We start from the raw sequence: 57192 nt of genomic DNA, 5'->3' as shown, positions 1-57192 counted from the left end.
CACATCTTCGCCAAGCTCAAGGACCGGCCGCTGGAGATCGCCTTCCCGGCGCTGTTCATGGCCGCGTTGTGGCCGCTGTCGAAACTGCCGGCACGCGTGCAACTGGCGATCGGCAAGCGCATGGTGCGCAAGTCGCCTCCGCTGACGGATCCGACATGAAAATCGCCATCGTCGGCAGCGGGATCGCCGGGCTGACCTGCGCCTACCTGCTCAATCGCCGCCATGAAGTCACGGTGCTCGAGGCTGGCGACTGGGTTGGTGGCCACACGCACACGGTGCCGGTGACCGTCGATGGCCGCCAATACGCGGTGGACACCGGTTTCATCGTGTTCAACGACTGGACCTACCCGAACTTTATCCGCCTGCTTGGCCAGCTCGGCGTGGCGTTCAAACCGACCGAAATGAGTTTCTCGGTGACCGACCCGGACACCGGCCTGGAATACAACGGCAACAACCTCAACAGCCTGTTCGCCCAGCGCAGCAACCTGTTTTCGCCGGGGTTCTGGGGCATGTTGCGCGACATCCTGCGCTTCAACAAAGAAGCCCAGCGCGACCTGCTTGAACTGCGCATCGCCGCTGACACAACCCTTGACGAGTACCTCAAGGCGGGCGGTTACGGTGAACGCTTCATCTTGCATTACATCGTGCCAATGGGTTCGGCGATCTGGTCGATGCCGATGGCGGAAATGCTCAATTTCCCGCTGCAGTTTTTCGTACGTTTTTTCAAGAATCATGGACTGTTGTCGGTCAGTGATCGTCCGCAGTGGCAGGTCATTGAAGGTGGCTCGAGCGCTTATATCGCGCCGCTGACGGCCGCGTTCAAGGAAAGGATTCGTCTCAATTGCCCGGTCACCCGGGTTGATCGTGACATGCATGGCGTAGTTATCCACAGCCCGGCGGGCCTCGAGCACTTCGACCAAGTGGTGTTCGCCTGTCACAGCGATCAAGCGTTGAAACTGCTGGCGGTCCCGAGCGAGGCCGAACGCGCGATTCTCGGTGCCCTGCCCTACGCCGACAATGAAGTGGTGCTGCACACCGACACGCGTTTGCTGCCGACACGCAAACTCGCCTGGGCGAGCTGGAACTATCGGCTCAGCGGCGCCGGCCACACCCACGCCGCCGTCACCTACGACATGAACATTTTGCAGGGTATTCAGAGCGACACCACGTTCTGCGTCAGCCTCAATCAGAGCGCCGGCATCAGCCCCGACAAAGTGCTTGCCCGTTACACCTACGCCCACCCGCAATTCAGCCTCGCTGCAGTGGCGGCACAGAATCGCTGGGGCGAACTGGATGGCGCGCAGCACACGCATTATTGCGGCGCCTATTGGGCCAACGGTTTTCATGAGGACGGTGTCGTCAGCGCCTTGCGCGTGGCCGCCGCGTTCGGGGAAACCTTATGAACAGCGCCCTCTACAGCGGCTGGATCGGCCATCGGCGCTTCTCGCCGCGCCGCCATGAGTTCCGCTATCGGATCGGTCTGCTCTACCTCGACCTCAGCGAACAGGACGCCGTGCTTGCACTGTCGCCGCTGGCCGGGCGCAGTCGCTTTGCGCCGTTTTCCTTTCGCGAGACCGACTACCTGAAGACCTTCACCGGCCGTGGCATACGCCTGATCGACGCCGTGCGTCAGCAGGTCGGCATTGCCATCGGCCATGAACCGCAAGGCTCGATCTGCCTGCTGACCCAGGCGCGCAGTTGGGGGTTGTCGTTCAACCCGGTGAGTTTCTTTTATTGCCATGAGGCCGACGGGCAACTGGCGGCGATTGTCTGCGAAGTCACCAACACGCCGTGGCGCGAGCGTTATCACTATGTGCTGCCGGCGCGCACGCCCGCCAACCTGCAGGATTTTCATCAGCACTTCGCCGTGGCCAAAGCCTTTCACGTTTCGCCGTTTTTGCCGCGCGATCTCGAATACCGCATGAGCTTCAGTCCCGCCGCGCAAAACCTCGGTGTGCACATGGCCGACTGGCAGGGCGAGCACAAGCTGTTCGACGCGACGCTCAATCTGCAACGCGAAAGCCTCGATCGCCACAGCCTGCACCGTTACTTGCGGCGCTTTCCGTGGATGACCGCGAAAACCGCCTTGGCCATTTACTGGCAAGCGCTGCGACTGCTGCTTAAACGCGCACCGATCTTTGCTCATCAGACTGCCGACGGCAGCTTTCAAACCGCCACTGTGCCTCCCAAGGAGCACCGCCATGAAATCCTCTAGTCTGTCGATCAGTCGGTTCAGCACCAACGGTTTGACCGGATCGCTGCTGCGTCGTGGCGTGTTACGCCAATTGGCGCAGCTCAAACTCGGGCAACTGCTGGTGGTCGAGGATGGCGAACGGCTGATGTTCGGTACGCCGGGCAGTGCGTTGCTCGGGGAAATCCATGTGACGGATCCGGCCGTCTGGGGCATGGTCGCCGGCAATGGTTCGATTGGTGCTGGCGAGGCGTTTATCCACGGTTATTGGAGTTCGCCGGATCTGACAGCGGTGGTGCGCGTGTTCGTCAGCAACCTCGACGTGCTCGATGCCATGGAGGGTGGCCTGGCCCGTCTCGGTCGGCCGTTGGTGCAAGGCCTGCATTGGCTGAATCGTAATACGCGCAAGGGTTCGCAGAAAAATATCGCCGCGCACTACGACCTCGGTAACGATCTGTTCGAGCAGTTTCTCGACCCGACCATGATGTATTCGGCGGCGCAATTCCTCACCCCGGAAGATAGCCTCGAACAGGCGCAACTGAACAAACTCGAGCGGATCTGTCAGAAGCTCGCGCTCCAACCCAGCGACCATTTGCTGGAGATCGGCACCGGTTGGGGCAGCATGGCGCTCTACGCCGCACAGAACTACGGTTGCCGCGTCACCACCACGACGCTGTCAAAAGAGCAGTATGCGTTTACCGCGCAACGCATCGAACAACTGGGTTTGCAGGATCAGGTCACGCTGCTGCTCAAGGACTACCGCGACCTGACCGGCGAATACGACAAACTGGTGTCGATCGAGATGATCGAAGCGGTCGGTCACCGCTTCCTGCCGACCTACTTCAAACAGTGCGCGCACTTGCTCAAGAGCAACGGCCTGATGCTGATCCAGGCAATCACCATCCGCGAACAACGCTACGAACAAGCCAAGCGCGGCGTCGACTTTATCCAGCGTTACATCTTCCCCGGCGGCGCCCTGCCCTGCGTGCAGAAAATGCTCGAAGTGGTCGGCCGCGACACCGACATGAACCTGTTGCACATGGAAGATTTCGGCCTGCATTACGCAAAAACCCTGCGCCTGTGGCACGAGAACTTCCGTCGCGCCCACGGCCGCTTGAGCGAGTTGGGCTATGACGATTATTTCCTGCGCCTGTGGGAGTTTTACCTGTGTTACTGCGAGGGCGGCTTCCTCGAACGCACCATCGGCACCGCGCAATTGTTGCTGGCCAAACCGGCGGCGATGACCGCACCGCTGCTCGGACGCTTCGATGCTTGAGCGTGCGGCCAATGCCGTGTTGTTCCAGATCGGCTGGCTGATCTGCGTACTCGGCGGCAACAGTTTGTGGCTGCTGGTGGCGCTGGCGGTGCTGGTTATCCATCTGTGCTGGATCAGCAGTTGGGCGGCTGAGGGCCGTCTGATGTTGAGCGTGGTGATTGTCGGCACGGCGGTGGACAGCGTTTTGCGCGCTTTGGGCGTATTCGAATTTCAGGATTTGTCGCCGCTGATTCCACTGTGGCTGATGCTGCTGTGGGCGTTGCTCGCGACCACTTTGCGCCACTGCCTGGCATGGAGCGCCCGGCCATGGTGGCTGGCGAGTTCACTGGGTGCCGTCGGCGGCGCATTGTCTTACTACGCCGGCGGGCGGCTGGCAGGCGTGCAGTTTCCCTACGGCGAGTTACCCACCCTGATCGGCATCGGCCTGCTCTGGGCGCTGCTGTTTCCGCTGTTGCATGTGATGGCCCGGCGATTAAGCCACTGAGCGTCCGTCAGAGCTTTCACACGCATGTCGACCACTGCCTTACACTGCCGGCCATGAAGACCATTCCCCACCAACAAATCACTGAACCGGCAGTCACCTGCTCGACCTGCGCGGCGTGCTGTTGCCAGCTCGAAGTGATGCTGATCACCGACACCGGCGTGCCTGATCGCTTTATCGATACCGATGAGTGGGGCGGCCAAGTGATGCTGCGTCTGGACGACGGCTGGTGTGCAGCGCTGGATCGCGACAGCATGATGTGCACGATCTACGAAAAGCGTCCGCTGATCTGTCGCGAGTTCGAAATGGGCGCGCCGGAGTGCATCGAAGAACGCAAAGGCATCACGACTGCCTACCGCTGATCCCAAGAACACCCCAAAACAAATGTAGGAGTGAGCCTGCTCGCGATAGCGGTGTATCAGTCAATATATGTGTGACTGACACACCGCCATCGCGAGCAGGCTCACTCCTACAGGGGTAATGCGTACGGCTTACAACGGCATTGTGTAATGCAGCGAGTAACTTTCTACACCGTCGTTGTCACTGGCAAGACCAGCATTGGAATAGTGCGTCGCACGAATCCCGACTTCATGCCCGCCATTGAAACGCAGACCAAAACCGAGGCGGTCTTCAAACTGGAAAGAGCCGCCGAGATTGTTGGATTCGTACTTGGTATTGGAGAACGCCGCGACGCCGATCCCCGCTTCGATGTACGGTTTGACCGACTGACCGGCAAACTCGTAAACAAATACCGGCGAGAACGACAGGCTGTTGTTACTGGACGTCTTGTCACCTTCCCAGTAAGTGTAAGCCCCGCTCCAGTAACCGGTCAGGCGACCGACGTCACTTTGCAGCCAGCTCTTCTCCCAGTCAAAATTCATGCCCAGGCGGTACGTCATGGTCGAATCGCTGGTGGCCCCCACGGCGAACTCAACACCTGCCGCTTGCGCAGTAAAACTTTGCCCCATCAGTGCGGCCGCAATCGCGGCCAAGCAGAATAGTCGCTTCACGTTGAAACTTCCTTTTCCGGAACGATCGTTTGGTTTTCTAGATAACTCTTCGCTATAGAAGCTAGCGCCTGCTCAGAAGTTCAGCTGATTTTTTAGTTATTTCACAATTTTTTTACAAGTCGAAGTTTTGCACTTCGCCAGCGTTTTGTCCGAGCAGTGGCAGGATGTTTTTAAAGTACTCGGGATCGGCACTGGTCCAGAATCTGACCGGTTGGTTCGGGCCGGCAGCGAGCAAATCGCGCTCCGCCAAAAGCCGCTGAAGTTGCCGCGCTACAGCAGCACCGGTATCGATCAGACTGATGTCCGCAGGGATCATCGACTTGAGCATCGGCTTGAGAAAGGGATAGTGGGTGCAGCCCAGAATGATCGTGTCGCAACCGCTGGCCAACAGCGGCTCGACGTAACCTTGCAGCAACTGGCGCAACTCGGCGCTGTGCAGATCGCCGCTTTCAATCAACTCGACCAGGCCGGGACACGGCTGGGTGATTACACGAACGTCAGTGGCGAAACGATCCAGCAACGCAGCGAACTTGGCGCTCTGCAATGTGCCGGTGGTGGCGAGCACGCCGACCACACCGCTGCGGGTCGCGGCGGCGGCAGGTTTGACCGCAGGCTCCATACCGACAAGCGGCCAGTCGGGAAAATCACGGCGTAGATCGGCGACACCCGAGACCGTCGCGGTATTGCACGCGATGACCAAGGCCTTGGCACCCTGCTCACGGAAAAACCCGGCCATCACACTGCAGCGCTGACGGATGAATTCCGGGGTTTTCTCACCATAGGGAATGTGCCCGCAATCGGCGACATAGAGCAGTGATTCATTGGGCAGCAAACGCTGGATTTCCGCCAGCACCGACAAGCCGCCGACACCGGAGTCGAACACGCCAATCGGCGCTTCACGCATGGCGCGAACCACAGACGCGGCAGCCCGGATCACGCTTGACGCGCAACTCGCGGAAGCGCGAACCGAGAGCATCGATCAACAGCAAGCGACCCACCAGCGGTTCGCCGAAACCGACCAGCACCTTCAAGGCTTCCAGTGCTTGCAGGCTGCCAACCAGACCGACCAGCGGCCCAACCACACCGGCCTCACTGCAAGTCAATTCGGCTTCGCTGCCGTGCCCGTATAAACAGTGGTAGCACGGGCTCTCGTCGCGGCGCGGATCGAACACCGACAACTGCCCTTCCAAACGAATCGCCGCACCGCTGACCAACGGTTTGCACGCAGCTACGCACGCAGCGTTGACCGCTTCGCGAGTGGAGAAATTATCGGAGCAGTCGAGCACCAGATCCACCGCTGCCACGGCTGCGGCGAGAGAATCCTCGTCCAGCGCCTGACGATGAGGGATCAGTTGGATTTCTGGATTGATCGCGGTCAGACGCTTGAGCGCCGAGTCGACTTTGCTCATGCCGACGCTGTCGGTGTCATGAATGATCTGGCGTTGCAGGTTGGTCAGATCGACCGTGTCGAAATCCGCCAGATGCAACTCACCGACACCCGCCGCTGCGAGGTACAACGCAACCGGCGCACCGAGACCGCCAAGGCCGACGATCAGCACGCGACTGTCCTTGAGCTTCAGTTGCCCGTCGATGTCGATGTGTTGCAGCAGAATCTGCCGGCTGTAGCGCAGCAATTCCTGATCATTCAGCACGGCAGGCGCCCCAGACTGATGCGTTGATGACCGCCCAGGTCGGTGCGGCTGTGGACTTCCTCAAAACCGCGGGTCAGCAGCAGATCACGCACGGCTTCGGCTTGATCATAGCCGTGTTCGAGCATCAACCAGCCAGCGGCCTCCAGATGTTCCGGGGCCTGCGCAACGATCAAACGCAGATCATCGAGCCCGTCTTCCCCGGCAACCAGCGCACTGGCCGGTTCGAAGCGCACATCGCCTTCGACCAGATGCGGATCGGCGGCAGCAATGTACGGCGGGTTGCTGATGATCAACTGGAAACGCTGACCTTCCAGCGCGCTGAACCAATGGCTGCTCAGCACCGTGGCGTTGTTCAAATGCAGACGCTGACGATTGCGCTCAGCGAGGGCCACGGCTTCGAGTACGCGATCCACCGCAGTGACCTTCCACGCCGGACGCTCGCTGGCCAAGGCCAAAGCAATCGCGCCGCTGCCAGTACCGAGGTCGAGTACTTTGGCCGGCGTCGCGGGCAGTAATTCCAGCGCCGCTTCCACCAGCAATTCAGTGTCCGGGCGCGGGATCAGCGTGTGCGGCGCGACTTCCAGATCGAGTTTCCAGAAACCCTGCTGACCGAGAATGTAGGCCACCGGTTCACCGCTACGGCGGCGTTGCAGGTATTCGGCAAAGGTCAGCGCTGCTTCACTCGGCACGATGCGCTCGGGCCAGGTGTGCAGAAAACTGCGCGATTTGCCCAGTGCCGCCGCGAGAAGCAACTCGGCATCCAGACGCGCGGTGGGCGAGTCCGGCAATTCAGCGGCGCGCAACAGGCTGGCGATGATGGTCATTTATTCACCTATCGCTGCGAGTTGGTCAGCCTGGTATTCGGCCAGCAACGGCTCGATCACCGCTTCAACGCCACCGGCGAGGATTTCATCCAGCGAGTACAGGGTCAGGTTGACGCGATGGTCGGTAACCCGGCCCTGGGCAAAGTTGTAGGTGCGAATCCGCTCGGAACGGTCACCGGAACCCACCAGCAGTTTGCGCTCGCTGGCGATCGCGTTGGCCGCCGCTGCGGTCTGCTGATCGTTGAGCTTGGCCGACAGCCAGGCCATCGCGCGGGCACGGTTCTTGTGCTGGGAACGTTCTTCCTGACACTCGACGACAGTGCCGGTCGGTATGTGCGTGATGCGGATCGCCGAGTCGGTGGTGTTGACGTGCTGACCACCGGCCCCGGAGGAACGGAAAGTGTCGACGCGCAAATCCGCCGGATTGATCTCGATGGCTTCGCGCTCGTCCGGCTCGGGCAATACCGCCACGGTGCAGGCCGAAGTGTGGATACGACCCTGGGATTCAGTGGCGGGTACGCGCTGTACGCGGTGCGCGCCGGATTCGAATTTCAGCTTGCCGTAAACATTGTCGCCTTCGATGCGCGCGATGACTTCTTTATAGCCACCGTGTTCGCCTTCGTTTTCCGAAAGGATCTCGACACGCCAGCCACGGCGCTCGGCGTAACGCGAGTACATGCGGAACAGATCGCCGGAGAAGATCGCCGCCTCGTCGCCACCGGTGCCAGCACGAATTTCGAGGAAGACGTTACGTCCGTCATTCGGATCCTTGGGCAGCAACATGCGTTGCAGGTCGGATTCCAGGGTGATCAGCAATTCCTTGGCTTCGCGGACTTCTTCCACGGCCATTTCACGCATGTCCGGGTCGCTGTCCTTGAGCAACGCCTGTGCGCCTTCAAGGTCGCCTTGTACGCTGAGCAGCTTTTTATAGCCTTGTACCACCGGCTCGAGTTCGGCGTATTCCTTGGAATAAGCGCGGAATTTGGCCTGGTCGGCAATGACTTCGCCGTCGCCGAGCAGCGCGGTCAGTTCCTCGAAACGGTCCTGGAGGATGTCCAGCTTATTGAGCAGTGACGCTTTCATTGCGGTTTTTTATCCGAAAAGCTATCCGGTGAGCCCTCGAGGGCAAAGAGTTCCTGAGCCATGGCCAGCGCATCGAGGCGGCCTTCGGCAGAAAGCTTTTTCAGTTGCACGCTGGGCGCATGCAACAGTTTATTGGTCAGGCCACGGGCCAGTTGCCCGAGCACATCTTCGGCGTTAGCGCCGTTGGCCAGCAGACGCAGGGCCTTTTGCAACTCCTCGTCGCGCAGGCGTTCGCTCTGTTGACGATAGGCCTTGAGCACATCGACCGCCGCCAATTCGCGCAGGCGCACCATGAAATCGTCAGCACCGACCGAGACCATCTCTTCAGCGGCTTGCGCTGCGCCCTGACGGCTCTTGAGATTCTCGGCGACCACTTCGTGGAGATCGTCGACGCTGTAGAGGTAAACGTCGTCCAGTTCGCCGACTTCCGGCTCGATATCGCGGGGAACGGCGATGTCGACCATGAAGATCGGCTTGTGCTTGCGCAGCTTCAGCGCACTCTCGACCGCGCCCTTGCCGAGAATCGGCAACTGACTGGCAGTCGAACTGATCACGATATCGCTGCGCACCAGTTCTGCCGGGATGTCCGACAGCAACACCGCGTGAGCGCCGAACTGTTCGGCCAGCAGACTGGCGCGTTCGAGCGTGCGGTTAGCGACGACGATGCGCTTGACCCCCAGTTCGTGCAAATGGCGGGCGACCAATGTAATGGTCTCGCCGGCGCCAATCAGCAAGGCCTGACTGCGCTGCAAATCACTGAAAATCTGCTTGGCCAGGCTGACGGCAGCAAACGCCACCGACACCGGGTTTTCACCGATAGCAGTGTCGGTGCGCACCTGCTTGGCGGCATTGAATGTCGCTTGAAACAGTCGCCCCAGCAGCGGACCGATGGTGCCGGCCTCGCGGGCCACGGCATAGGCCGATTTCATCTGACCGAGAATCTGCGGCTCGCCCAGCACCAGCGAGTCGAGCCCGGAGGCGACGCGCATCATGTGACGAACTGCCGCATCATCTTCATGCACATAAGCACTCGCGCGCAGCTCATCGAGGCTTAAATGGTGATAGTCGGCCAGCCAGCGCAGCACGATATCGGCAGAAAGCTGATCCTGTTCTATATAAAGCTCACTGCGATTGCAGGTGGAGAGGATCGCGGCTTCGCGGCTGTCGGTCAGTCGGCAGAGCTGCTGCAAGGCCTCCACCAGCTGTTCAGGAGTAAAAGCCACGCGCTCGCGGACGTCTACTGAAGCAGTCTTGTGGTTGATACCGAGTGCAAGGAAGGCCATTCAAGGTCGCTGATGGTGACGTGAAGCCGGCAATTGTCCTACTTCGAAAGATTCAGAACAACTACCGCTGACTATTGTCCCAATCGTCAGTCCCTATAATGGGCACAATTGAGTCTCGGTTATGTTTGGCCGAAGGCTTGTGTCATGATGATCCGACCGCAGGTTAGTCGTCCTCTTCCTATATGAATAGATCCTCCGCGTTGCTCCTCGCTTTTGTCTTCCTCAGCGGCTGCCAGGCCTTGGCTCCCGTTTCGCCGGACGGTACGCCGTCGGTTGAAGACACCACGCCCGCGCCTGAAAAGCCCAAGGTTTACAGCTCGTTCAGCGAGGAAACCGTTTTCAGCCTGTTGAGCGCCGAACTCGCCGGCCAGCGCAATCGTTTCGACATTGCCCTGGATAACTACGTGACCCAGGCCATCAATACGCAGGATCCGGGCGTCTCCGAGCGCGCATTCCGTATCGCCGAATATCTGGGTGCCGATCAACCGGCCCTCGATACCGCGCTGATCTGGGCGAAAAACGCTCCGGACGACCTCGAAGCGCAACGCGCCGCTGCCGTGCAACTGGCGCGCGCCGGGCGTTATGACGACTCGATGGTCTATATGGAAAAGGTCCTGCAGGGCAAGGGCGATACCCATTTCGACTTCCTCGCGTTGTCGGCAGCGGATACCGATCAGGAAACCCGCAACGGCCTGATGAAAAGTTTTGACCGCTTGTTGCAGCGCCATCCGAACAACAGCCAGCTGATTTTCGGCAAAGCCCTGCTCTTGCAGCAGGACGGTGACAACAAAGCCGCACTGGCCCTGCTCGAAGACAATCCGCCGGATGACGGCGAGATCGCACCGATTCTGCTGCGCGCGCGCCTGCTGCAGATTCTCAACCGAGGCGACGAAGCGCTGCCTCTGCTGCAGAAAAGCATCAAGAAGTACCCGGACGACAAGCGCCTGCGCCTGACTTACGCGCGCATGCTGGTTGAACAGGACCGGATGGAAGACGCCAAGGCCGAGTTCTCCAGCCTTGTGCAGCAATACCCGGAAGACGACGAACTGCGTTACTCGCTGGCCTTGGTCTGCCTGGAAGCCAAGGCCTGGGACGAGGCCAAGGGTTATCTGGAAGACCTGATCGCCCGCGAAAGCCACGTCGATTCGGCGCACCTGAACCTGGGGCGAATTGCCGAAGAACGCAACGACCCGCAAGGCGCGCTCATCGAGTACGCCCAGGTCGGCCCGGGCAACGATTATCTGCCGGCGCAATTGCGTCAGGCCGATATTCTGATGAACAACGGCAAGACCGCTGAAGCGCAAAGCAAACTCGCCGCCCAGCGCGACGAACAGCCGGACTACGCGATTCAGTTGTACCTGATCGAGTCGGAAACCCTGTCGGCCAATAAACAGGACGACAAGGCCTGGAAAGTCTTGCAGCAAGCCTTGCTGCAATACCCGGATGATCTGAATCTGCTCTATACCCGCGCCATGCTCGCGGAAAAACGCAATGACCTGGCGCAAATGGAAAAAGACCTGCGCCTGATCATCAAGCGTGATCCGGACAACGCCATGGCGCTCAACGCGCTGGGCTACACCCTGTCCGACCGCACCACCCGCTACGCTGAAGCCAAGACGCTGATCGAGCAGGCGCACCAGATCAACCCGGAAGACCCGGCAGTACTCGACAGCCTCGGCTGGGTGAATTACCGCCTGGGCAACCTGGACGACGCCGAGAAATATCTGCGTCAGGCGCTGGAGCGTTTCCCGGATCACGAAGTTGCCGCGCACCTCGGCGAAGTGTTGTGGACCAAGGGTAACCAGCGTGAAGCCAAACAAATCTGGGGCAAATTCCTCAAGGATCAGCCCGACAGCACCATTCTGCGCAGCACCATCAAGCGCCTGACCGGATCCGAGACTCTTTAACTCATGTTTTTGCGCCACGTTATTGTTTTCAGCTTCATCGCCCTGCTCGCTGGCTGCTCGGGTTTTGGCACTCGCGAATCGGTCGAGGGCCACGGCAGTCCGGCTCAATGGGCCGCAAACAAACAACAGCTGACCGGCCTCGACGGCTGGCAGATCGACGGCAAGATCGGCATCCGCGCACCGAAAGATTCCGGTAGCGGCACGCTGTTCTGGCTGCAACGTCAGGATTACTACGACATTCGTTTGTCCGGCCCGCTGGGTCGTGGCGCGGCCCGTTTGACCGGGCGTCCGGGCAAGGTCTCGCTGGAAGTCGCCAACCAGGGTCGCTATGAATCGCAGTCCCCGGAAGCCCTGCTCGAAGAACAGCTCGGCTGGAAACTGCCGGTGTCGAATCTTGCCTGGTGGGTCCGTGGCCTGCCCGCTCCGGACAGCAAAAGTCGCCTGAATCTGGATGCCGAAAGCCGCCTGGCCAACCTGGAACAGGATGGCTGGAAAGTCGAATACACCGCCTACACCGAACAAAACGGTTACTGGTTGCCGGAGCGCATCAAGCTGCACGGCACTGACCTGGACGTGACGCTGGTGATCAAGACCTGGCAGCCGCGCAAACTGGGGCAATAAGCATGACCGCTCCACGCTTGACCCTGCCCTCGCCGGCCAAACTCAATCTGATGCTGCACATTCTCGGCCGCCGTGAAGACGGCTATCACGAGTTGCAGACATTGTTTCAGTTTGTCGATTACGGCGATGAAATCACTTTTGCCGTGCGCGATGACGGCGTGATTCAACTGCACACCGAATTCGCCGGCGTGCCGCATGACGGCAACCTGATCGTGCGCGCGGCGAAAATGCTTCAGCAACAGTCCGGTTGCACGCTCGGCATCGATATCTGGATTGATAAAGTCCTGCCCATGGGCGGCGGCATCGGTGGCGGCAGTTCGAATGCGGCGACGACTTTGCTCGGCCTGAATCATTTGTGGCAGTTGGGTTGGGATGAAGATCGCCTGGCCGCACTGGGCCTGACGCTCGGCGCCGACGTGCCGGTTTTTGTCCGTGGTCACGCGGCGTTTGCCGAGGGCGTGGGCGAGAAACTCACCCCGGTGAATCCCGAAGAACCGTGGTATCTGGTGCTCGTGCCGCAAGTCTCTGTTAGTACGGCAGAAATTTTTTCCGATCCTTTGTTGACACGTAACACGCCGCCCATTAAAGTGCGCCCCGTTCCCGAGGGAAACAGTCGAAATGACTGCTTGCCGGTGGTTGCAAGGCGTTATCCAGAAGTACGTAACGCATTGGATTTGTTAGGTAAATTTACCGAAGCAAAACTCACCGGAACTGGAAGTTGTGTGTTTGGGGGCTTCCCAAGCAAAGCTGAAGCTGATAAAGTCTCGGCCCTTCTGACAGAGACCCTTACAGGGTTTGTAGCCAAAGGCAGCAACGTTTCGATGTTGCACCGCAAGCTGCAAAGTCTGCTCTAAAGGAACCAAGTGCTCGGCACTTGATGCAACAGATACAGGGGCGTCGCCAAGCGGTAAGGCAGCAGGTTTTGATCCTGCCATGCGTTGGTTCGAATCCAGCCGCCCCTGCCATTTTCTATACTCATCCAGGTTACCCTCAGCCTCTAGGTACTGCGCGTGTCCAAGATGATGGTCTTTACGGGGAACGCTAACCCCGATCTGGCTCGGCGTGTTGTACGTCAGCTGCATATCCCTCTCGGTGACATCTCTGTCGGTAAGTTCTCCGACGGCGAAATTACTGCCGAGATCAATGAAAACGTTCGCGGTAAAGACGTTTTCATTATTCAGCCGACTTGCGCTCCGACCAACGATAACCTGATGGAACTGGTAGTGATGGCTGACGCCTTCCGCCGCTCCTCGGCTACTCGTATCACTGCTGTTATTCCTTATTTTGGTTATGCCCGTCAGGATCGCCGTCCGCGTTCCGCACGTGTGGCTATCAGCGCGAAAGTCGTTGCTGACATGCTTACCGTAGTCGGCATCGACCGTGTTCTCACGGTTGATCTGCATGCTGACCAGATTCAGGGTTTCTTCGATATTCCGGTAGATAACATCTACGGCTCCCCGGTTCTGGTGGATGACATTGAAGATCAGCGCTTCGAAAACCTGATGATCGTGTCCCCGGACATTGGTGGCGTCGTGCGTGCACGTGCCGTTGCCAAATCCCTGGGTGTGGATCTCGGGATCATCGACAAACGCCGTGAGAAAGCCAATCACTCTGAAGTGATGCATATCATCGGTGATGTCGAAGGGCGTACCTGTATTCTGGTCGATGACATGGTCGATACCGCCGGCACTCTGTGCCACGCGGCGAAGGCCCTGAAAGAGCATGGCGCAGCCAAGGTCTTTGCCTACTGCACACACCCTGTGCTGTCGGGTCGGGCCATCGAGAATATCGAAAATTCCGTGCTGGACGAGCTGGTGGTGACGAACACCATCCCGCTGTCCGCTGCAGCACAAGCCTGTGCACGTATCCGTCAACTGGATATCGCACCGGTTGTTGCCGAAGCGGTTCGCCGCATCAGCAATGAAGAATCGATCAGCGCGATGTTCCGTTAAGGGCCCTGCCCTTCGCGAAATGTCTCGTTGACGAAAAGCGCCCCGCCCCGGCATTCCTGCCGGGGCGGGGCTTTTTTGCCCATACCGTGTTTGGCGCTGGTCGCAAACGCCACTCCGGTCATGGCTATTTTGGAGATACAAAATGAACGATTTTACTCTGAATGCTGAAGTGCGTTCCGACCTGGGGAAAGGTGCGAGCCGCCGCCTGCGTCGTCTCGCCGCTCTGGTTCCAGCTGTTGTTTACGGTGGCGAGAAAGCCCCTGAATCCATCAGCATGCTGGCCAAAGAAGTTGCCAAACTGCTCGAAAACGAAGCTGCCTACAGCCACGTTATCGAACTGAACGTTGGCGGCAAAAAGCAGAACGTCATCATCAAAGCTCTGCAACGTCACCCGTCCAAGGGTCACGTTCTGCACGCTGACTTCGTACGCGTCGTAGCCGGTCAGAAACTGACCGCTATCGTGCCTGTGCACTTTGTTGGTGAAGAAGCTCCGGTCAAGAAAGGCGGCGAGATCTCGCACGTCCTGAACGAAATCGAAGTAACTTGCCTGCCGAAAGATCTGCCTGAGTTCATCGAAGTCGACCTGTCGGCTCTGGAAATCGGCGCAATCGTCCACCTGTCCGACATCAAAGCCCCTAAAGGCGTTGAGTTCGTTGCACTGGCTCACGGTGACGACAAAGCTGTTGCAAACGTACACGCTCCACGCGTTGCTCCAGAAGCTACCGAAGAAGGCGCAGCAGAGTAATTCACTCTGTTTAGCCTGAGTGAGCAAGTAACATCGCGGACTGGAACGTAGCGAGAAAGCGGGCGAGAACGCGGAGTTTACATCCATGGTAAATGAGCATTTTTCGTCCACTTTCGCCGCTTTGCCTGATCGCGGCGATGTTACTCACCACTCAAAGGAAGGGCCCCTATCGTGACTGCCATCAAACTGATCGTTGGCCTGGGAAATCCAGGCGCCGAATACGACCAGACCCGGCATAACGCAGGGGCCCTTTTTGTTGAGCGCATCGCCCACGCACAGAATGTGAATCTTGTGGCCGATCGCAAATATTTCGGCCTGACCGGGCGCTATTCGCATCAGGGTCAGGATGTTCGTCTGCTGATTCCCACCACTTACATGAACCGCAGCGGCCAGGCCGTGGCGGCACTCGCCGGTTTCTTCCGCATCAAGCCTGAAGAAATCCTCGTGGCGCATGACGAACTCGACTTGCCTCCGGGCGTTGCCAAGCTCAAGCAGGGCGGCGGCCATGGCGGTCACAACGGGTTGCGCGACATCATTGCGCAACTGGGTAATCAGAATACGTTCTACCGCCTGCGGCTTGGCATTGGCCACCCGGGCGTCGCCAGTATGGTTTCAAATTTCGTCCTGGGTCGTGCGCCACGCGCCGAACAGGAAAAACTCGATGCCAGCATCGACTTTGCCCTCGGCGTGCTGCCGGATATCCTCGCCGGGGAATGGAACCGCGCGATGAAAAACCTGCACAGCCAGAAGGCCTGACTCTACTCCGAGGGGAAACACCATGGGATTCAATTGCGGCATCGTCGGCCTGCCTAACGTCGGCAAGTCCACCCTGTTCAACGCCCTGACCAAATCCGGTATCGCGGCCGAGAACTTCCCCTTCTGCACCATCGAGCCGAACAGCGGCATCGTGCCGATGCCGGATCCGCGTCTGGAAGCCCTGGCGGCCATCGTCAATCCGAAGCGCATCCTGCCGACCACCATGGAATTCGTCGACATCGCAGGCCTGGTGGCCGGCGCCTCGAAAGGTGAAGGCCTGGGCAACAAGTTCCTCGCCAACATCCGTGAGACTGACGCGATCGCTCACGTGGTGCGCTGCTTCGAAGACGAAAACGTGATCCACGTTTCCAACAGCGTTGATCCAAAACGCGACATCGAAATCATCGACCTGGAACTGATCTTCGCCGACCTCGACAGTTGCGAGAAGCAACTGCAGAAAGTTGCGCGCAACGCCAAGGGCGGTGACAAGGACGCCGTGGTTCAGAAAGCTCTGCTGGAGCAACTGATCGCGCACTTCACCGAAGCCAAGCCGGCGCGCAGCCTGATGAAGAACATGAGCACCGACGAAAAAGCGGTGATCAAGGGCTTCCACCTGCTGACCACCAAACCGGTCATGTACATCGCCAACGTCGCTGAAGACGGTTTCGAGAACAACCAGCACCTGGACGTGGTTCGCGCCATCGCCGAAGAAGAAGGCGCGATGGTCGTTCCGGTCTGCAACAAGATCGAAGCGGAAATCGCCGAGCTCGATGACGGCGAAGAGAAAGACATGTTTCTCGAGGCCCTGGGCCTGGAAGAGCCTGGCCTGAACCGCGTGATCCGCGCCGGTTACGAAATGCTGCACCTGCAGACCTACTTCACCGCCGGTGTCGAAGAAGTCCGCGCCTGGACCGTCAAAGTCGGTGCCACCGCACCTCAGGCTGCCGGCGTGATCCACACCGACTTCGAGAAAGGCTTCATCCGCGCCGAAGTGATCGCCTACAACGACTTCATCCAGTACAAGGGCGAAGCCGGTACCAAAGAAGCCGGTAAATGGCGTCTGGAAGGCAAGGATTACATCGTCAAGGACGGCGACGTGATGCACTTCCGCTTCAACGTGTAAGCGTTACGCCCAAGAAAAAGCCGCGTCTGATACGCGGCTTTTTTGTGCCTGAAATTTACTGCTGAACCTATCTCCCCTGTGGGAGCGAGCCTGCTCGCGAAGAGGGAGTGTCATTCACATCTCTGCGGATGACACACCGCATTCGCGAGCAGGCTCGCTCCCACAGTTGGGGATTGTGTGGCGTCAGACCTTTTTAGTGCGCGGCAAGAAGATCGCCAACACGCCAAACAATGGCAGGAACGAGCAGAGGAAATACACGTACTCAATCCCGTGCACATCCGCCAGATGCCCCAGCAACGCCGCGCCAATCCCGCCAAAACCAAACATCAAACCGAAGAAGATTCCGGCGATCATCCCGACATTCCCCGGCACCAGTTCCTGCGCGTACACCACAATCGCCGAGAACGCAGAAGCGAGGATGAAGCCGATTACCACGCTGAGAACACTGGTCCAGAACAGATCGACGTGAGGCATCAGCAGCGTGAACGGCGCCACGCCGAGGATCGAAAACCAGATCACTGCCTTACGGCCGATCTTGTCGCCAATCGGCCCGCCAAAGAACGTACCCGCTGCTACCGCGCCAAGGAACAGGAACAAGTGCAGCTGCGAACTGGCCACCGACAGGTCGAACTTCTCGATGAGGTAAAAGGTGAAATAGCTGGTCAGGCTGGCCATGTAGAAATACTTGGAGAACACCAACAGCCCCAGCACCACCAACGCACTGGTCACCCTGCCCTTCGACAGCCCGTGCGTCGCCGCTTGGCCGGCCTTGAGCTTGAACAGATTGAGGTGATGGGCGTACCAGCGACTGATGCGGTACAGCACGAACAGCGCAAACACCGCGAACAAACCGAACCACGCCACGTTGCCCTGACCGAAGGGAATAATGATCGCCGCCGCCAGCAACGGGCCGAACGCGGAACCGGCATTACCGCCGACCTGAAAGGTCGACTGCGCCAGGCCAAAGCGTCCGCCCGAGGCCAGTCGGGCAATCCGCGAGGCTTCCGGGTGGAACGTCGAAGAGCCGATACCAATCAGCGCCGCCGCCAGCAGGATCAGGGGGAAACTGCCAACCATCGACATCATCACGATGCCAATCAGGGTGCAAATCGAACCGGCCGGTAACAGCCACGGTTTTGGATGCCGATCAGTGTGATAACCGACCCACGGTTGCAACAGCGAGGCGGTCAGTTGAAAGGTCAAAGTGATCAGGCCGACCTGAGTAAACGTCAGGCCGTAATTGGCCTTGAGCATCGGGTAGATCGACGGTAGCACCGACTGAATCAGGTCGTTGATCAAATGCGCCAGCGCCACTGCGCCGATGATACGCATCACCAAAGGGTTGCTTTGCGGAGCAGCGGGCGCCGAGGCAGCGGCGGTCTGAACGTTGCTGATAGCCATGGAGTTTTCCGGACAGCAGATGGGTGCACGCAGGCAGGTGCGTCAATGTGCCATTTTTCGGTGCGCCAGCGCCATCCCCTTAGCCAGCTAACTAACTGACCTGACCGAATCATGTAGGAGCTGCCGCAGGCTGCGATCTTTTGATCTTGCCGTTAAAAACACAGATCAAAAGATCGCAGCCTTCGGCAGCTCCTACAAGGGATAGGTGATAGCGCAACGCCATGGTCTGAATCTTGCCTTGCTTCTCCCCTTGAACGCGGGCGCCTTACAAAGGCGACCGACAATGGGAAGTTTCGCTACAGAGCCGGCCTACAGAGCGGGCGAGAGTGAACTTTCGAGGCCTTTTAGCAGGGCACAACATCAACGTCGAACGACCGCGATGCACGCCATTGGTGCGTGGTGTCCAGAGGAGTCATGGGGCATGCAGGCTTTCCTTTCACCGGGGATCAAATTGCTGGGGCGGTTTGGCTTCGCAGGTAAATTCCAGTTGTTGTTTCTGCTGTTCATTCTGCCGTTGGCCGGCAGCCTGTTGATGATCGGCCAGGACTATCGCGACAAACTCAATCTGATTTCCGGCGAACGTGCCGGTGTGCGCCAGTTGCTCGCGCTGGATGCGCTCGACAACCTGCTCGCCGCCCAACGTGATCGCGCTGCCCGTTGGCGCGCCACGGAAACCAATCGCCAACCGACGCCGGCCACTCTCGCTGCCATGGGCGCGTTCGACGCGGTGCAACCAGCGGTTCTGCAAGCGACCACGGATTTGGGCGCCGCCCTGAAAAACGAAGGCGCAGAAGGCGAAACACTCAGCCGCTATCAAGCACTGCAAACCGCACTCAATGGTCTGGATTCAAAAAGCCTGAGCAGCGTCGGTTGGTGGCCGGACGGTTACGACCGCTTCACCAACGCCCTCAGCGCCCTGCAAGCGTTGCGCGAGCAGATCGTCATGGACAATCGCCTGACCCTCGCGCCGTGGCTGGAAACCTATCTGCTGACGCAAATTTCCACGCAGCACGCGCCGGATCTCATCGAACGGGTCGGACGCCTCGCTGCGGTCGGTCAGGCCTCGGTGGTCTCCGGCCAATTCACCCTGCAAAGCCGTCTGCAATTACGCGACCTGCGCAGCCGCATCGGTGACGCCCGCGAGCAACTGGTGAAAACCGCAACGCTGCTCGAAGCGCGCCTGCCGAAAGATCAGCAGAGCTGGGCCAACCAATACCACAACAGCCTCAAACACCTCGACAGCGGTCTGAAGGTGCTGGACGACGGTGTATTCGGCGGCTCTATCAATCTCAAACCGGAAGAATTCGAACGCAGCCTCGATGCGCTGCTGACCGACCTCGCCGCCCTGCGCCAGCAATCGCTGGTGTCGCTGGATCAGCGCCTCGACGCCTACCACAGCTCGGCGATTCGCCAATTCATCATCGTCGCCACAATCTTCGGCTGCCTGCTACTCGCGGCGCTGTATTTGTTCGTCTGCCTGCAAGCCTCGATCCGTCGCAGTGCCAGCGGCATCACCCTGCTCGCCGAAGCCCTGCGCGATGGCAACCTCAGCCTGCAAGTGCCGGTGGTGGGCCGTGATGAACTGGCCGCGATCAGCACCGCACTCAACGTTGCCGTGGTGCAACTGCGCACGAGCATGCTCGGTGTCGATCACGAGACCTCGCAGTTGAGCAACGCCGTGCGCAGCCTCAACGAGCACTCCAGTGGCGCCCTTAGCGAAGTCGAGGCGCAACAGTTGCAGATCAGCCAGATCGCCGCAGCTGCCACGCAATTGGCCGCCACCTCGCAAGGTGTGGCGCAGAGTTGCGAACAGGCGTCCGGCAGCGCTCAGCACACCCGGCGCATCGCGGCCGACAGCAGCCGCGACAGCCAACGCACCACGGCGAGTATTCAGCAGCTCAACCAGCGTTTGAACGACACCGCTGCGGCACTCGGTCGAGTCAGCGAGCAAGGCCAGCAGATTCAATTGGTCGTCGACACGATTCGCGGTGTCGCCGAACAGACCAATCTGCTCGCGCTCAACGCAGCCATCGAAGCCGCGCGAGCTGGTGAACAAGGACGCGGTTTCGCTGTGGTCGCCGATGAGGTGCGCAGCCTGTCGCAACGTACGCAGTCGTCCACCGCGCAAATCGCCGGCACGGTCGACAGCCTGCGCGCCACGGTCAACGAAGCCGTGAGTTTGATGGAAGCCGCGTGCGGCCAGGCGCAGACCGATGCCGAGTCGGTCACCGGTCTCGGTGAGCGTTTAGGAGAAATCGCCAGCGCCGTGCAAAGCGTTACCGACACGTTGGCGCAGATCGCCACAGCGGTTGAGGAGCAAGCGAGTACCGCCGATGAAGTCAGCGGCAATATCCAGCAGGTCGATCAGGCGGCCGTGCGTTTGCTTGAAGGCGCACGCGCGGTGAACCTCGCGGCGGACACCCTGAGTCAGGGCAGCCACGCCCTGAGCGCCAATACGGCAAGATTTCAGCTGCGTTGATGCCCCGCCCGGCCCGGATTTTCCGGGCTGGAGGATAAGCGGTTGAAAATAAGAAGAAATATTTTAAATTTACGCTTGACGCTTTTCCATTTCAGGGGAATAATGCGCGCCACTTGGCTACATAGCTCAGTTGGTTAGAGCATAGCATTCATAATGCTGGGGTCCGGGGTTCAAGTCCCTGTGTAGCCACCAAGTACTAAAAACGGCTTACCGAAAGGTAGGCCGTTTTTTTATGCCTCAAGAAAAGTCTCGGTAATCTGTTACTTCAAAATATCCTTCTCTTCGTCGCTCGCTTTGGTCGCTGCCTGTGCGATCAGGGCGTCGAGCATCTGCGCAATGACCTTCTGCTGGACCTTCGAAAGCTCATTGATGGACTGCAGCCGTCGATACCACGTCGAGGTCAAGCTGCGTCTGGGCGTCTCCGTGTAAGAGGGAACCCCGAGCAGGTCTTCAACAGGCACGCGCAGCGCAAATGCCATCTTCACCAGTGTCGTGACCGGCATGCTGCGGGTGCCCTCCTCGTAGCCCTGAAAGGTTTGCCGGGAAAGACCTAAAGCCCTTGCAAACCGAGTCTGTGTGATCTCGTGCACTATGCGTAAGTGAGCAATGCGACTGCCCATCGCCACTAGAAAATCGCGGTCCTCATTGGAAATACTCATGACAATGGCCGACTGAAAATAGAGTTGAATGGCAACGGACTCATCCTTTTCATCTGAAATCCATCCTGGAAAAAACGATAGAAACCATCCTCAGGTAAAGGCGCGTAAGTTGTCGACCTGAAAAATCTGTAGGAAGAATTCAGGCGCGCCCTCCATCCAAAGCGAAAGACTACAAGCGCAAAACACCGCTGGTTCATCTGAATCAATCACCAATCAACAGGCCGAGAGAGCGCTGTAGGAAACAGTTCCGATTCAGGTACGAATTGGATTTTTCGTAAAACCACCCGCCTGAAACTCAACCCATCGGTTTGTCCGAATCCCCCATTGACCGACAAGCTTCCCTGGCTCGATTCAAAGCCATACAGGGAGTTGGCATGGCTCTATTCAAATCTCTCTTCGATGAAGACTGGCCTTGGGAACGTCCGAGATGGAACGGCTCGTGGGCCGCCTGGAATCCGCCTCCCCCTCCGGAGCCGGTGTACGTCGAAAAGGATGAATGGCCAACGCCCAAGCCCCGCGAAGATCAGGTGTTCGCCAAGTCCTGCACTGTGGATAACTGGTGCCGAACGGACGCCGGTACGGCACCCGAACCCGCCAGCAACTTCGGCAAGGTCATGGTCGCCGGCGCCATGCTCTTGCCCTCTGCCAGCACCGCTGTCGCGACGGCAATAGGTGCCGATCTGGCCTTGGGGCGGTTGGCGGGCGGCGGCATTCTGCAACAGCGCCTCAACTGGGCAATTCGCGGCGCTGCTGGGCCGGCCAGCGTGTTCGTCCTCGGGATGCTGCCGACCCGCATGGGCGACGGCACGCTGCACACCGACGAACAACTGCGCCGCATGAGCCACGCTCCCACTCGTGTGCGCTTCCAGTTTCGGCGTGATGCCGAAGGGGTCATGCAGGTTTACGGCATCCACTCCGGCGCTTCGGGCGATGACTCGGTGCGTACCGTCAAAGTCGAGTGGAACAGCGACAAGACTGCGATGGAGGCCAAGCTCAACGGCATCACGATTTTGTGGACGCCGCAACGCGGGCCACTCGGTTCAATGCCGCCGCTGGTTTATCCCGAACACGGCGAGCAACTGAACACGATCCTTGTTCACCCGATTCCAGAAAACACTGATACCCAGATAGAAGGCCTGCCCGGCGAGGACATTACTGCCGAGGATTGTATTCTGGTGTTCCCGGCGGACACTGGGCTTAAGTCGCTATATGTAGTGTTTTCGAGGCCGGCCAGACTGACGCCGGGTACGGTGACTGGGATTGGTGAGGATGTATCCGGGGTATGGTTGGAACATGCCCGGACTGGATCTGGCGCACCAATCCCAACCACTATTGCCGACTCACTGAGAGGGCGCGAATACTCTACTTTTGATTCATTCAGACGAGCCTTCTGGACCGCGGTCTCGAGAGATGGTGCGGTAGCCGGGCAGTTTAGCGATGACAGCTTGGAACGTATGCGCAACGGGAAGGCACCGCGAGCTCGCTTGATGGATACGGCGGGCAAGAGGATCTCTCACGAGATTCACCATGTGGAACTGATATCCGAAGGCGGCGAGGTCTATAACGTTGATAACCTGCGGATCCACACGCCAAAAAATCACGTCGAATTACACCAAGAATAGGGAACAGCATGAGCGATCCATTCATCAAGCGCAGCTTTTCGGACTACACCGAACATGACTTCGTTGAATTCGTGGACGAGATTAGAAAAGAAGATAAGGCGCCCACTGATGAGCGTGCAGATGTTTTAGTGCGGCACTTCAACTCTATTGTTGGACATCCAAGCGGGATGGACCTTATTTACTATCCAGAACCCGGAGCTGACACGTCGTCCGCTGGTATAGCTCGTACAGTCGCAGCATGGCGTGCAGCCAACGGACTGCCTGGTTTCAAGCAATAGGTATCGAACGCAAAATATGATCTCTCTTTTTACCAAAAACAGTATTTCGGAGTACACCGAGGCAGAATTTCTGCGTTTTATGCAGGAGATTCGAACAGCCAATAAAAATGCTTCTGACGATGTGCTTGACCCGATGTTAGATCACTTTTGCAGCATCACCGAACATCCAGATGGAACGGACTTGATCTACTACCCAGAAGATGGGGCGGACAACTCCAACGAAGGCATCACCGAAACTGTAAAAAAGTGGCGCGCTGCCAACGGACTTTCAGGCTTTAAACAGTAAGGCCCTACATGGGCCCTGGCTCAGACTCTACCCGGCCTACTCAGACTTCTTTGCAGTCAACGCCGCCAACCCCTTCCCCAAAATCTGCCGAGTCCGCAGCCCCACCATCGCCCGCCAATCCGGATCAGCCGGATAAAACTGCTCCAGCAAATTCACTTTGATCCCCCTCCCCGTCGCATCCAGCGGATCGCCATGCAAATGCAGCCAATGGTCATCGCGCAAATGCCGATGCACCTCCGGCCCCGGATACGTCCCGCACTCGATCACGAACGGCATCAGTTGCACGCTCGGCAACGCATTGAGCAACGCCTGCGAGGTGTACCCGGTAGCCGTCGCTGCCACACCGGTTTCGCTCAGGGTGTCGGCGCCGGTGTTCAGGGTGTAAAGCCATGGACCATAAATCGCCTGGGCTTGCGCGAGTGCCGGGTACGGCGCCTGGGTGATGGTCAGCAACATCGGATGACCGTACTCACCGGCGCCGGTGTGCAGGTCGAAACACATCACGGTTTCAGCGCCAGCCAGATGCGTTTCGATGATTTGATGCAGCGTGCGATTCGACCAGCTCGGCGCACGGCCACCATAGAACAGTCCATCGGGATGACTGTGCTGACCGCCCTCGACAATCGACATCACTGCCGGCCAGCCGTGTTCGGCAATCTGCGCATCGAGCAAGGCGTCGGTCCGCGCGCGCTCCGAACCGTTCAAATCGGTGCAGGCGTAAATCTCATGCAAGGTCCCGTAAGCGCGGTTATGCGGTAGCGGCCCGGTGAAATCGAGGTGATTGCGGTTGAGGTCGATGTTGTCTTCGTTGACCCGGCGCAACCACGCCGTGCCCCATGGGTTGATCAGGTGCACCATGACCACCGCGACATCCTTGGGCAGCGAACCAGGTTCGAAGGTTTTCAGCCAATCGATCTGACAATCCGAACCGTAATAACCCTCGACGCCATGCGTACCGCTGAGCGCTACCAGACGACGTTTTGCCTGTGGATCGCCGAGCACGGCGACGTCGGTGCTCAGCGGTTCGCCGAATGGCCCGCAACGCGGATGCGCGTAAGAGGTGAGCGTGGCGGCGGCGGCGTTGGCGGCGGCGAGAAACTGTTCGCGTTGATCACGGTAGCTGGATTCGGTGGGGAATTCGCTGTGCATTCTTGGCCTCTTGTGATTTTTATGCCTTTACCTTTGTAGGAGTGAGCCTGCTCGCGATCGCGGTGGGTCAGTCAGCAATGATGTTGAATGTGATGACGCTATCGCGAGCAGGCTCACTCCTACAGGGGATGCTGGTGCTCTATAAATTTGAGCTTGACCCTAGCGAACTTCCGCCCCGAAAAGAAAGACAAAAATGCCCATCGGTTTGCGTCGCGACCGGGCGGTCGATAAAGTCCCTGAGACTTTTATCCCACGGACGGAGAGCCCGCGTGTTTTCAGCCTTGCCCTTAAGCCGCTTTCGCCTGCCAGCCCTGACGCTGATCATCAGCGCCCTGACCCTCACCGCCTGCAACGCCCCGCCCTCCTCGACCTTGCCGCTGGCACCGGAAGCCGCGTCCGGTTTCCGCACCGATCTGCAAACCCGTCACGCCAGTAAACACATGGCCGCAGCTGCCAATCCACTGGCTGCGGAAGCCGGGCGCGAGATGCTGCGTCAGGGCGGTTCGGCGATTGATGCGGCGATTGCGATGCAAGCGGTGCTGACCCTGGTTGAGCCGCAGTCGTCCGGGATCGGTGGCGGCGCGATGATCGTGCTGTGGGACGGCAAACAGGTGCGCACTTATGACGGCCGCGAAACCGCACCGGCCGGCGCCACCGAGAAGCTGTTCTTGCGTGCCGATGGCCAGCCGATGGCGTTCCCGCAGGCGCAGATCGGCGGTCGTTCGGTGGGTACCCCGGGGGTGTTGCGCGCGCTGGAAATGGCACATAAACAACACGGTCGCCTGCCATGGGCGAAGCTGTTTGAACCAGCGATCAAACTGTCCGAGCAAGGCTTTGCGATCTCTGCGCGTTTGCACTCGCTGCTGGAATCAGATCCAGTCATCCGCCAGTCGCCGGATATGGCCAAGTACTTCCTCAATGCCGATGGCAGCGTCAAAGCCGTCGGCACGCGCCTGCAAAACCCGGCATTGGCTGCAGTGCTCAAACGCATCGCCAACGAGGGCCCGGATGCGTTGTACAAAGGCCCGATCGCCGAAGAAATCGTCGCCAAGGTGCAGGGCCACGCCAACCCCGGCAGCCTGTCGCTGAACGATCTGCAGCGCTATCAGGCCAAGGAGCGCGCGCCGCTGTGCACCGACTACAAACGCTGGCAGGTTTGCGGCATGCCGCCACCGTCGTCGGGCGGGATCGCCGTGGCGCAGATTCTCGGTACGTTACAGGCACTGGAAACCCGCGATCCACGTCTTTCCCTGACGCCGCTCAAACCGGTTAAAACCGACAAACCAGCCGGCATCGAACCGGCGCCAGAGGCTGTGCATCTGATCGCCGAAGCCGAGCGTCTGGCCTACGCCGACCGTGCGCAATACGTCGCCGATACTGACTTCGTGCCGGTGCCGGTCAAGGGCTTGGTCGATCCGGGTTATCTGGCCAGCCGCGCCAGCCTGATCGGCGAACGCAGCATGGGCAGCGCCAAACCGGGCACACCGCCGGGCGTGCAGGTCGCCTACGCGCCGGACCGCTCTCCGCTGCGCATCTCCACCTCGCAAGTGGTCGCGGTGGATGACCTCGGTGGCGCGGTGTCGATGACCACTACCATCGAAGCCGCGTTCGGCTCGCACCTGATGGTTCAGGGTTTCCTGCTCAACAACCAGATGACCGACTTCTCGTTCATCCCCGAAGAAAACGGGCAGAAAGTCGCCAACCGCGTCGAACCCGGCAAACGCCCACGCTCGTCGATGGCGCCCACGCTGATCTTCGACCGCAACAGCGGCGAATTCCTCGCCAGCGTCGGCTCACCGGGCGGCTCGCAGATCATCGAATACGTGGCGAAAACCACCGTCGGCCTGCTCGACTGGAACCTCGACCCGCAAAGCGCCATCAGCCTGCCCAACTTCGGCAGCCGCAACGGCCCGACCGAACTGGAACAAGGCCAGTTCAGCCCGGCGCTGATTCAGGCACTGAAAGACAAAGGGCATGCGGTGAATGAAATCGACATGACCAGCGGCACCCAGGCCATCGTGCGGGTCAAGGATGCGCAGGGGAAAGCGTCGTTGGAGGGTGGCGCGGATCCTCGGCGTGAAGGAGAGGCGCTGGGGGACTGAGGACTGCGCAGTGAATGGAAAAGGCTTACCGGGAGGTAGGCCTTTTTTATTGGGCAGTTTGCGAAATATTGATAGTCGCCATTGGCGGCTGCCTATTTCGCGGGCACGGAGTTCGGCAGTCTTAGCCATGAACTCACAAAGCTATTCAGCGAGTTTTTGGTGTGACTCCAAATCCACAAGCCGAGAAACAGGACCATTGGCTTTCAGGCGCTCAGTGACCACTTTTGGCCACAGGTTTCGGGAGCGGCGTTTGGCAACGCTGTAGGTGAATTCCTGGATTCGAAAACAGGGATAAAGAAGAAATGTGCAGACAACCATTACTACGTCGGTTCCGCCCAAGTAATTTCTTCCGCCATTTTCGGCTCTGGTTTTTTTAATGCCATCGAGGGTGTCCTTGAACGCTCCGCTCATGTTGGGTTTCACTGCCAATTGGCTCTTTACAAAAGCATCCGACTCACTGTGGTTGCCGTGTTCATCAAAATAAGGACCGTTGTTCATGTATGAGCGGATGTACTCCCAAAAACCCTTTTGCATTTCCAGGGATTTACCAAATGGAGCACCGAGGCTGACCATGAGCGCCACTTCCGGCTCTTCAAATTTCCACACCCGGATTTCCAGCGATGCGCTCTGCATTCCGCCTATGTGGGTGCCAACAACCTGGAACTCATTGGCTACGGCTGACATGCCATCCCATGGTGCGTGAAACAGTTCACCGTTGTAATCGAAATACACCTCACGAGTGCGGCGATTGAACAGAATGGGTAGAGGTAGCGGCCGGAGTGTTTCCCAAAGGAAGGGCACCATGAAAAATGCCGCTGACATAATCAGACCTGTTGGTACTCCTTCCCACTTCCCGTTAAACATCAGTAATACAGCGAGGCCTATACAAGTGACTCCACCCACTCCACCTAACATTCCAGTCCATAATCCCCGGAAAGAATCCCCCCCTGATTGCAACGCCAAGTAATGTTCGGTGTGTTCATCGGTAATAAACAGCTCCATTGGCTGCTCGCCAGTAGGTGTACTGGCATCAAGGATCACGGCGGATGAAGTACTGTTTCGAGTTTGTTCCGGGCTGTTCATATCCATGCTCGTTCCATGATCGTGACTGCTGGCAGCGTCAGTCCTTCTTGTGGGGAATAGATCAACTCACCCTCGATCCGCATCAAGTCCCGCACTCCATCCTCATGGTAAACACGGCGATACGGAGTGGTTCCTGGTGAGGCAGGAATGCGGCTGCCGCTATGCAGAGCAAAGTCCTTACCCGTCCATTCGACCTTTTTGATTTTCTCTGGATGGTAACCAAGGGTATCGCCCCAGACCTCGCTGCCCTTGAAATGAATCATTGCCTCGGTCAGCAATACGTTTTCCCCAGGCAGTTTCAGCACTAAATACGTGGAGGTGACTTGCCCCTGATACGGGTTCATCTCTGACAGGCGTCGGGCTTCAAAACTGATGGGAAAAAGAATGGGGTACAACTTATCCATGGACTGGGTGTAGCTGCTCGACCAGGTATCGTTCGAGCGGATGCCAAAACGACTGTGTTTTACCCACTGCTCCAAAGGCGAGTCCGCTGTGTAGAGCCGGGCGATGACACACGCGACAATTACCACAGTGAAGCCCAATATTTTTACTCCTATATGTGGTGCGACGTTCATCCCTGCTGCAATGGCCGATGCCTCGCCGGCCAGCACAGCCGCTTGGGCAGCACGGTAGGCCCGAAAAAGTTTTACATAGAGCACTACGCTGGATATATCGGCGCCGACGATTGCCAGATTCGTAACCATGGAATCAAAATCGCCAGCCTGATAGGCGTCGAAAGCCTCCATCCCGTAGATTGCGGCATCTAGACTTAGAACAACAACTTGTGCAGCTGCAACCGCAGCTGCAAAGCCCAGCGCTCTAATCAAAAGTAACCTTGCTGGTACTGAAGTTCCCCCGCTCTGTCGCACAGCCGAAGCCCAATCAACCTCCGTCACGCGCTGAGCGACGGCAGCAACGGCAGCAGCAACACCAAATGCAGCACCAGATATTCCCACCCATTTTTTGGTTGTTTCGCTCTCAACCAACTGCCCCGCCGCCCAAACAAAATTCCCCCCCGCCACCAACGTCACCAAAACCTTCACCGGCGCCTTACTCAACGCCCCCTTCAAATCAAACACACCACTCAACTCCCCCCCTGCCGCCAGATTCACCGGCAACGGCGCCAACTGGGTACTGGCCGGCACCAAATGCATGAACGGAATCCCCGCCGACACTCCACTGGCCAGCGAAGCAACATTCAAATGCGCGGGCGGTGTCTGCCGAGTGCCCATCAAGTCGCTGTACCACTCACCCAATTGGCGCGACGTAACAGCCAGCGTCTGAATGCGCTGATCGCTGCGGGCCAATGCTGCCGCCATGTACAGGCGCCCGGCGTTGCTGGCGGCATTGTCGGCCTGATGCAGTTGCAGCGCGGCGACGGGGGCGAGGGACAAGAACAATGCTTCAAGACTGGCCGCCGGATTGTGTTGCTTGAGCTTGTCGGCGGCTTTGTTCAGCCCTTCGGCATGGGCAAAGGCTCTGGCCAGTTTGTCGGCGCTCTCTTGAACAGCCGCTTTGTTGTCGCGCGTCAGGTCGCCGAAGTCCACGATGTATTTGATTTCGCCAATGCTCAGCCGCGACGGTAACCCGAGTAACGCCCAAAGCAGCCATGGCTTGCCGGCCTTGTCCCCTTCCAGATTGAGGGTAATGGCCGCAGCGCCAATGCTAGTGCTAGCCGGCCCGAGGCAGGCTTCGGCGAAATGCAGCTCGAAGGCTTCTCGGGCAATCGCCTGGGTAATGTCGAAGTGGCCGCAAGCCGTGTCCATGCTCGACGGGCCGGTCGCTTGCAGGGTGTTGAACCATGCCACCCAGAGTTGAGCAAGATGCCGAACATCAGCGGTATATCGCTCGTTTTGTGCCTCTTGATCCTTCCATGTCCGCTGGAGTTCGTCGTAGCGAGTAATGGACGGCAGTTGCGCATTCAACTGACGGTCGCTTTCGCTCAGGGACTTGAGAACACCGGCTATCGCCCATTCTTCGGCGTGATGCTCCTGATAGCTGTCGAACGCGTTTTTGCGTGCACGGATCAGTGCAGCGAGGTCAAACAGTACGCCCCACGGATCATCGATGAGTGCAAAGGTCTGTTGCTCGCACGCCCTCATCTGTCGCTGCATTTTCAACCAGTCAGGCGCGTGCTCCGTTTCAGGCTGAGCGCTCCAGCCGTACCGTGTTGCATCGGCGTATTCGCCGATCTGTTTGCCGACGGTTTCGACCGGGCCGCTGAACGGTGCCACGCCCGGGACAAGATTGCGCATGATGCGCTTACGCACGGCGGCATCGGTTTTGGCTGAAAGATATTGCGGCTCGCTCCAGCGAACGGGCGACCACACCAATGCGGCAGGGTCACCGGCCCGCAACAGTAGATGCGGCTTGACCCGCGTGTCGATCACGTTGCCCGCGCGCGGGGTTTGGGTGAGCAATGCCTTTTCGACTTGATACTCCACCAGTTGGGCTGGCTTGCTTTCCCAGACGTAAAGCCAGCCATCACGCAACAAACGGGCGGTGTAGTTGAGTGGATGCTCAGTCAGGTCAGGATGGCGCGGCCCAAGCTCGGGGAATTGCCCCGTCAGCGCAGGCAAGCCATGAGCATCGGTGGCAACAGAGGCCGTCGGGCCAATTGCGTAACGCAATGGCAGAACGGCGGCGAACAGCGGGCAAGTGCCAAAGCGATTCTTGTGGCCGGCGCTCATGGGTTTGTCTCCGGATTGGCCGGCAGACTGAGCGCCAGCAGCAGTGACTCAGACAGGGTTATTTGCGCGACCAGAGCTTTTTCCTCTGGTGCCGAATCGTATTCCGGATGCTGGTTTTCCCAGGCGCAGACAGCCCCGTTTCCGTGCCTCAGCCAGACACTGTCGACACCAAACCAGAAGCCTTTCGGCCATTGCGCACTTGCCATCCAAGCGCGGGTCAGCGCCGGGCCGTCGGCCAGGCGCAACCAGAATTCTTGTTGTTGCTCGTCAACGATCCGTAAGCGGCGCTGCAGAATCGACAGCAATTGCTGGGTGGTTTTAGACGTTGCCAGCCATACGCCGTGTTGCAGATCCGCGCCGCTCCACCACGCGGTATGGGTCGCACTGCCGATTGAGGCGTTAAGCAAAAACGGTCCGCAAGCGCTGATTGGCTCGTAAGCGGTGCGGTTGAACAGCGACTGCGGATGGTCAGGACCGTAGTGCTCGTGAAGCCAACCCGTGCCGTCCTTATATTGAGATCCGTCGATCAGGAGCAATCCTTTGTTCGGGCTATCTGACTTCATGCTTCAGCCCTCCCGGCGGCATCGCATACCGGACAAATGCCGGTATCCGCCTCACGAAAGACGATGGCTTGTTTGAGCAGTGCCTCCATCGGGATCGCTTCAACGACAATATCCTCGGCTGCTGCCGCCAACGCCGTCTGCGCCGGCACACCGGCCACTGGCGCGCCACCCTCGACGATGGCCACACTGCTGAAGATCCCGCCCGAATTGATAACGATGTGATGCCCACCCGCCGTCAGCGTCAGACTCGTGACGGCATCAATCACCACTTGGCTGGCCGTAACGCGCGCATGCAGGCCAGCCTGAATCACCAGCGTGCCGTCCGCCGTGGTGCTGCTGTTGCCACTGATGCTGAGCACGTCGTCGGTGCCGATGACGGTGTTACGCATACCCTCAGTGGTGTGCCGTTCATCAGCCTTGATCAGGCTGGTGCTGTGGTTGTCGACCTGTTCGATGCGGTCATGACGGATCAGGCTGTGGCTGTCATTGAGGATCAGTTGTTCGAAATCACGCTCGGCGCGAAGGTAGATTTTTTCCTGGCCGGCGCGGTCTTCGATCATCAGTTCGTTGTAGCCGCCGGTGTGCGGTGAACTGTGGCTGCGCAGCACGGTTCTGGTCTTGTGCTCGGGCAAGGCGTAGGGCGGGGACTTGACCTTGTTGGGCACGCAACCGGTGATCAATGGCTTGTCCGGATCACCTTCGAGAAAGGTCACCACGACTTCCATGCCGATGCGTGGAATCGTCACTGAACCGAAGCCTTCCCCAGCCCAACTCGATGAAACCCTGATCCAGCAACTGCTGCGCTCGCTGTTGAATTCGGCTCGGTCCCAATTGAACTCGCACTTAATACGGCCGAATTCATCGCAATCCGTTTCCTCATGGGCCGGCCCGGTGACGCGGGCGGTCTGACAGACCAGCGGCCGACGTGGTGCTGGCAACGGTGGGCGAAACACTACCTCGGCAGGAATCACACTAAAAGTGTTGCGATAGCCTTGGGTGAAACCATCAGCGGCTTTGGTGTCGCTGGTGACCGATTCTTCGAGCACTTGTGGCTGTCGGCCGGTGTGCGACACGCTGAGCAACAACCACAGGTCATTGCAGGTTTTACGCGGGTGTTCGGTCAGTTCGAACAAGTGGCCGCAGCGCAGGTTTGCCTGATCGCTTTGACCTTCGCCAAGCTCATAGTCGCTACGATGTCGCTCTAGCGCTTGCCGGGCCAGTTGTTTGCCGCATTTTTCGTTTTCTATTAACAGTGGGTAGCGATAGTCCTCCAGCGCCGGGGTGAACTCGGCGGTGAAGTGGCTTTCGAGCAATAGACTTGGGCGTTTCAAGTCGTAGTCGCGGCGAGTGACCGCGCTGGTTCGGGTGCTGGTTCGTACGCTGAAGCGGCTGACCACCGAGTGTTCAGCGACCATTCCGGAGTCTTGCTGATACGGCGTGGCGCCGAGTTTGGGCAGGAACACCTGATCGTCGGTGAACACCAGCAGATGCCCATCCGCCGAGTGCTGGTGATGCCAGGCAATGCCGTCCTCGGCGCATAACCTTTGAATGAATTCCAGGTCAGATTCCGCGTACTGCGTGCAGTATTCGCGAGCGGCGCTGGTGCTGACGTGGAAGGTAAACGCATCGGCCTGAATGCCATGGCCGTTGAGCACTTGGGCGATGATCTGCGGCACGTTCAAGCGTTGAAAAATCCGCTGATTGTGGCTGAACTGCAAATAGTGCAGTGCCGGCACCAGCGTCAGGTGATAGCGCGTCAGGCGTTTACCGGCCTCACCGACCAAGACGTCTTCGATACGACCGTGAATGCCTTCACCGTTGTGGCCAAATTGCAGAAACGCCGGTTGGCTGAGCACGCTCTCCAGATCGAAATCCGGGTGCTCGCTGACCAGTTCAATGTGGATGCCGTAGAGGGTGCTGATCGCTTCGGTGCCGCTGAAGGCCAGCACCTGGAAGTCGTGACGAATAGCGGGAATCTGCAACGCGAAATGCGCCGCATTGGCCGACCGGAACATACGCTTATCCTTAAGCAAAGAGGAAAAGAGCGCGATGTCCAAACCGCCCATGGTTTGTGCTCGCGAGAACTGGCGGGCACGGTAACAAGGGGGCTGATGATTTTATGTAGGGTGCTTCTCTCGTCCATGTAGGACGGCTCGCGAACTAAGACGCGCGTCAACGAGAGTGAGTATTAGGCAAGTCACCCCTTCAAAATGCTCAGTCAACAATGCACCGATCGATCTGCGCGGCGGACTGCGTATTTCAATTCGGGATGTTTAACGCCCGCGATAAAAATACAGAACCGTCCCACAAGGTTTTCAGGTTGTCCGTCGGACGTCCGCTCTCTAGGCTGTGCTCGTCGCTGCCAATTCAGTGACCGGGATTGGAAACCCCGAGTAGAACCGAGCGCACAAGCTCCTTTCATAACGTATCCTTGCGCACCTTCATGGTGTGCACTCCGTTATGGCGGCTGTGCGTGGGAGACCTTCGGGTCAACCGGGTTCTCCGTTCCCCGGGTTTCCAACCTGCGCACAGCTGCCACCCCTTCGTTCGGAAACCGAATGGGTCAGCTCCAATCCTGATCGGAGAACATCATGAAAAAGCCAACACCCAATCCCCCCGAAACAAACACCGATCCAACCTCCCCCTACGCCTCCATCGACAGCAAAAAACTCCACGAAGCGGCCGACCGCGCCCTCGACCACTACCTCAAACCGACCGCTCACCTCATGGCGTCCAGTCGCCCCTACGAACCGATGTACCTCGCCAACCCGGTGTACGACACCGAATCGTTGTTGGCCAATGCCAGCGAAACGTTGGGCTCGGTCACCGAGATGCTCAACAACTTCGCCGCCATGCTTGATACCTCACACCGCAAGACCGCGCTGGGCATCGCGCAAATCGTCATGCTGACTGAGCTGGCGGTGAATCAGGCGCTGGATAACGTTCAACCGACGGCGTAATTACTGCGGCGCATAAAAAATCCGATGCCCGTACAGGCATCGGATTTTTCTTGCAGCTAAAAGCCAAGCAAGCGGTCACGACTGGCCTGAAATGGAGTAGCCCGTGAACATTCGAATAATTCATGACGAAGCAGACTACCGTGAGGCGCTCAAAGACGTGTCTGCCCTTTTCGACAATGAGCCAGAGCCGGGCTCTCCTGAAGGTGATTACTTCGGCGAAATGGTCACTCTCATCGAGACCTATGAAGCAAATCTGCTCCAGCACTCGCTGAAGAAATACCGGGGTTGAAAGAAACTGAAAACGCAGCCTCTTTCAGAATTAGCGACTAGCCACCAAATGCGCACCAAACAGCAGATAACAACCGCCCGCCAACCGATCCAGCCATTGCCGCGAACGTTCGTAAACACCGGCAATCCGCCGACTGGCGAAGAACAGCGCCACGCTGCAATACCAACTGAACGACAACGTGGCCATGGTCATCACCGCCAACGCCAGCAGCAACGGCGGTATATGGGCAGGCATCGCGGTTGCGAAGATTGTTGCGACGAAAAGCGCCGATTTCGGGTTGGTCATGTTGCCCAGAAAACCGCGCCCGTAAGCACCGAGCAACGTTTGCTGCGCAGCATCTAAAGCGCCTGGGACGATGGGCGCCTTGCGCTTGAATTGCTTGAGCCCGAGATAGATCAGGTAACAGCCGCCGGCGATCTTGAAGCTAAGGTAAAGCGCCGGTGCCGCGCTGAACAATGACTGGATGCCCAGACCGCCCGCCAGTCCCCACAACACCGTTCCGCTGGCGACGCCGAGCGCCGCTACCACGCCATGGCGGCGGGAGCGGCTGACTGCCAGTTGAGCGATGTTGAAGAAGTTCGGGCCGGGCGTGACCACCGCAACCGTCCACAGCAACGCCAGCGACAGCAGCGGAGCGAGATAACTCGAAAGGGAAAGATCCATGGGGGCATGTGCCTGATTGGTTCGACAATGCCCCTACCTTGCAACATTCGGCAATGGTTTGCCATCAACCAACGTTAAAGCGCCAGCGTCTTGCCATCCACCGCATCACCAATCGTCAGGAAATGCCCGCCCGCCACGTGGTGCAGCGTGCGCAAACCATCATGCCCCTCGAAATGCCAGCGCCCCTCACTGAACACGCGCTCATCGGCGTGGGCGGCGATGACTTCGGCGAGGAACAGATCGTATTGCTCGTGATTGCGCGGCTCGGGCAACAAGCGGCATTCGAGCCAAGCGACGCATCCTTCGAGCAGTGGCGCTTCGACCTGTTCACCGCTAAAAGTCTGCAAGCCGTAAGCCTGAAACTTGTCCTGCCCCTGGTTTTGAGTGATTTCCAGACCTGACGTGTTTGCCAACGGTTTGCACGATGTCGGCCTGATTGACACACGGCACGTTGAGGACGAAGGTGCCGGACGCTTCTAGCAGTTGCCGCGTCCAGGTGGATTTGTCGAGTACCACGGCAACTTTCGGCGGTTCGAAATCCAGCGGCATCGCCCACGCAGCAGCCATGATGTTGCGCTGGCCGTCATGGGCAGCGCTGACCAGTACGGTCGGGCCGTGGTTGAGCAAACGGTAGGCTTTGTTCAGGGGCACCGGGCGGCGGTGGGAGTCGCTCATGGGGATCTGCTCCGGGGAAAAAGAGCGGATTGTAGCGCTGTCACTGAAGAAACACAGATTCGGTGGGAGCGAGCCTGCTCGCGAAAGCGCTGTGTCAGTCAACAGCACTGCTGAGTGAACTGACGCCTTCGCGAGCAGGCTCGCTCCCACATGGGATCAGTGGAGATCAGTGAGAGAGTTGATTGGCGAACTGGCCGACCGCATCCACCACTTTCTGCGCGCCGTCCTGAATCTCGACGATCACCGTGCCCGCCTCCGCCGCCAGCGCCAGGCCTTGCTCGGCCTGGTGTTTGCCGTCGGTCATCAGCGCCACGGCGTTGCGCGCCATTTCCTGGTTCTGACGCACCACGCCGACGATTTCCTCGGTCGCCTGGCTGGTACGTGAAGCCAGTTGTCGCACTTCATCGGCCACCACCGCAAAACCACGGCCCTGCTCACCGGCGCGCGCCGCCTCAATGGCAGCGTTGAGCGCCAGCAGGTTGGTCTGTTCGGCAATCCCGCTGATGGTTTTGACGATGGTGCCAATCACCAGCGACTGCTCGTTCAGAGCTTCAATGCCTTCGCTGGCTGTCTGCATATGCCGCGACAAGTCACGCATCACATTCACCGCTTCGGTCACCACGGTGGTGCCGCGCTGAGCGGTGCTGTCGGTTTGTTGCGAGGTGCTGTAGGCAATGCTGGCCGCATCGGCGACGGCTTGTTCGCGATTGACCTGATCAGTGATGACCGTTGCGAACTTCACCACTTTGTACAGTTTGTTGTTGGCATCGACCACCGGGTTGTAGGACGCCTCTAGCCAGACTGTACGACCATGGCTGTCGACACGCTTAAAGCGGTCAGCTACAAACTCGCCGTTGTTCAAACGGCGCCAGAAGTTCTGGTACTCGGCGCTGTTGTATTCCTCGGGGGTGCAGAAGGTGCGGTGATGTTTGCCCTTGATCTGCGCCAGGCTGTAACCCATGCCGTTGAGGAAGCGCTCGTTGGCGTTCAGCACATTGCCATTGAGGTCGAACTCGATTACGGCAGTGGAGCGCACCAGCGCGCCGATCAGGTTTTCGTGCTCGCGGGAAGCTTCGATGGTGCGGGTCAGGTCGCTGGAGTAGATCGAGATGTGCTTGATCCGCCCATCCGAAGAGCGCACAGGCTGGGCGATCGAACGCAGCCAGGCCTCTTCGCCATTACCACGCAACAGGCGCACGGCCCCGGCGAAGTGCTCGCCTCGGCTCATTGCGTTCTTGAAGCGGCGGTAGAACTCGTCGGACTTGACGTGGGCCGGCACGATGTCTTCAAGCGCCCGGCCAATCAGGTCCTGGCTCTTGTAGAGCATCTCGTTGAGGAAGTTCTGGTTGACCGATTGAATCCGTCCGTCGGGTTCGAGGGTCAGCACCAGCATCTCGCTTTCCAGGCTTTCCTTCACTTGCTGAAGGCTGGAGAGTTCTTCACGAAGAGCGGCCAACTCTTGCTTCAAGCGTTTGTTGAACATGGGAAAGCACCGATGGGCAGGGTAGTAAGCGGGATACAGCCTAACCATCGGCCTTGAACACCATTTCTGAAGAGCGCTTGAGACTCATCAGTCAAAAATAGTTCGGGCCCATTGCGCTCAAGCAGTCCCCGCCACCTGGCACTGGCCCGTGCGCGGCATCCGCGAGCCGAAATACGCCGCACTGAGGACGCCTACCGCGCCCATTACCGCGCAAAACATCACGCAGATCCATGGGCTCCACGGCATCAAGCCGATCAACAAAAGCGGTGTGATACTCGCCCACGCGGCGTAGGCAATGTTGTAGGTGAAGGAGATGCCCGATACGCGAATGCGCGCCGGGAACAAACCGACCATCACTGATGGCACCGCGCCGACAACGCCACACGCCAGACCGGCCACGGCGTAGGCCACACCGACCCAGTCGCCGCCTGTGATCAAACAGCCGTAAAGCACGGCAATGCCCAGCGGCAGCAGCAGGCTATAGAGCATGACGGTACGCCAGGCACCGATGCGATCAACCAGCAGACCGGCGAGCACGCAACCGATGTTGAGGAAGACAATGCCCAATGCACTGAGGGCGAACGTGTGGCTGGCGGTCATGCCAAAAGTTTTCTGCATCATGGTCGGCGTAATGACGACGAACACCACCACCGCCGAGGTCAGCACACAGGTCAGCAGCATCGCTGGCCACATCGCCAGCCGATGCTCACGCAGCACCGTGCGCAACGGCAGTTCAACCCGCGCTTCACGCTGCGCTTCCATGGCCATGAACACCGGGGTTTCGCTCAGCCAGCGGCGCAGGTACACGCCAATCACGCCGAACACGCCACCGAGCAGGAAAGGATAGCGCCAGGCGTAATCGAGGATTTCCGCCGGGGTGAACACTTGTGCGAGGAACGTCGCGGTCAAAGCGCCGATCAGGTAACCGAAGGTCAGCCCGGCCTGCAAAAAGCCCAGGGCGTAACCACGATGGCCGGCCGGCGCGTGCTCGGCGACAAACACCCAGGCACTCGGCACCTCACCACCGACCGCCGCGCCCTGGAGGATGCGCAACGCCAGCAACAGCAGCGGCGCGAAGTAGCCAATCTGCGCATAGGTCGGCATGATCCCGATCAGCAGGCACGGCAGCGCCATCATCAGGATGCTCAGGCTGAAGACTTTTTTGCGTCCGAGTTTGTCAGCGAAATGCGCCATCAGGATCCCGCCCAGCGGCCGCGCCAGGTAACCGGTGACGAAAATCCCGAAGCTTTGCAGCAGACGCAGCCATTCGGGCATTTCCGGCGGGAAGAACAGCTGGCTGAGGGTCAGGGCGAAGAAGACGAAGATGATGAAATCGTAGATTTCCAGCGCGCCGCCAAGGGCCGCAAGGCCGAGGGTCTTGTAGTCGGAACGGCTGAACGGCGCAGGTTTGGCCGGGGATTGGGCAGTCATGGCAAAGAACTCGGAAACAGGCAAAAAACCAAGGCGCCCATGGTCTACGCAAATGGGCGGATGGACAACCCGTTAGACCATAGTCCCGGTTTTGCAAAACCTGCTCACAAAGCATCGGCAGTTGAATTACTGTTATTGCCTGTCCAGCGGGCCGACGCCAGCACCGATCAATCACAGTGAACCCCATGTGGGAGCGAGCCTGCTCGCGAAAGCGTCAGTTCAGGCAACCTCGATGTTGAATGTGCCGACCTCTTCGCGAGCAGGCTCGCTCCCACAGGGATCTCTGTGTTGTCGAGATCGGCGAGCGTTCCCGCGGACCACAATAACCATAAAAATCCGAGGTACTCCCTGTGGCCGTTGATATCGAAGATAGCCGCTCCGCACGCTTTGCCCTGCGCTGTTCCAATTTTGCCGAACGCTGGTTTCCCGACTCCTGGGTATTCGCCGCGCTGGCCGTGATCATCGTCGCCCTGGCCACGCTGGCCATGGGCGCCAAACCCACCGATGCGGCGATGGCGTTCGGTGACGGGTTCTGGAGTCTGATCCCGTTCACCATGCAAATGGCCTTCGTGGTAATCGGCGGCTACGTAGTCGCCAGCTCGCCACCGGCCGTGAAACTGATTGACCGGTTGGCACGCATCCCGAAAAACGGCCGCTCCGCTGTAGCGTGGGTGGCGCTGATCTCGATGGTCGCCTCGTTGCTCAACTGGGGCCTGTCACTGGTGTTCGGCGGTTTGCTGGTGCGCGCCCTCGCCCGCCGCACCGATCTGAAAATGGATTACCGCGCCGCCGGTGCTGCAGCTTATCTGGGTCTTGGCGCGGTGTGGGCGTTGGGCTTGTCGTCGTCGGCTGCACAGTTGCAGGCCAACCCCGCCAGCCTGCCACCGTCGATCCTGTCGATCACCGGAGTGATTCCATTCACCGAAACAATTTTCCTCTGGCAGTCCGGCGTGATGCTGCTGGCGCTGATCGTGATCTCGATCATCATCGCCTACGCTACCGCCCCCGGGCCGAACTCGGCGCGCGACGCCAAGGCCTGCGGCATCGACCCGGCCTTCAATCTGCCACCGCTGCAACCGCGCACCCGTCCAGGTGAATGGCTCGAACATAGTCCACTGCTGATCATCTTGCTGGTGCTGCTGGCGGCGGGATGGCTGTTCCATGAGTTCTCGAGCAAACCGGCGATCACCGCGATCTCCGGGCTGAACACTTACAACTTTCTGTTCATCATGCTCGGCGCATTGCTGCACTGGCGCCCGCGCAGCTTCCTCGATGCCGTGGCTCGTGCGGTGCCGACGACCACAGGCGTGCTGATTCAATTCCCGCTGTACGGTTCGATTGCCGCATTGATGACTACAGTCAAAGGCGCCGATGCGCAGACCTTGGCGCATCACATCTCGACGTTTTTCGTCAGCATCGCCTCCCACGACACCTATGCACTGCTGATGGGCGTGTACTCGGCGATTCTCGGTTTCTTCATTCCGTCGGGTGGCGGCAAGTGGATCATCGAGGCGCCGTATGTGATGCAAGTCGCCAATGATCTGCAGTATCACCTCGGCTGGGCGGTGCAGATCTACAACGCGGCCGAAGCGCTGCCAAACCTGATCAACCCGTTCTACATGCTGCCGTTGCTGGGCGTGCTGGGGTTGAAGGCGCGGGATCTGATCGGTTTCTCGTTCGTGCAATTGCTGGTGCACACGCCGCTGGTGCTGTTGTTGCTGTGGGCGCTGGGGACGACATTGGCGTATACGCCGCCGGTGATGCCGTAATTTGAAGAGGTTGCACCTGCCTTAGTGCAGGTGCGATCAGTTCTGTTCGGTAGGGAGTACCGTCAATAGCTCAGGCAAAGCGACCTGAACCGTTTCCCACACTACATCCAGATTGATATCGAAGTAGCCATGAGCGATTCGATTACGCACCTTGGTAGCCGCCTCGCCAATGATGACCAGACTCATAATGACTGCTTGCTGCGTTCGCTTGTCTTCGGCGAACTCTTCCTTATTCAGGCCTTCGACAAACATCAACGCATCACTGGCGGCCTGCCGCATATGTTCAAGGTAATCGCCAAGCCGGTTTTCGATCATACGGGACGAGCCTGATCCAGAACCTGCTGACGAAACTTCAGCGGTAGATCTCCTGGTGTCAGCAGATCGACAGTCACGCCTAACAAGTCCTCGAGTTCCACTTGCAGCCCACCGAGATCGAACAAAGTGGTACCGGGAAGTGGATCGACCAACAAATCCAGATCACTGCCTTCCAGATCAGTCCCAAGTGCGGCGGAGCCAAATACACGGGGATTTACCACACGAAATCTTCCGACAACCTCACGGATGGCAACGCGTTGCAAATCAAGAGCAGTGGAAGGCTTCATGGATCACCGTAACCAGATTCATTAATGCAGCAGTCTAGCAGTGCCAAAGGGCGCTAGACACCGCTCCATTTGTAACCCAACCGTCACATCCCCTTGCTAGCGTCCGCCCGAAACATACTGAAACATTTAAGCAAAACGGGCTGAGACATGAGCGACGACACAGACGGCATCGACACACCCTCCCCTGAATCCGAAAACCCCACCGACACCAGTCGCCGCCGCTTTCTCGGCGGCGTCGCAGTGCTCGGGGTCGGCGCGACATTGGCCGGCTGCGGCAACACGAGCGAGCAACCAGGCAAACCGACCGAGCGCCCGCTAACCCCGTCCGAGCTGGACAAGGCCCTGCGCGATCAGGTGAAAACCGTGGTGGTGATCTACGCCGAGAACCGCAGTTTCAACAATCTGTTCGGTGATTTCCCCGGTGTCGAAAAGCCGCTGTCTGCGCTCAAGCCCGCTGACTATCAACAACGCGATCGCGACGGCTCGCTGCTGCAAACCCTGCCGTCCGTTTGGGGCGGCGTCCTGCAAATCGGCCCGCAAACCCTCGATGGCGTGACCTACCCCAGCGCCACACAGTTTCAGGAAAACCTGCCCAACGCGCCCTTCGCCCTCAAGGGACCAAATGGCGAGGACTTGCCGTTCGGTCTGGTGACCCGCGATTTGTGGCACGTGTTCTATCAGAACCAGATGCAGATCAACGGCGGCAAGAACGATGGCTTCGTGGCCTGGGCCGACTCCGGAGGCTTGACCATGGGCCACTACGCGCAGAGCCGTTATTCCCTGCGCCTGTGGGACGTCGCGCAGGAGTTCGTGCTGTGTGACAACTTCTTCCAGGGTGCTTTTGGTGGCTCGTTCCTCAATCACCAATACCTGATCAGCGCCACCGCGCCGTTCTATCCGGACGCAGCCAATTCGGTGGCCAAGTCGCAGATTGCCGCGCTGCAAAGCGACGATCCCGCCGATCCACGCCTCAAGCCGCTGGAGCAATCCCCCGCCAGCGCGATGACCGGCCCGCCGCAGTTCGGCCCGAGTGCGCTGACCCCGGATGGCTTCGGCGTCAACACCCTCGCCCCGCCCTACTGGCCCACCTGGATTCGCGACCCCGAGCGCCCGGCGTATTCCAAAGCGGATCTGCCCAACGTCATGGTGCCGCAGACCCACGAACACATTGGCGACAAGCTGTCGAAAAAGCACATCGATTGGGCGTGGTATGCCGGTGCGTGGCAGGCGACGCTGGATCAGTACAAGGATTCCGGCGGCATTCCGAAAATTCCCAACTTCCAGTATCACCATCAGCCGTTCAACTACTTCAAGCAGCAAGGTCCGGAGAACCCCGACGAGCGCAACAAGCGTCTGCGTGATGCTGGCTTGGGTGATGAATCGAGCAGCAACAAGTTCTTCGCCGATGCCGAAGCGGGCAAGTTGCCGGCGGTGAGTTTCTACAAACCTCAGGGCAACCTGAACATGCACGCCGGTTATGCCGATGTGGCGTCCGGGGATCGGCACATGGTGCGCGCGCTGAAAGTGCTGCGTGAAAGCCCGCAGTGGAAAAACATGGTGGTAATCGTCACGGTCGACGAGAACGGTGGCTGGTGGGATCATGTCGCACCGCCCAAGGGCGACCGCTGGGGCCCAGGGTCACGCGTGCCGGCGCTGGTGGTGTCGCCGTTCGCGCGCAAAGGCGCGGTGGATCACACGGTCTACGACACGGCATCGATCCTGCGGCTGATCACTCGTGTGTTCCAACTGGAAACCCTCGACGGCCTCAAACAACGGGACGAGGCGATGATTGCCCGGGGTCAGAAACCCATGGGCGATTTGACCAACGCCTTGCATTTTCCGGCGTGAAAACCAGCCCTGTGAGTTTGCGCAAAAATCTGCCGATGACGGCTTCTCTGTCAAACGCGGCTGATCCACTATGAGGCGCCCCCGATACGCGGGGGAACCCACGCTGAAAAGGATCTGAGCATGTTCAAACTCGCAGGACTTAACCCGACAGCACTGGCTCTTGCCGCACTTACGCTGAGCGCGGCCGCCCACGCCGATGTCGATCTGAAACTGGGCAGCACCGAACGCGTCACCCGCCTCTTCGCTTACCCCAACAACTGCAATGTCATCTGCTTCCGCAACTGGACGCTGGAACAGACCGTCACCCATTACTTGAGCCAGAGCGTGCAACGCGATGGTTATGCCGATGCCAAGGTGCTGGTAAAAACCGACAACGGTCAGCTCTACGCCGAAATCACCGGCGTGCCGAAGGATTACGACAAGCCCCTGTCGGCGCTACTGGACGCGGGTGATCTGGCCTACACCGGTGCCAGCAAGCTCAACGCCGACGGCAAATGGGCCTATAGCTGGTATTTGTTCCTGCCACTGGGCATGGCCCTGGAAAACCGTAAAAGTGTCGAGCTGCTGCACTTCCCGCCGGATTACTCGCTGACCCAGGCACAGGATTATCTGCGTTCGAACACCACCGATCGCTGGGCAACTCTGCTGACTGACAATGGCATTCCTGCCGAGCAGACGCCGGCCTTCCAGACCATCATCGACATTGCCCCGATCGCTGCGCCGTCCAACGCCGGTAGCGATCTGGAAGGCGTCTATGACTACTTCAAGGATTACCAGACCACACTGGTCCAGCAGTTCAGCCAGACCACCAGCGGCACGACGTTGCCGATGGTCGCGTTCGGCGCGCCGGTGCGTAACTGGATCAAGCAGCAATACGGGCCAACCGTGAATGTCTTGGGGCTGGCAACCATCAGCCCGAGCGAAGGTGTGAAAGTGCCGGTGCTGGGTTCCAACCACCCAAGTTATATCTGGTACGCAGCCGACCCGAAGAGTTACACCGGCGACGATGCACAGGCCAAGGCTGATGCTGCGGGCCTGAAAGTCATGGGGCAGGATTTGAGCGCCGCCTGCTGGCAGGCTGGCATGGGCAGCAAACCGGGCAGCGATGCGCAGGCCACTCTCAACAGCTGTACGCAAACGTGGCAGGTCACGCAGAAAGTCAAAACCTGCGAGCTGTTCTACACCTCGATTCGCAACCTGACCCCGGAGCAGGCCGCTGCCAAGTGCACAACCACTGCGATCAAATCGCAACTGAAGCAATTGAAAGCGCCGCTGCCGGCCGCCGCTATTCCCGCCCCACACCTGTAATTGCTTGTGACATTCCCGTGTCAGCCAATGCTGACGCGGGAAAGCGTCTATATCGCCTGTCAGATCTGACAGTAGACCGGCTATACCTAATAAGACACGATTGGATCCAAGTACCGACATCGCAGTAGTGACAGGACGTCAACCCAGGGAAGTCGCAAAAACCTTGCGACAAGGACTGTTATGAACATCCACGCCATGGCGCACTCTGCTCCGCGCGATACCGAAGGCATCTACCCCTTCGCCGGCTTGCCCGTGCGCCTGGGGTTTCCCTCCTGCGCCGATTTCGAAATCATTCAGGATCACTACGGCAGCCCAATGGCGGTCGGGGCGCGCCGAGAGTTCCTGCAAACCCACCGAATGTGCAGGGTTTCCGGGCAACTATTGCCCTATCGATGCCGGCAGACCCGACAAATGCTGGCAGGCATTCACCTCTACGACCCGCGCTTTTGCGGATTGATCGAACACGCCTGCGACCCCAACGTATTTCTCGACATGAGCGAGTTGTGGCTGTGGGCGTTGAAGGATATCCACAAGGGTGAGCGGCTGACCATGGACTACGCCGCCACCGAAGACAAACTGCTGCGCCAGTTCGCCTGCGGTTGCGGTTCACCGCGTTGCCGTGGGTGGATCAACGGATACAACGAGCCACCCTGCCTCGAAGGCCAACACTTTTTACAACGCTGGCGGCACTCGGGTTGGCGCTGACAGGCGGATTACAACGCGCCAACCGGACGCAGACGATATTGCGGTGGCAACTGCTCGAAACCACTGATGGTGGTGTTGAGACTTTTCCAGCGACCATCCTTGATGCCGTAGATGCACCCGTGGATCGACAGGCTCTGCCCGCGATGCCAGGCGTTCTGGATGATGCTGGTGTGAGCGACGTTGGCCACTTGCTGGATCACGTTGAGTTCGCACATGCGATCAACCTGCTCTTCTTCAGTCGGCAACTTGGCCAGTTCTTCGCGTTTCTCGTAGTACAGATCGCGGATCGAACGCAGCCAGCCATCGATCAGGCCGAACTGCCGGTCCTGCATCGAGGCGCGCACACCGCCGCAACCGTAGTGGCCGGTGACGAGGATATGTTTGACCTTGAGCACGTCGACTGCGTACTGGATCACCGACAGGCAGTTGAGATCGGTGTGCAGCACGACGTTGGCGACGTTACGGTGGACGAACAGATCGCCCGGCAGCATGCCGACGATCTCGTTGGCCGGCACTCGCGCATCGGAGCAGCCGATCCACAGATATTCCGGCGTTTGCTGGCGCGCCAGTTTGGCGAAGAAATCCGGGTCTTCCTTGGTGATCGCGTCAGCCCAACGCTCGTTGTTATCAATCAGGTCTTGTAAGTCATGCATGCTGTAAGGCCTCAAGAAAGATGCGCTGGTATGACAGACGACCGCCCGTCGGGGTCACGCCAGAACCGCAAGTGATTTCATTGGAATTCTCGTGTGCCCGGTGAGTCCACCTAAGTAAGGCCCACAGTATGAGGAATTGCCATGACTGATTCACGACGCCCTTACGATGCAGTGCAACCGGAGCCCATCGATGATAACGAAGACCGCATGGGTTCGGTGCATGAGCTGGATTTCGATGAAGACCAACCCAGCGCGAAAATCGGTGATGAGATCCCGGAGCGTGAACGTGAGCAGTTGATGCCGCGTGAGCGGGTGCGTGAGGCCGGATTGACCGGCGCATCGACCGCGGACCATGAACCCACCGACGATGATCTGAGCCCGGAAACACTGATTCATGAAGATGGCGCACGAGATGCCGAAGAGGCCGGGGAAGGCAATCAGGCCGATTGGGATCTGAGCATTGTCGATGAAGATGACATTGGCGGTGGCAATGGGCTGGATGAGGCGGAACTGGCGCAGCGTGAACCGCTGGATGGCAACCGCTGATCGTCGCTGCCTGGTAGGACACTTTCGCGAGCAGGCTCGCTCCCACAGGGGTTTTGGGGTGCGCACAAAATGTGTGAACACCATGAACCAAATGTGGGAGCGAGCCTGCTCGCGAAGCTTTTAAAGGCGATCAGTCAACCAGGGTGCAGGCCATGACCACGGCATCCTCACGCCCACCCACTGCCGGATAATAATCCCGGCGCCGGCCGATCTCATTGAAGCCATAACGCTCATACAACTTGAACGCACCCGTATTGCTGTCACGCACTTCCAGAAAACATTCTCGCGCAGAAGCCGCATACGCCCGCGACATCAGATGCTCAAGCAACGTCAGCCCCAGCCCGCGCCCCTGATTCTCCGGTTTGACGGTGATATTGAGCAGGTGCGCCTCATCCAGAATGATCTGCACCACGCCGTGGCCAACCTGCTGCTCACCCTCGAACATCAGCCAGATCTGGTATTTGCCCAGGCCGTCGAGAAAAATCCCCCGAGTCCATGGATGACTGTAAGCGGCGTACTCGATTTTCAGCACGGTTTCCAGATCCGCCTCGGTCATCGGGCGGAACGATACAGCGTCACTCATTCGATTCTTTCCAGCGCGCCATTAGCCGACGCATGGCTTGCCACACAGCGGCCTTGCGCTGTGGCTCTTCCATTAACAATTCCAGACCGGGAATGGCCCAGGCCGAGCCCAGTCCTTCGATCTGCAATTCACGATTGAACGCTTCGGCATCCGCTTCACCAGCAAAACGCACCGCCGGCAGGCCGATCAGCCACAGGCAGGCACACGGAGCGGCTTCCATTTGCACGGAAAGGAACCCCTGAACGAAGTCGCGCGCCGCTTCCGGGCCTTGATCCATCGTGCCGCGATTGAGCCACGGCCAGCGCACAGGCTCGCCGACGATTTGCGGTGCATCCGGCAGACCGGCGGCGCGCAGCATGTCTTTGAGTAACAGATAGGCGGGATCGCGGGACTGGAACGGTTCGCCTGTGGGTAACTCGACCAGCAGCAGGCAACGCCCGGCACGGAGCAATTGCAGAGCAAAACGTGGCGGTGGCACTGGCGCCGGTTTGGCGACAACCGGCGTGTCGTCGGCCTCTTCCACCGGTTTGGCGTTGGTCCGGGTGCTGGCCAACGAAGGACGCGGCACTTCGATCTTCGGCCGTTCGACCGGACGAGCGGCTGCCGTTTGCACCGGCGCTTCGGCTTGCTGCGCGGACGCAACCGGCGCTTCTACCTCGGGCTCGGGCATGTCCAGCAGTTCGGGCCGCGAGGGTGCGGCGAAGGGCAATTCGGTGCGCGGCAGCCAATTGACCACCTGCATGGCGTTCAAATAGGCGCGGCGGCGGGACTCGATTAGCAAGGGTCGGCCACTTGTGGATAACTGAAGTGCGCCGATTCTACCGCCCTTCGTTCAAGATCGCCCGTTGTAGATCGATACTCTTTCACGAGGCGCTTTAGCCACGCTCTTTATACAAAGAATGCGACAGCCCGTCCCGAGAGTGAATCGCATCCTTCGTGATGCAGTACAATCGCCGCTTTTCATTGCCAACCAGCCGGGCATTCCGATGATCGAACCCAAGCGCGTCTTGCGCGCCCTCGCTGAACACTGGGCACTGCTTGAGCCACTGTGTGAGCACTTCGACCAAGGCACATTGAGCCTCAACGAACTGCGCTCGCAACTGGCCGCCCAACAACTGGACAGCACGCCGCAGGACATCACCAGTCTGCTCGACGTGTGGATTCGCCTCGATATTCTGATTCCGGTGGCAAAAAGCCCGAATCGTTTCGAGCTGAACGCGCAGATTCACGACTTCCTCGCCTACTTGCGTCGTGAACACCGCTTGGGCCTGTGCCTGGAAATCGAAGCCTATCTGCGTCACCTCGAACGTCTGGCCGGTTACATCCAGGACGCATTCGAAGTCCGCGATGGCCACGACCTCGCTCGCCAGCTGCGCCTGCTCGACATGCGCGTGCGCGATGTGCTGAAGAAGCTCGACAACGACGAACAGGCGCTGGTCGCCGTCGCAGAACGCGCGAAGACCAGCGACCGGCAGATTCCATTGCGTCAGCGTTACGCTGAAGTACTGGCGACCTGGGACGAATACGTCGAGCCGATGATCGATCTGGTGAACGCCGACGGCGCCTTCGAACAAGGCGTGCGCAAGGTCGAAACCGTATTGCTGAAGATGCTCAGCGAACAGCAGCGCCTCGGCCATCTGGTCGATGACGACATGCTCCTGCGCACCCACGCACGCATCCTCGAAATGCAGACCAGCGCGCAATTGACCCTGCGGCATGCCCGCGAATTGCTGCTGCCGCTGCGTGAAGAAGCGCGCCGGCACAACGCCGTGACCCGTGGCGCCGCGTTGGCCCTGGCGGCGATTCGGCGCAAAGGCATCGACGCCGTGCCGCAAGCCGCGATGCCGCTGTTCACCCGCCCGCAAAGCACCTTCCTCGGCAGCGCCAGTCAGGTCGAAGCCTACGTTTATGCCTTGGCACGTTTCGAGCCGAAACCGGCGCGTTTCCCCAAGGCGCACAAAACGCAGAAAGGCGAAGCCCCACGCGCGCCACGCACCGTGCGCGAGATGGTCGACCGTTGCGAAGAAGCCCTGCCGATGCCGGATCTGATGACCTGGCTGCTGGAGCAGGAACCGGACGGCGCCACCGACGAATTGCTCTACTGGTTCTCGCGCCTGTCGCGGGAAAAACGCTTCAAGCGCGAGCGTCTGGAACGCCGCGAATACCACACTCACGAGCATCAGGTCAGCCTGCGCTCCTTCGCCCTGCTCTCGGCCAGCGATAACGCCGCCGAGAATTCTGCGAGCATCCCCAATGCATCTTGATCTTTCCGAACTGTCGCAACTCGCGCCGATCTTCCGCGAGCTGTTCAAGGGTTACCACGTCAGCCGCCGCGACCCGGAGCTGTACGCGCAACTGTCGAACTTCCAGGATCAGTACCGCACGCTGTTCAAGGCGCTGGGTTTTGAACTGGTCTGCGACACCCGTGGTTTCTACTACTTTGTGCCGGACATGGCCGCCGCCGCGGTGAACAAGACTGCCCAGCGTCTGGCGCTGTTCACCTTCATCCTCGTCGAGCATCTGGCCGATCAGGGCCGCGACCCGATCGCCGTGCTCGATGGCGGCAGCCTCGGCCGTGAAGAGTTGCCATCGCTGCTGGAGAAATACCGCGACCTGTTCATTCAGGCCGAAGTGCAGACCGTTGAAGAGCTCGAAGAAAAGATCATGCGCCGCATGACTCAACTCGGTTTCGCCAGCGAAGAAAACGGCGTGTACCGCTTCCTGCCGCCGATGCACCGCTTCCTCGATGTGTGCCTGTCGGTGCAGCAGGACCGCGATCTGGCGGCCAGCGTACACAGCGTTCTGCCGCTGCCGGCACCGGTGCTGATCGACGAAGCGGCCGAAGCCAAATTCCTCGAAACCGACGACCCGCTCGATCTTTCAGAGTTTGAAGAAGAGAGCGAAGAAGACGCACTGGCCCGCGCCATTGCCGAAGAACAGGAGTCCGACGCATGAGCCAGGAACGCTACGGCATCCGCCGCTTTGCCCTTTTGAACACCGCCGGTTACAGCCTCGGCCTGTTCCCGCTGGAAGAACCGCTGTCGGTTTACGGCGCAAACAACCTTGGTAAATCGGCGTCGATCAACGCCTTGCAGTTCCCGATTCTGGCGCGCATGTCGGACATGAGTTTCGGCAAATACAGCCTGGAACAATCGCGGCGCTTCTACTTCGCTTCCGACACCAGCTACATCCTCGTTGAAGTGAATCTGCCCCATGGCCCGCACGTGATCGGCGTGGTCGGTCGCGGCCCGGGCGGCGGTTTCGGTCACCAGTTCTTTGCTTACGCCGGCAAGCTCGATCTGGCGCATTACCAGAAGAACGACACCTGCCTGCGCCAGAAAGAGCTGTTCAGCAACCTTGAAAAAGAAGGCCTGAAAGCCTACGAACTCAAGCCGGATGAGCTGCGTCGTTTGCTGGTCGGCGGTCACACGTCGATTCCGCTCGACCTGACTTTGATTCCGCTGCGCTCCACCAGCGAACAGAGCCTGAAGACCTTCCGCGCGCTGTTCATCAACCTGCTGCACATGCGCGAAATCACCGCGGCCAAGCTCAAGCAGTTGTTCCTCGATGCCTTCGAACACAGCCTGCGTTCCGGCAGCGTCGATTACATCGCCGCGTGCGAAGAAGCCTTCCGCGATGTGCGGCGCATGGAACAGGACTACAACTCGCTGGTTGCTGCCGGCCCGTTGGTTGAGGCCTTGGCCAACGGCGTGAAACAGCGCGACGTGCTGCGCGGCAAACTGCATCGCCTGTCGCCGCTGCTCGACTCGCTGCTCGGCACCTGGTCGGACTACGCCAGTGCGCGCAAGGAAGAGCTGACGATTCAGGCCGAGCACTACCGTCGAGAGCAGGACGATCTGCAGAACGATCAACGCGGTGGTACTCAGGAACTGATGCGTCTGGAGCGGGAAATCTCCGGCATCCAGCGCTGGCTCGGTGAGTTGTCGGTGCTGAAGAACCGCTTCGCGCTGGTCGATGACGTCAAAGTGCTTGAGCAACAACTGCTCGCGGCCAAGGACGCGCACGACGAACTGGCCGGTGCCCTGGCGCAATCCCGCCAGTTCAGTGCGGAAGATCTGGAAGAGCGCGTGCGCGATCTGGAAAAACGCCTGAAGTCGGTGAAGCAGCAGCTCGATCACGCTGACAACAACAGCTATGCCCGTCTGCGCGAAGAGTTCTCGCAACAGGACGTCGAGCGTTTGATGCGCCTGTTCAACAGCGCACTGTTCAGTCTGCCGCTGGGTGAACACGGCATCACCCTCGACGACGATGGCGCGTGGGTCAAATCCGTTGAGCTGATTCTCGATGGCTTCAAAGGCGAGCGCTTCGAAGTGCCGGGCTTGTCCATCGACATCTCGCACATCGAGCCACCGGCGCTGCAAGCGCTGGCCGACCGTGCTGCACTGCGCGATCAGAAAGAGCGTCTGGAAAAAGAGCTCAAGCAACTGAAAACCCAGCAAGCCGTGGCCGCCGACCGCGCCGCGAGCAAGACCCAGACCGAAGCGCTGTACCAGCAAGTGCTGGACGCGCAGAAAGCTCTGGAAGATTTCCGCCGCACCCAAACCCTGAGCGCCGAAGAAAGCGACAAGCTTGAGCAACTGGCGCAGATGGAAGGCGCGCAGGACGAACTCAAGCGCTCCAGCGACGCCTTCACCGAACGCGTCCAGCAACTGTCGGCCAAGCTGCAACTGGTCGGCCGCCAGATCGCTGACATGGAAGCCAAGCAACGCACCCTCGACGATGCGCTGCGTCGTCGTCAGTTGCTGCCGGCGGATCTGCCGTTCGGTACGCCGTTCATGGATCCGGTCGATGACTCGATGGACAACCTGCTGCCGCTGCTCAACGACTATCAGGACAGCTGGCAAGGCCTGCTGCGCGCCGATGGCCAGATCGAAGCGTTGTATGCGCAAGTGCGCCTCAAAGGCGTGGCCAAGTTCGACAGCGAAGACGACATGGAGCGCCGCCTGTCGTTGCTGATCAACGCTTACGCGCACCGTACCGATGAAGCGCTGACCCTGGGCAAGGCCCGCCGTGCAGCGGTCACTGACATCGCCCGGACCCTGCGCAACATTCGCAGCGACTACGACAGCCTCGAGCATCAACTGGCGCTGTTCAACCGCGAGATCAACAAGCGTCAGGTCTCCAACCTGCAAAGCTTCCGTATCGTCCTCGCGCCGAACAAGGAAGCCCTCAAGCACATCGACCAGATCATCCACAGCGCCGGTCAGTACGAAGAAGGCGAAACCCTGTCGGTATTCGACCTGAGCCAGAGCGCCGAGCAGGACAACAAGAACGAAGAGGCCAAGGAATACCTGGCGCGGCTGGTGGCGGCGAACCACAACCAGCTCGGTCTCAAGGACTTGTTCGAACTGGCGTTCGAGATCACCAAGGTCAACGGTCAACCGGTTATTCACACCGACATCGATGGCGCGGCGTCCAACGGCACGACCATGACCATCAAGGCGCTGACCAACATGTATTTGTTGCTGCACTTGATGGATCGCGATCAGGCCGGTCGCGTGCGTCTGCCGTACTACCTCGACGAGGCGGCGGATATCGATGAGAAGAACCAGGCCGCGCTGCTGGAAACCAGTCTGCAACTGGGCTTCGTGCCGATTCTGGCGAGTGTGAAGCCGCAGGTCTGCGCCAGTGTCGCGATCGACCTCGAAGGCGGCAGCGGCCCGGCGGGGATCTACATTGATGAGGCGGACTGGAAGTACATCCGTCGGCATGATGTGGTGAAGGCCACGCTGAATGTTGAAGCGGATGAGCCGGAGCTGGATGCGGTTTGACCGGCATTAACTGAAGGCAAAAAAAGGGCCGCGATCTGATAGGATCGCGGCCCTTTTTTATGGCTTGGGATTTTTTGCTGATTTTGCGGGCCCTATCGCGAGCAGGCTCACTCCTACAGTTGGAATGCGTTCCCCTGTAGGAGTGAGCCTGCTCGCGATGGCGTCCTTACAGACGCTGAAAGTTTACTTACCGAGCGAAATCTTCGGCGCCCACGTCAGCCACTCATCCTCAAACTTGTCGAACAACGGGAACGTCTGCTCAGGTCGCGCCGGGTTGCCCATGCGCTCACCGTCCGGCGTAGCGAAAGCAATCCCGCCCTGAATCGCCGTCTCCAGCGACTCGGTGCGTACCGTCAGCCCGTTGAACAAGCCGATATCGAAACCCACACCACTGGTGTTCCAGAAACGACTGCCACTGCGCACCAGTGGCGCGTATTTCGGCTCGATCAAAATGTGCACCAACACCCGATCAGCGGTCTGCCCCAGTTCATAACCGGTGACTTTACCCACGGTAATTTCACGGTAAGTCACCGGCACACCCGGCTTTAGCGAACCACGACGGGCCGCGCTCAATACCAGACTCAGCCCCGCTTCTTGCTTGGTCACTTCCGGCGCATTCGCTAGCGCCACGAAGTTCTTCTGCGGGCCGAGGTTCTTCGCTGCCGGTTGCACTTCTATGTATTTTCCGGTCACCAGGGTTTCCAGATTTTCTGTCTTGATCAGGCCCAACTCCGGTTTGACCACCCAGAACTGACTGCCGACCCGCGCGATCTTCTCCGACACTTCCGTGATGCGTGCCGTGAGGATGACCGATTGCAAGTCATCGGTCAGGTCGACACTTTCGATCTTGCCGACATCCAGCCCCTTGAAGCGAACCGGTGTGCCACTGCGTAAGCCGTCGGCACGATCAACCTTGATAGTGACTACCGCGCCCTTCTGATTGGCGTCATCGTGATTGGCGAACAGACGGAAGCGCGGAATGCGTTTCTGCAACGGCGCCTTGGCTTGCGGTGTTTCAAAGGCAATGCCGCCGGCCATCAAGGTCTGCAGCGACTCACTCTTAACTTGAATCCCGCCGGTCAAACCGCCAGTCAGCGTCACACCACTGACGTTCCAGAACCGCGTCGAGGCGTTGACCAGGTTTTCGTATTCCTTCTCGATGTGAACACCGATCACCAGTTGCTTGCGGGTCTTGGAGAACTGATAGCTCTGCACCGAACCGACCTTGACCTGTTTGTACAGAATCGGACTGCCGACATCGATCGAGCCGAGGGTGTCAGTGAACAGCACCAGGTGCAGACCCGGTGAGCGCAGATCCAGCGGCGGCGCTTTCGGCCGTGCCTCGAACTCGCGTTTCGGCGGCGCGCCTTTATCACCCGGACGCACAGCGATGTAGTTACCTTTCACCAAGGCTTCCAGACCGGTAATACCTGCCAGCGAAATCGATGGCTTGACTACCCAGAACTGCGTGCCATCGACCAGATAGTCTTCGGCCAACGGATCAAGAGTCAGCTCGGCAGTGGCGCTGTTCAGATCCGGATCGACCTTCAGCGCTTTCAGATTGCCGACCTGAATGCCTTTGTACATCACCGGCGTACGGCCGGCCTGCAGGCCTTCGAAATCGCTGAGTTTGACCTTCACACGAATGCCGGCAGCAGCGGCATCGAAGTCTTCGTAGAGACGGAAAGGCAGGCTCGGATCGGTCGGCGGACTATCCTTGCGGTTCTCCGGTGTGGCGAAGGCGATACCACCGGCAACGATGCTGGCCAGCGATTCGCTGCGCACTTTCACGCCGGACAGGTTGGCGTCGATGCTGATGCCGCTGGCATTCCAGAAACGCGTGTGTTTGCGCACCAGTTTGGCGTAGGTTGGCTCGATGAAAACCTTGAGCTCGACGGTACTCTGGTCTTCCGAGAGCAGGTAGCTTTTGATCTGGCCGACTTTGATCTGCTTATAGAACACCGGGCTGCCACGGTTTAGCGAACCGAGACGATCAGCCTTGATGGTCAGGTGCAGACCGGGCTTGGCGTCCGACAGCGGCGGTTCTTCGGCCAGCGCCTTGAACTTGCGCACAGGCTCGCCTTCGCCAGGACTGATGGCGACGTAGTTACCGGAAACCAGGGTTTCCAGACCGGTGATACCGGCCAGGGTCACGCTCGGTTTGACCAGCCAGAAGCGCGTGCTGGTCTTGAGGTATTGCTCGACGTCCTTGTTCATCTCAACGGTGGCGATCACACCTTTTGAGTTGCCTTCATCGTCGAGCTTAAGTGCCTTGACCTTACCGACCGACATGCCTTTGTACATGACCTCGGTCTTGTTGGCCTGGATGCCTTCGCCACTTTCAAAACGGATCTGAACTTCGATACCGGTTTCGGAATAGGCACGCCAGCCGAGCCAACCACCGATGATCAGCGCGATCAGAGGCAGTACCCAAATGGCAGACCAGTTCGAGGCCGGTCGGGTTTTCGCTACGGGCAAATCAGTCATGGTCGTCGTCCGACTCCGTGTTATCCCAAATCAGTCGGGGATCGAAAGTTACTGCAGCGAGCATCGTCAGGATCACCACACTGGCGAAGGCGATGGCGCCAAGATTGGCTTCGACACTGGCAAGCCGGCCGAAGTTGACGACCGCCACGAGAATGGCGATCACAAAAATATCGAGCATCGACCAGCGGCCAATGAACTCGATGAAACGGTACATCCAGATGCGCTGACGAGCGGACAACGGCTGACGTCGTTGTACTGAAAACAGCAGCAGCGCGATACCGACAAGTTTGAAGGTCGGCACCAGAATGCTGGCGATAAACACCACCGCAGCAATCGGAATCATGCCGTGCTGCACCAATTGGATCACCCCGGACATGATCGTGCTCGGATCACCCTGCCCCAAAGAACTGACAGTCATGATCGGCAAGACATTGGCCGGAATATAGATAATCGCTGCCGTGATCAGCAGTGCCCAAGTGCGGGTGAGGCTGTTCGGCCTGCGAGCGTGGACCAATGCACCACAGCGGGTGCAGGTTTGCTCGTCGGTGTCCGCTTCCTGCCTGTTCAACTCATGACATTCGGTACAGACCAGAATGCCCGCATCAATCGCCCGCATGAGCATCTTCCCCTGATAACGCCTGCCAGATCTGATGCGGTGACATCACCACCTCCAGCCATACCTGTACCAACAACAATCCAATAAAACACGCGAGGCCAAGGCCTGCGGTGATGGCTGCCATGTCCGCCAGTTTGACGATCGCCACCAGTACGCCCATGAGGTAGACCTCAAGCATTCCCCAGTCTTTGAGGTGGTGATAAATACGGTAAAGCAGCAAACCGTAACTGCGACCGACGTCGAAGCGGATCGTTAGCAAGACGAACAACTGGCACAGCAACTTCAACAGCGGAATGGCCATGCTGCACAGGAATACGACGATCGAAACGCCCTGCATGTCCGTATTGAACAAGCCGAGCACGCCGCTCCAGACCGTATCCTGCGAAGACTGTCCGAGGATATTGAGCTGCATGATGGGCAAAAAGTTTGCCGGGATGTACAGCAGCAATGCTGCAATCACCAAGGCAAGGCTGCGCTGCACCACATTATGGCGGTGGGCATACAACTCGTAACCGCAGCGTGGGCAGAGCGCTTTCTCGCCATGGGCAAGTGTGGGCTTGCGCATCAGCAGGTCGCACTCGTGACAGGCCACCAAGTCTTCCAGCGGTAAATCTGACAGCCCTGGGGCGTCAACCGACTCTGACATAAAGGCTCTGGCTCCGAATAAGGTGGGGCTATTCTAGTGTTCTGATTCGAAAATAACTGTGCAAATTTGTTCGCTATCGCGAGCAAAAACTTTTCCACAGGCAAAACAAAACCCCAACTGCTTTCGCAATTGGGGTTTCGGAATTTAATCTTGACGATGACCTACTCTCACATGGGGAAACCCCACACTACCATCGGCGATGCATCGTTTCACTGCTGAGTTCGGGATGGGATCAGGTGGTTCCAACGCTCTATGGTCGTCAAGAAATTCGGGTACCGAATCGTGGCCAAGTGGCCTCGCTTCAGCAAATTGGGTATGTGATGGCTTTCGGTGTTTTGTGCTGCTTTTTTAAGTGCAGTCGAACTTTCGGTTCGTTTCGTCTTCACACACCGCAATCTGGTGCCTTTTCAGGTCAGCAAATTGCTTGGGTGTTATATGGTCAAGCCTCACGGGCAATTAGTATTGGTTAGCTCAACGCCTCACAGCGCTTACACACCCAACCTATCAACGTCGTAGTCTTCGACGGCCCTTCAGGGAACTCAAGGTTCCAGTGAGATCTCATCTTGAGGCAAGTTTCCCGCTTAGATGCTTTCAGCGGTTATCTTTCCCGAACATAGCTACCCGGCAATGCCACTGGCGTGACAACCGGAACACCAGAGGTTCGTCCACTCCGGTCCTCTCGTACTAGGAGCAGCCCCTCTCAAATCTCAAACGTCCACGGCAGATAGGGACCGAACTGTCTCACGACGTTCTAAACCCAGCTCGCGTACCACTTTAAATGGCGAACAGCCATACCCTTGGGACCGGCTTCAGCCCCAGGATGTGATGAGCCGACATCGAGGTGCCAAACACCGCCGTCGATATGAACTCTTGGGCGGTATCAGCCTGTTATCCCCGGAGTACCTTTTATCCGTTGAGCG

General features: G+C 58.9%; 50 protein-coding genes, 2 tRNA genes, 2 rRNA genes and 4 pseudogenes (2 of these 58 running past the window's edge). 30 read left to right on the top strand and 28 right to left on the bottom strand.

Translation table 11 applies throughout. The annotated features are described in order from the left end of the window. The 6 genes in view from ACOYXJ_RS14405 to ACOYXJ_RS14380 are tightly spaced (at most 53 nt apart) and all read left to right on the top strand, a layout consistent with a single transcriptional unit that may run on beyond the window. A protein-coding gene (locus ACOYXJ_RS14405) for an SDR family NAD(P)-dependent oxidoreductase (RefSeq protein WP_095122991.1) crosses the window boundary here: on the top strand, positions 1-159 show its 3' end. It extends 624 nt beyond the left edge of the window; 159 of the gene's 783 nt are visible here — the last part of the coding sequence; its start codon lies beyond the left edge, outside the window; it ends in the stop codon at positions 157-159. Continuing rightward, a complete protein-coding gene (locus tag ACOYXJ_RS14400) occupies positions 156-1403 on the top strand; it encodes an NAD(P)/FAD-dependent oxidoreductase (protein WP_460370066.1) in 1248 nt (415 codons plus the stop codon). The genes ACOYXJ_RS14405 and ACOYXJ_RS14400 overlap by 4 nt, the downstream gene beginning before the upstream one ends. After that, complete coding sequence (locus ACOYXJ_RS14395) at positions 1400-2215, top strand: DUF1365 domain-containing protein (protein WP_095122987.1); 816 nt, start codon at positions 1400-1402, stop codon at positions 2213-2215. The genes ACOYXJ_RS14400 and ACOYXJ_RS14395 overlap by 4 nt, the downstream gene beginning before the upstream one ends. Further along, complete coding sequence (locus tag ACOYXJ_RS14390) at positions 2202-3467, top strand: class I SAM-dependent methyltransferase (protein ID WP_460370063.1); 1266 nt, start codon at positions 2202-2204, stop codon at positions 3465-3467. Before ACOYXJ_RS14395 ends, ACOYXJ_RS14390 begins: the two co-directional genes overlap by 14 nt. Continuing rightward, positions 3460-3951, top strand: a complete 492-nt coding sequence (locus ACOYXJ_RS14385) for a DUF2878 domain-containing protein (protein WP_150795581.1) — start codon at positions 3460-3462, stop codon at positions 3949-3951. Before ACOYXJ_RS14390 ends, ACOYXJ_RS14385 begins: the two co-directional genes overlap by 8 nt. Before the next feature lie 53 nt (positions 3952-4004). Further along, a complete protein-coding gene (locus ACOYXJ_RS14380) occupies positions 4005-4310 on the top strand; it encodes a YkgJ family cysteine cluster protein (RefSeq protein ID WP_460370061.1) in 306 nt (101 codons plus the stop codon). Positions 4311-4439: 129 nt separating this feature from the next. Here the strand turns inward: ACOYXJ_RS14380 and ACOYXJ_RS14375 are convergent, their stop codons facing one another. From ACOYXJ_RS14375 to hemA, 6 genes are all read right to left on the bottom strand, one after another. Next, positions 4440-4958 carry an acyloxyacyl hydrolase gene (locus ACOYXJ_RS14375; RefSeq protein ID WP_460370059.1) on the bottom strand — a complete coding sequence of 173 codons (519 nt, stop codon included), beginning with the start codon at positions 4956-4958 and terminating at the stop codon, positions 4440-4442. A 112-nt stretch (positions 4959-5070) separates the two neighbouring features. Continuing rightward, complete coding sequence (gene murI / locus ACOYXJ_RS14370; protein WP_150795580.1) at positions 5071-5862, bottom strand: glutamate racemase; 792 nt, start codon at positions 5860-5862, stop codon at positions 5071-5073. Then, positions 5855-6610 (bottom strand): molybdopterin-synthase adenylyltransferase MoeB, encoded by a 756-nt coding sequence (locus ACOYXJ_RS14365; RefSeq protein ID WP_150795579.1) that lies wholly within the window; start codon positions 6608-6610, stop codon positions 5855-5857. Before ACOYXJ_RS14365 ends, murI begins: the two co-directional genes overlap by 8 nt. After that, the gene (prmC, locus tag ACOYXJ_RS14360) at positions 6604-7434 is read right to left on the bottom strand and encodes a peptide chain release factor N(5)-glutamine methyltransferase (RefSeq protein WP_095050607.1); all 831 of its coding nucleotides are present in this window, start codon (positions 7432-7434) and stop codon (positions 6604-6606) included. The genes ACOYXJ_RS14365 and prmC overlap by 7 nt, the downstream gene beginning before the upstream one ends. Beyond that, positions 7435-8517 carry a peptide chain release factor 1 gene (prfA, locus tag ACOYXJ_RS14355; protein ID WP_150795578.1) on the bottom strand — a complete coding sequence of 361 codons (1083 nt, stop codon included), beginning with the start codon at positions 8515-8517 and terminating at the stop codon, positions 7435-7437. Continuing rightward, entirely contained in the window at positions 8514-9800 is a 1287-nt protein-coding gene (hemA, locus tag ACOYXJ_RS14350) for a glutamyl-tRNA reductase (protein ID WP_134177942.1), read from the bottom strand. The genes prfA and hemA overlap by 4 nt, the downstream gene beginning before the upstream one ends. A gap of 182 nt (positions 9801-9982) precedes the next feature. Here hemA and ACOYXJ_RS14345 point away from each other — a divergent pair, with 182 nt between their 5' ends. The 8 genes from ACOYXJ_RS14345 (at position 9983) to ychF (ending at position 16904) form a co-directional block, all read left to right on the top strand. Beyond that, on the top strand, positions 9983-11707 hold the full coding sequence (locus ACOYXJ_RS14345) for a tetratricopeptide repeat protein (RefSeq protein WP_460370055.1): 1725 nt from the start codon (positions 9983-9985) through the stop codon (positions 11705-11707). 3 nt (positions 11708-11710) lie between these two features. After that, entirely contained in the window at positions 11711-12328 is a 618-nt protein-coding gene (lolB, locus tag ACOYXJ_RS14340; RefSeq protein ID WP_460370053.1) for a lipoprotein insertase outer membrane protein LolB, read from the top strand. A 2-nt stretch (positions 12329-12330) separates the two neighbouring features. Then, positions 12331-13182 carry a 4-(cytidine 5'-diphospho)-2-C-methyl-D-erythritol kinase gene (gene ispE / locus ACOYXJ_RS14335; RefSeq protein ID WP_460370051.1) on the top strand — a complete coding sequence of 284 codons (852 nt, stop codon included), beginning with the start codon at positions 12331-12333 and terminating at the stop codon, positions 13180-13182. 36 nt (positions 13183-13218) lie between these two features. Continuing rightward, positions 13219-13293, top strand: a tRNA-Gln gene (locus tag ACOYXJ_RS14330). A 45-nt stretch (positions 13294-13338) separates the two neighbouring features. Then, positions 13339-14280 (top strand): ribose-phosphate pyrophosphokinase, encoded by a 942-nt coding sequence (locus ACOYXJ_RS14325; RefSeq protein WP_003171603.1) that lies wholly within the window; start codon positions 13339-13341, stop codon positions 14278-14280. A gap of 142 nt (positions 14281-14422) precedes the next feature. After that, positions 14423-15025: a 50S ribosomal protein L25/general stress protein Ctc gene (locus ACOYXJ_RS14320; RefSeq protein WP_034156037.1), complete on the top strand. Its 603-nt coding sequence runs from the start codon at positions 14423-14425 to the stop codon at positions 15023-15025. A 171-nt stretch (positions 15026-15196) separates the two neighbouring features. Then, positions 15197-15781, top strand: a complete 585-nt coding sequence (gene pth, locus ACOYXJ_RS14315; protein WP_008079560.1) for an aminoacyl-tRNA hydrolase — start codon at positions 15197-15199, stop codon at positions 15779-15781. A 22-nt stretch (positions 15782-15803) separates the two neighbouring features. Next, positions 15804-16904: a redox-regulated ATPase YchF gene (gene ychF, locus ACOYXJ_RS14310; protein ID WP_460370049.1), complete on the top strand. Its 1101-nt coding sequence runs from the start codon at positions 15804-15806 to the stop codon at positions 16902-16904. 183 nt (positions 16905-17087) lie between these two features. On the opposite strand, the gene ACOYXJ_RS14305 is transcribed toward ychF, so the two are convergent. Further along, on the bottom strand, positions 17088-18305 hold the full coding sequence (locus ACOYXJ_RS14305) for an MFS transporter (protein WP_150707650.1): 1218 nt from the start codon (positions 18303-18305) through the stop codon (positions 17088-17090). Between the two features lie 421 nt (positions 18306-18726). On the opposite strand from ACOYXJ_RS14305, the gene ACOYXJ_RS14300 reads away from it, so the two are divergent. Together ACOYXJ_RS14300 and ACOYXJ_RS14295 are read left to right on the top strand one after the other, a co-directional pair. Further along, positions 18727-20784, top strand: coding sequence for a methyl-accepting chemotaxis protein (locus ACOYXJ_RS14300; protein WP_460370046.1), 2058 nt, complete (start codon positions 18727-18729; stop codon positions 20782-20784). A 115-nt stretch (positions 20785-20899) separates the two neighbouring features. Next, positions 20900-20976: transfer RNA gene (locus tag ACOYXJ_RS14295), tRNA-Met, on the top strand. 68 nt (positions 20977-21044) lie between these two features. Here ACOYXJ_RS14295 and ACOYXJ_RS14290 read toward each other — a convergent pair. Next, positions 21045-21443 (bottom strand): helix-turn-helix domain-containing protein, encoded by a 399-nt coding sequence (locus ACOYXJ_RS14290; RefSeq protein WP_460370044.1) that lies wholly within the window; start codon positions 21441-21443, stop codon positions 21045-21047. Between the two features lie 374 nt (positions 21444-21817). Between ACOYXJ_RS14290 and ACOYXJ_RS14285 the strand changes: the two genes are divergently transcribed. The 3 genes from ACOYXJ_RS14285 to ACOYXJ_RS14275 are packed head-to-tail and all read left to right on the top strand — an operon-like array spanning position 21818 to position 23629. Then, positions 21818-23065, top strand: a complete 1248-nt coding sequence (locus ACOYXJ_RS14285; protein WP_460370042.1) for an S-type pyocin domain-containing protein — start codon at positions 21818-21820, stop codon at positions 23063-23065. A gap of 8 nt (positions 23066-23073) precedes the next feature. Beyond that, positions 23074-23343, top strand: a complete 270-nt coding sequence (locus ACOYXJ_RS14280; protein WP_102901122.1) for a bacteriocin immunity protein — start codon at positions 23074-23076, stop codon at positions 23341-23343. A 16-nt stretch (positions 23344-23359) separates the two neighbouring features. Then, positions 23360-23629: a bacteriocin immunity protein gene (locus ACOYXJ_RS14275; protein WP_460370040.1), complete on the top strand. Its 270-nt coding sequence runs from the start codon at positions 23360-23362 to the stop codon at positions 23627-23629. A 36-nt stretch (positions 23630-23665) separates the two neighbouring features. On the opposite strand, the gene ACOYXJ_RS14270 is transcribed toward ACOYXJ_RS14275, so the two are convergent. Continuing rightward, positions 23666-24778: a DUF2817 domain-containing protein gene (locus ACOYXJ_RS14270; protein WP_460370038.1), complete on the bottom strand. Its 1113-nt coding sequence runs from the start codon at positions 24776-24778 to the stop codon at positions 23666-23668. Positions 24779-25047: 269 nt separating this feature from the next. Here ACOYXJ_RS14270 and ggt point away from each other — a divergent pair, with 269 nt between their 5' ends. Next, positions 25048-26880 (top strand): gamma-glutamyltransferase, encoded by a 1833-nt coding sequence (gene ggt, locus ACOYXJ_RS14265; RefSeq protein WP_460370036.1) that lies wholly within the window; start codon positions 25048-25050, stop codon positions 26878-26880. A 141-nt stretch (positions 26881-27021) separates the two neighbouring features. Here the strand turns inward: ggt and ACOYXJ_RS14260 are convergent, their stop codons facing one another. From ACOYXJ_RS14260 to tssI, 4 genes are read right to left on the bottom strand one after another with little or no spacing between them, the layout of a single operon-like run. Next, on the bottom strand, positions 27022-27969 hold the full coding sequence (locus ACOYXJ_RS14260) for a hypothetical protein (RefSeq protein WP_460370034.1): 948 nt from the start codon (positions 27967-27969) through the stop codon (positions 27022-27024). Next, on the bottom strand, positions 27960-30653 hold the full coding sequence (locus ACOYXJ_RS14255) for a toxin VasX (RefSeq protein WP_460370032.1): 2694 nt from the start codon (positions 30651-30653) through the stop codon (positions 27960-27962). The genes ACOYXJ_RS14260 and ACOYXJ_RS14255 overlap by 10 nt, the downstream gene beginning before the upstream one ends. Then, positions 30650-31216, bottom strand: coding sequence for a DUF4123 domain-containing protein (locus ACOYXJ_RS14250; RefSeq protein ID WP_150795552.1), 567 nt, complete (start codon positions 31214-31216; stop codon positions 30650-30652). Before ACOYXJ_RS14250 ends, ACOYXJ_RS14255 begins: the two co-directional genes overlap by 4 nt. Continuing rightward, positions 31213-33231, bottom strand: coding sequence for a type VI secretion system tip protein TssI/VgrG (tssI, locus tag ACOYXJ_RS14245; protein WP_460370029.1), 2019 nt, complete (start codon positions 33229-33231; stop codon positions 31213-31215). The genes ACOYXJ_RS14250 and tssI overlap by 4 nt, the downstream gene beginning before the upstream one ends. Before the next feature lie 576 nt (positions 33232-33807). Between tssI and ACOYXJ_RS14240 the strand changes: the two genes are divergently transcribed. After that, complete coding sequence (locus tag ACOYXJ_RS14240) at positions 33808-34176, top strand: DUF6124 family protein (protein ID WP_150795811.1); 369 nt, start codon at positions 33808-33810, stop codon at positions 34174-34176. A gap of 103 nt (positions 34177-34279) precedes the next feature. Then, positions 34280-34426 (top strand): annotated as a pseudogene (locus ACOYXJ_RS14235) (transcriptional regulator); the annotation flags it as partial. Between the two features lie 69 nt (positions 34427-34495). Here ACOYXJ_RS14235 and ACOYXJ_RS14230 read toward each other — a convergent pair. The 5 genes and pseudogenes from ACOYXJ_RS14230 to ACOYXJ_RS14210 all read right to left on the bottom strand — a co-directional run bounded on the left by ACOYXJ_RS14230 (position 34496) and on the right by ACOYXJ_RS14210 (position 38717). Then, complete coding sequence (locus ACOYXJ_RS14230; RefSeq protein ID WP_460370027.1) at positions 34496-35128, bottom strand: LysE family translocator; 633 nt, start codon at positions 35126-35128, stop codon at positions 34496-34498. A 74-nt stretch (positions 35129-35202) separates the two neighbouring features. Beyond that, positions 35203-35803, bottom strand: a pseudogene (locus ACOYXJ_RS14225) (flavin reductase family protein). A gap of 166 nt (positions 35804-35969) precedes the next feature. Then, positions 35970-36407 (bottom strand): annotated as a pseudogene (locus ACOYXJ_RS14220) (methyl-accepting chemotaxis protein); the annotation flags it as partial. Between the two features lie 102 nt (positions 36408-36509). Further along, positions 36510-37196: pseudogene (locus ACOYXJ_RS14215) on the bottom strand (PAS domain-containing protein); the annotation flags it as partial. A gap of 207 nt (positions 37197-37403) precedes the next feature. Continuing rightward, the gene (locus tag ACOYXJ_RS14210) at positions 37404-38717 is read right to left on the bottom strand and encodes an MFS transporter (protein WP_460370025.1); all 1314 of its coding nucleotides are present in this window, start codon (positions 38715-38717) and stop codon (positions 37404-37406) included. Positions 38718-39067: 350 nt separating this feature from the next. Between ACOYXJ_RS14210 and ACOYXJ_RS14205 the strand changes: the two genes are divergently transcribed. Next, positions 39068-40486, top strand: coding sequence for a short-chain fatty acid transporter (locus tag ACOYXJ_RS14205; RefSeq protein WP_150795817.1), 1419 nt, complete (start codon positions 39068-39070; stop codon positions 40484-40486). 36 nt (positions 40487-40522) lie between these two features. Here ACOYXJ_RS14205 and ACOYXJ_RS14200 read toward each other — a convergent pair whose 3' ends face one another. Together ACOYXJ_RS14200 and ACOYXJ_RS14195 are read right to left on the bottom strand one after the other, a co-directional pair. Beyond that, on the bottom strand, positions 40523-40801 hold the full coding sequence (locus ACOYXJ_RS14200; protein ID WP_460370023.1) for a HepT-like ribonuclease domain-containing protein: 279 nt from the start codon (positions 40799-40801) through the stop codon (positions 40523-40525). Then, entirely contained in the window at positions 40798-41088 is a 291-nt protein-coding gene (locus tag ACOYXJ_RS14195; RefSeq protein ID WP_460370021.1) for a nucleotidyltransferase family protein, read from the bottom strand. Before ACOYXJ_RS14195 ends, ACOYXJ_RS14200 begins: the two co-directional genes overlap by 4 nt. A 147-nt stretch (positions 41089-41235) precedes the next feature. On the opposite strand from ACOYXJ_RS14195, the gene acpA reads away from it, so the two are divergent. The 3 genes from acpA to ACOYXJ_RS14180 all read left to right on the top strand — a co-directional run bounded on the left by acpA (position 41236) and on the right by ACOYXJ_RS14180 (position 44949). Continuing rightward, complete coding sequence (acpA, locus tag ACOYXJ_RS14190) at positions 41236-42936, top strand: acid phosphatase (protein ID WP_460370019.1); 1701 nt, start codon at positions 41236-41238, stop codon at positions 42934-42936. Positions 42937-43056: 120 nt separating this feature from the next. Further along, complete coding sequence (locus tag ACOYXJ_RS14185; protein WP_460370017.1) at positions 43057-44244, top strand: hypothetical protein; 1188 nt, start codon at positions 43057-43059, stop codon at positions 44242-44244. Between the two features lie 180 nt (positions 44245-44424). Continuing rightward, positions 44425-44949: an SET domain-containing protein-lysine N-methyltransferase gene (locus ACOYXJ_RS14180; protein ID WP_150795821.1), complete on the top strand. Its 525-nt coding sequence runs from the start codon at positions 44425-44427 to the stop codon at positions 44947-44949. Positions 44950-44957: 8 nt separating this feature from the next. Here ACOYXJ_RS14180 and can read toward each other — a convergent pair whose 3' ends face one another. Beyond that, positions 44958-45602: a carbonate dehydratase gene (gene can, locus ACOYXJ_RS14175; RefSeq protein ID WP_007912954.1), complete on the bottom strand. Its 645-nt coding sequence runs from the start codon at positions 45600-45602 to the stop codon at positions 44958-44960. A gap of 141 nt (positions 45603-45743) precedes the next feature. Here can and ACOYXJ_RS14170 point away from each other — a divergent pair, with 141 nt between their 5' ends. Continuing rightward, on the top strand, positions 45744-46148 hold the full coding sequence (locus ACOYXJ_RS14170; RefSeq protein WP_150795822.1) for a serine kinase/phosphatase: 405 nt from the start codon (positions 45744-45746) through the stop codon (positions 46146-46148). Positions 46149-46278: 130 nt separating this feature from the next. On the opposite strand, the gene rimI is transcribed toward ACOYXJ_RS14170, so the two are convergent. Both rimI and ACOYXJ_RS14160 read right to left on the bottom strand, forming a co-directional pair. Then, positions 46279-46731, bottom strand: a complete 453-nt coding sequence (rimI, locus tag ACOYXJ_RS14165) for a ribosomal protein S18-alanine N-acetyltransferase (RefSeq protein WP_007912963.1) — start codon at positions 46729-46731, stop codon at positions 46279-46281. After that, positions 46724-47473, bottom strand: a complete 750-nt coding sequence (locus ACOYXJ_RS14160) for an energy transducer TonB (protein WP_460372953.1) — start codon at positions 47471-47473, stop codon at positions 46724-46726. The genes rimI and ACOYXJ_RS14160 overlap by 8 nt, the downstream gene beginning before the upstream one ends. A gap of 244 nt (positions 47474-47717) precedes the next feature. Between ACOYXJ_RS14160 and mksB the strand changes: the two genes are divergently transcribed. The 3 genes from mksB to mksF are packed head-to-tail and all read left to right on the top strand — an operon-like array spanning position 47718 to position 52523. Then, positions 47718-48995, top strand: a complete 1278-nt coding sequence (gene mksB / locus ACOYXJ_RS14155; protein WP_162483039.1) for an Mks condensin complex protein MksB — start codon at positions 47718-47720, stop codon at positions 48993-48995. After that, positions 48985-49686: an Mks condensin complex protein MksE gene (gene mksE / locus ACOYXJ_RS14150; RefSeq protein ID WP_007912968.1), complete on the top strand. Its 702-nt coding sequence runs from the start codon at positions 48985-48987 to the stop codon at positions 49684-49686. Before mksB ends, mksE begins: the two co-directional genes overlap by 11 nt. Continuing rightward, positions 49683-52523: an Mks condensin complex protein MksF gene (mksF, locus tag ACOYXJ_RS14145; protein WP_150795823.1), complete on the top strand. Its 2841-nt coding sequence runs from the start codon at positions 49683-49685 to the stop codon at positions 52521-52523. The genes mksE and mksF overlap by 4 nt, the downstream gene beginning before the upstream one ends. A 183-nt stretch (positions 52524-52706) precedes the next feature. Here the strand turns inward: mksF and ACOYXJ_RS14140 are convergent, their stop codons facing one another. The 5 genes from ACOYXJ_RS14140 to ACOYXJ_RS14120 form a co-directional block, all read right to left on the bottom strand. After that, on the bottom strand, positions 52707-55010 hold the full coding sequence (locus tag ACOYXJ_RS14140; RefSeq protein WP_460370013.1) for a PqiB family protein: 2304 nt from the start codon (positions 55008-55010) through the stop codon (positions 52707-52709). Then, positions 55003-55626, bottom strand: a complete 624-nt coding sequence (locus ACOYXJ_RS14135; protein WP_095050584.1) for a paraquat-inducible protein A — start codon at positions 55624-55626, stop codon at positions 55003-55005. Before ACOYXJ_RS14135 ends, ACOYXJ_RS14140 begins: the two co-directional genes overlap by 8 nt. Beyond that, positions 55613-56272, bottom strand: coding sequence for a paraquat-inducible protein A (locus ACOYXJ_RS14130; RefSeq protein ID WP_095122929.1), 660 nt, complete (start codon positions 56270-56272; stop codon positions 55613-55615). The genes ACOYXJ_RS14135 and ACOYXJ_RS14130 overlap by 14 nt, the downstream gene beginning before the upstream one ends. A gap of 148 nt (positions 56273-56420) precedes the next feature. Next, a 5S ribosomal RNA gene (gene rrf, locus ACOYXJ_RS14125) occupies positions 56421-56536 on the bottom strand. Positions 56537-56707: 171 nt separating this feature from the next. Next, a 23S ribosomal RNA gene (locus ACOYXJ_RS14120) occupies positions 56708-57192 on the bottom strand; it runs 2409 nt beyond the window's last position.

Source organism: Pseudomonas sp. Tul2A7, from assembly GCF_054790505.1.
The sequence above is the reverse complement of the archived record's forward strand: the minus strand, read 5'-3'. Positions and strand labels throughout refer to the sequence as shown.

Coding starts and splice junctions, on each gene's coding strand:
- ACOYXJ_RS14400 (WP_460370066.1), top strand. CDS start 156: ATGAAAATCGCCATCGTCGGCAGCGGGATCGCCGGGCTGACCTGCGCC.
- ACOYXJ_RS14395 (WP_095122987.1), top strand. CDS start 1,400: ATGAACAGCGCCCTCTACAGCGGCTGGATCGGCCATCGGCGCTTCTCG.
- ACOYXJ_RS14390 (WP_460370063.1), top strand. CDS start 2,202: ATGAAATCCTCTAGTCTGTCGATCAGTCGGTTCAGCACCAACGGTTTG.
- ACOYXJ_RS14385 (WP_150795581.1), top strand. CDS start 3,460: ATGCTTGAGCGTGCGGCCAATGCCGTGTTGTTCCAGATCGGCTGGCTG.
- ACOYXJ_RS14380 (WP_460370061.1), top strand. CDS start 4,005: ATGAAGACCATTCCCCACCAACAAATCACTGAACCGGCAGTCACCTGC.
- murI (WP_150795580.1), bottom strand. CDS start 5,862: ATGCGTGAAGCGCCGATTGGCGTGTTCGACTCCGGTGTCGGCGGCTTG.
- prmC (WP_095050607.1), bottom strand. CDS start 7,434: ATGACCATCATCGCCAGCCTGTTGCGCGCCGCTGAATTGCCGGACTCG.
- prfA (WP_150795578.1), bottom strand. CDS start 8,517: ATGAAAGCGTCACTGCTCAATAAGCTGGACATCCTCCAGGACCGTTTC.
- hemA (WP_134177942.1), bottom strand. CDS start 9,800: ATGGCCTTCCTTGCACTCGGTATCAACCACAAGACTGCTTCAGTAGAC.
- ACOYXJ_RS14345 (WP_460370055.1), top strand. CDS start 9,983: ATGAATAGATCCTCCGCGTTGCTCCTCGCTTTTGTCTTCCTCAGCGGC.
- lolB (WP_460370053.1), top strand. CDS start 11,711: ATGTTTTTGCGCCACGTTATTGTTTTCAGCTTCATCGCCCTGCTCGCT.
- ispE (WP_460370051.1), top strand. CDS start 12,331: ATGACCGCTCCACGCTTGACCCTGCCCTCGCCGGCCAAACTCAATCTG.
- ACOYXJ_RS14320 (WP_034156037.1), top strand. CDS start 14,423: ATGAACGATTTTACTCTGAATGCTGAAGTGCGTTCCGACCTGGGGAAA.
- ychF (WP_460370049.1), top strand. CDS start 15,804: ATGGGATTCAATTGCGGCATCGTCGGCCTGCCTAACGTCGGCAAGTCC.
- ACOYXJ_RS14305 (WP_150707650.1), bottom strand. CDS start 18,305: ATGGCTATCAGCAACGTTCAGACCGCCGCTGCCTCGGCGCCCGCTGCT.
- ACOYXJ_RS14300 (WP_460370046.1), top strand. CDS start 18,727: ATGCAGGCTTTCCTTTCACCGGGGATCAAATTGCTGGGGCGGTTTGGC.
- ACOYXJ_RS14290 (WP_460370044.1), bottom strand. CDS start 21,443: ATGAGTATTTCCAATGAGGACCGCGATTTTCTAGTGGCGATGGGCAGT.
- ACOYXJ_RS14285 (WP_460370042.1), top strand. CDS start 21,818: ATGGCTCTATTCAAATCTCTCTTCGATGAAGACTGGCCTTGGGAACGT.
- ACOYXJ_RS14280 (WP_102901122.1), top strand. CDS start 23,074: ATGAGCGATCCATTCATCAAGCGCAGCTTTTCGGACTACACCGAACAT.
- ACOYXJ_RS14275 (WP_460370040.1), top strand. CDS start 23,360: ATGATCTCTCTTTTTACCAAAAACAGTATTTCGGAGTACACCGAGGCA.
- ACOYXJ_RS14270 (WP_460370038.1), bottom strand. CDS start 24,778: ATGCACAGCGAATTCCCCACCGAATCCAGCTACCGTGATCAACGCGAA.
- ACOYXJ_RS14260 (WP_460370034.1), bottom strand. CDS start 27,969: ATGGATATGAACAGCCCGGAACAAACTCGAAACAGTACTTCATCCGCC.
- ACOYXJ_RS14255 (WP_460370032.1), bottom strand. CDS start 30,653: ATGAGCGCCGGCCACAAGAATCGCTTTGGCACTTGCCCGCTGTTCGCC.
- ACOYXJ_RS14250 (WP_150795552.1), bottom strand. CDS start 31,216: ATGAAGTCAGATAGCCCGAACAAAGGATTGCTCCTGATCGACGGATCT.
- tssI (WP_460370029.1), bottom strand. CDS start 33,231: ATGTTCCGGTCGGCCAATGCGGCGCATTTCGCGTTGCAGATTCCCGCT.
- ACOYXJ_RS14240 (WP_150795811.1), top strand. CDS start 33,808: ATGAAAAAGCCAACACCCAATCCCCCCGAAACAAACACCGATCCAACC.
- ACOYXJ_RS14230 (WP_460370027.1), bottom strand. CDS start 35,128: ATGGATCTTTCCCTTTCGAGTTATCTCGCTCCGCTGCTGTCGCTGGCG.
- ACOYXJ_RS14210 (WP_460370025.1), bottom strand. CDS start 38,717: ATGACTGCCCAATCCCCGGCCAAACCTGCGCCGTTCAGCCGTTCCGAC.
- ACOYXJ_RS14200 (WP_460370023.1), bottom strand. CDS start 40,801: ATGATCGAAAACCGGCTTGGCGATTACCTTGAACATATGCGGCAGGCC.
- ACOYXJ_RS14195 (WP_460370021.1), bottom strand. CDS start 41,088: ATGAAGCCTTCCACTGCTCTTGATTTGCAACGCGTTGCCATCCGTGAG.
- acpA (WP_460370019.1), top strand. CDS start 41,236: ATGAGCGACGACACAGACGGCATCGACACACCCTCCCCTGAATCCGAA.
- ACOYXJ_RS14185 (WP_460370017.1), top strand. CDS start 43,057: ATGTTCAAACTCGCAGGACTTAACCCGACAGCACTGGCTCTTGCCGCA.
- ACOYXJ_RS14180 (WP_150795821.1), top strand. CDS start 44,425: ATGAACATCCACGCCATGGCGCACTCTGCTCCGCGCGATACCGAAGGC.
- can (WP_007912954.1), bottom strand. CDS start 45,602: ATGCATGACTTACAAGACCTGATTGATAACAACGAGCGTTGGGCTGAC.
- ACOYXJ_RS14170 (WP_150795822.1), top strand. CDS start 45,744: ATGACTGATTCACGACGCCCTTACGATGCAGTGCAACCGGAGCCCATC.
- rimI (WP_007912963.1), bottom strand. CDS start 46,731: ATGAGTGACGCTGTATCGTTCCGCCCGATGACCGAGGCGGATCTGGAA.
- ACOYXJ_RS14160 (WP_460372953.1), bottom strand. CDS start 47,473: ATGCAGGTGGTCAATTGGCTGCCGCGCACCGAATTGCCCTTCGCCGCA.
- mksB (WP_162483039.1), top strand. CDS start 47,718: ATGATCGAACCCAAGCGCGTCTTGCGCGCCCTCGCTGAACACTGGGCA.
- mksE (WP_007912968.1), top strand. CDS start 48,985: ATGCATCTTGATCTTTCCGAACTGTCGCAACTCGCGCCGATCTTCCGC.
- mksF (WP_150795823.1), top strand. CDS start 49,683: ATGAGCCAGGAACGCTACGGCATCCGCCGCTTTGCCCTTTTGAACACC.
- ACOYXJ_RS14140 (WP_460370013.1), bottom strand. CDS start 55,010: ATGACTGATTTGCCCGTAGCGAAAACCCGACCGGCCTCGAACTGGTCT.
- ACOYXJ_RS14135 (WP_095050584.1), bottom strand. CDS start 55,626: ATGCGGGCGATTGATGCGGGCATTCTGGTCTGTACCGAATGTCATGAG.
- ACOYXJ_RS14130 (WP_095122929.1), bottom strand. CDS start 56,272: ATGTCAGAGTCGGTTGACGCCCCAGGGCTGTCAGATTTACCGCTGGAA.